At 57.8% G+C, this 56,452-nt stretch carries 57 protein-coding genes, 1 tRNA gene, 1 other RNA gene and 1 pseudogene (2 of these 60 only partly in view); 24 read left to right on the top strand and 36 right to left on the bottom strand.

Translation table 11 applies throughout. The features are described from left to right. The 4 genes from CKV99_RS03315 to CKV99_RS03300 all read right to left on the bottom strand — a co-directional run. A protein-coding gene (locus CKV99_RS03315; RefSeq protein ID WP_095114668.1) for a hypothetical protein crosses the window boundary here: on the bottom strand, positions 1-589 show its start. The gene continues 1,268 nt to the left of window position 1, outside the view; 589 of the gene's 1,857 nt are visible here — the first part of the coding sequence; it begins with the start codon at positions 587-589; its stop codon lies beyond the left edge, outside the window. Positions 590-639: 50 nt separating this feature from the next. Next, positions 640-1,599 carry a site-specific integrase gene (locus CKV99_RS03310; protein WP_157728374.1) on the bottom strand — a complete coding sequence of 320 codons (960 nt, stop codon included), beginning with the start codon at positions 1,597-1,599 and terminating at the stop codon, positions 640-642. A gap of 203 nt (positions 1,600-1,802) precedes the next feature. Continuing rightward, positions 1,803-2,495: a hypothetical protein gene (locus CKV99_RS03305; RefSeq protein ID WP_143063506.1), complete on the bottom strand. Its 693-nt coding sequence runs from the start codon at positions 2,493-2,495 to the stop codon at positions 1,803-1,805. After that, entirely contained in the window at positions 2,453-2,851 is a 399-nt protein-coding gene (locus CKV99_RS03300) for a hypothetical protein (protein ID WP_092261157.1), read from the bottom strand. The genes CKV99_RS03305 and CKV99_RS03300 overlap by 43 nt, the downstream gene beginning before the upstream one ends. Positions 2,852-2,910: 59 nt before the next feature. Here CKV99_RS03300 and CKV99_RS03295 point away from each other — a divergent pair, with 59 nt between their 5' ends. Continuing rightward, the gene (locus tag CKV99_RS03295) at positions 2,911-3,198 is read left to right on the top strand and encodes a helix-turn-helix domain-containing protein (protein ID WP_092261154.1); all 288 of its coding nucleotides are present in this window, start codon (positions 2,911-2,913) and stop codon (positions 3,196-3,198) included. A gap of 265 nt (positions 3,199-3,463) precedes the next feature. Continuing rightward, positions 3,464-3,778 (top strand): hypothetical protein, encoded by a 315-nt coding sequence (locus CKV99_RS03290; RefSeq protein WP_092261153.1) that lies wholly within the window; start codon positions 3,464-3,466, stop codon positions 3,776-3,778. Positions 3,779-3,885: 107 nt separating this feature from the next. Here CKV99_RS03290 and CKV99_RS03285 read toward each other — a convergent pair whose 3' ends face one another. After that, a complete protein-coding gene (locus CKV99_RS03285) occupies positions 3,886-5,856 on the bottom strand; it encodes a hypothetical protein (RefSeq protein WP_092261151.1) in 1,971 nt (656 codons plus the stop codon). Positions 5,857-6,228: 372 nt separating this feature from the next. Then, the gene (locus CKV99_RS15155) at positions 6,229-6,594 is read right to left on the bottom strand and encodes a hypothetical protein (protein ID WP_231910156.1); all 366 of its coding nucleotides are present in this window, start codon (positions 6,592-6,594) and stop codon (positions 6,229-6,231) included. Between the two features lie 252 nt (positions 6,595-6,846). Between CKV99_RS15155 and CKV99_RS03275 the strand changes: the two genes are divergently transcribed. Then, positions 6,847-7,515, top strand: coding sequence for a PDDEXK family nuclease (locus CKV99_RS03275; protein WP_092261147.1), 669 nt, complete (start codon positions 6,847-6,849; stop codon positions 7,513-7,515). On the opposite strand, the gene CKV99_RS03270 is transcribed toward CKV99_RS03275, so the two are convergent. Together CKV99_RS03270 and CKV99_RS03265 are read right to left on the bottom strand one after the other, a co-directional pair. Continuing rightward, positions 7,512-8,378: a DNA-methyltransferase gene (locus CKV99_RS03270; RefSeq protein WP_092261145.1), complete on the bottom strand. Its 867-nt coding sequence runs from the start codon at positions 8,376-8,378 to the stop codon at positions 7,512-7,514. The genes CKV99_RS03275 and CKV99_RS03270 overlap by 4 nt on opposite strands. Before the next feature lie 84 nt (positions 8,379-8,462). Further along, positions 8,463-8,825 (bottom strand): hypothetical protein, encoded by a 363-nt coding sequence (locus tag CKV99_RS03265; protein ID WP_143063505.1) that lies wholly within the window; start codon positions 8,823-8,825, stop codon positions 8,463-8,465. A 955-nt stretch (positions 8,826-9,780) separates the two neighbouring features. Here CKV99_RS03265 and CKV99_RS03255 point away from each other — a divergent pair. Beyond that, positions 9,781-10,005 carry a hypothetical protein gene (locus CKV99_RS03255; protein WP_092261141.1) on the top strand — a complete coding sequence of 75 codons (225 nt, stop codon included), beginning with the start codon at positions 9,781-9,783 and terminating at the stop codon, positions 10,003-10,005. A gap of 486 nt (positions 10,006-10,491) precedes the next feature. Here the strand turns inward: CKV99_RS03255 and CKV99_RS03250 are convergent, their stop codons facing one another. Together CKV99_RS03250 and CKV99_RS03245 are read right to left on the bottom strand one after the other, a co-directional pair. Continuing rightward, positions 10,492-11,850: a hypothetical protein gene (locus CKV99_RS03250; RefSeq protein ID WP_095114666.1), complete on the bottom strand. Its 1,359-nt coding sequence runs from the start codon at positions 11,848-11,850 to the stop codon at positions 10,492-10,494. Between the two features lie 78 nt (positions 11,851-11,928). Continuing rightward, positions 11,929-12,246: a hypothetical protein gene (locus CKV99_RS03245; RefSeq protein ID WP_095114665.1), complete on the bottom strand. Its 318-nt coding sequence runs from the start codon at positions 12,244-12,246 to the stop codon at positions 11,929-11,931. 155 nt (positions 12,247-12,401) lie between these two features. On the opposite strand from CKV99_RS03245, the gene CKV99_RS14220 reads away from it, so the two are divergent. Continuing rightward, complete coding sequence (locus CKV99_RS14220; protein WP_157728372.1) at positions 12,402-12,542, top strand: hypothetical protein; 141 nt, start codon at positions 12,402-12,404, stop codon at positions 12,540-12,542. A gap of 989 nt (positions 12,543-13,531) precedes the next feature. After that, positions 13,532-14,431 (top strand): Abi family protein, encoded by a 900-nt coding sequence (locus tag CKV99_RS03235; protein ID WP_143063470.1) that lies wholly within the window; start codon positions 13,532-13,534, stop codon positions 14,429-14,431. Between the two features lie 363 nt (positions 14,432-14,794). On the opposite strand, the gene CKV99_RS03230 is transcribed toward CKV99_RS03235, so the two are convergent. Then, on the bottom strand, positions 14,795-15,223 hold the full coding sequence (locus tag CKV99_RS03230; RefSeq protein WP_092260378.1) for a pyridoxamine 5'-phosphate oxidase family protein: 429 nt from the start codon (positions 15,221-15,223) through the stop codon (positions 14,795-14,797). A gap of 191 nt (positions 15,224-15,414) precedes the next feature. Between CKV99_RS03230 and CKV99_RS03225 the strand changes: the two genes are divergently transcribed. The 3 genes from CKV99_RS03225 to CKV99_RS03215 all read left to right on the top strand — a co-directional run bounded on the left by CKV99_RS03225 (position 15,415) and on the right by CKV99_RS03215 (position 17,730). Next, on the top strand, positions 15,415-15,675 hold the full coding sequence (locus CKV99_RS03225) for a helix-turn-helix transcriptional regulator (RefSeq protein WP_092260376.1): 261 nt from the start codon (positions 15,415-15,417) through the stop codon (positions 15,673-15,675). Between the two features lie 96 nt (positions 15,676-15,771). Further along, positions 15,772-16,152: a hypothetical protein gene (locus CKV99_RS03220; protein WP_092260374.1), complete on the top strand. Its 381-nt coding sequence runs from the start codon at positions 15,772-15,774 to the stop codon at positions 16,150-16,152. Between the two features lie 66 nt (positions 16,153-16,218). Continuing rightward, complete coding sequence (locus tag CKV99_RS03215) at positions 16,219-17,730, top strand: cutinase family protein (RefSeq protein WP_092260372.1); 1,512 nt, start codon at positions 16,219-16,221, stop codon at positions 17,728-17,730. Between the two features lie 11 nt (positions 17,731-17,741). Here the strand turns inward: CKV99_RS03215 and CKV99_RS03210 are convergent, their stop codons facing one another. Beyond that, positions 17,742-18,467: a PIG-L deacetylase family protein gene (locus tag CKV99_RS03210; RefSeq protein WP_092260370.1), complete on the bottom strand. Its 726-nt coding sequence runs from the start codon at positions 18,465-18,467 to the stop codon at positions 17,742-17,744. A 32-nt stretch (positions 18,468-18,499) separates the two neighbouring features. Next, positions 18,500-19,027, bottom strand: coding sequence for an NUDIX hydrolase (locus tag CKV99_RS03205; RefSeq protein ID WP_092260368.1), 528 nt, complete (start codon positions 19,025-19,027; stop codon positions 18,500-18,502). A 219-nt stretch (positions 19,028-19,246) separates the two neighbouring features. Here CKV99_RS03205 and CKV99_RS03200 point away from each other — a divergent pair, with 219 nt between their 5' ends. Next, positions 19,247-20,452, top strand: a complete 1,206-nt coding sequence (locus tag CKV99_RS03200; protein ID WP_092260367.1) for a hypothetical protein — start codon at positions 19,247-19,249, stop codon at positions 20,450-20,452. Between the two features lie 70 nt (positions 20,453-20,522). Continuing rightward, positions 20,523-21,260 carry a hypothetical protein gene (locus CKV99_RS03195; RefSeq protein WP_143063469.1) on the top strand — a complete coding sequence of 246 codons (738 nt, stop codon included), beginning with the start codon at positions 20,523-20,525 and terminating at the stop codon, positions 21,258-21,260. A gap of 41 nt (positions 21,261-21,301) precedes the next feature. Here CKV99_RS03195 and CKV99_RS03190 read toward each other — a convergent pair whose 3' ends face one another. From CKV99_RS03190 to thrC, 3 genes are all read right to left on the bottom strand, one after another. Beyond that, positions 21,302-22,273 carry a trypsin-like serine protease gene (locus CKV99_RS03190; protein WP_231910155.1) on the bottom strand — a complete coding sequence of 324 codons (972 nt, stop codon included), beginning with the start codon at positions 22,271-22,273 and terminating at the stop codon, positions 21,302-21,304. A 12-nt stretch (positions 22,274-22,285) separates the two neighbouring features. Further along, positions 22,286-22,465 carry a hypothetical protein gene (locus tag CKV99_RS03185; RefSeq protein ID WP_092260363.1) on the bottom strand — a complete coding sequence of 60 codons (180 nt, stop codon included), beginning with the start codon at positions 22,463-22,465 and terminating at the stop codon, positions 22,286-22,288. A gap of 89 nt (positions 22,466-22,554) precedes the next feature. Continuing rightward, the gene (thrC, locus tag CKV99_RS03180; RefSeq protein ID WP_092260402.1) at positions 22,555-24,000 is read right to left on the bottom strand and encodes a threonine synthase; all 1,446 of its coding nucleotides are present in this window, start codon (positions 23,998-24,000) and stop codon (positions 22,555-22,557) included. A 53-nt stretch (positions 24,001-24,053) separates the two neighbouring features. Here thrC and CKV99_RS03175 point away from each other — a divergent pair, with 53 nt between their 5' ends. Beyond that, positions 24,054-25,421, top strand: coding sequence for an MFS transporter (locus CKV99_RS03175; protein WP_092260361.1), 1,368 nt, complete (start codon positions 24,054-24,056; stop codon positions 25,419-25,421). A 6-nt stretch (positions 25,422-25,427) separates the two neighbouring features. Here the strand turns inward: CKV99_RS03175 and CKV99_RS03170 are convergent, their stop codons facing one another. The 3 genes from CKV99_RS03170 to CKV99_RS03160 are packed head-to-tail and all read right to left on the bottom strand — an operon-like array spanning position 25,428 to position 30,197. Then, positions 25,428-25,742 (bottom strand): hypothetical protein, encoded by a 315-nt coding sequence (locus CKV99_RS03170; protein WP_231910154.1) that lies wholly within the window; start codon positions 25,740-25,742, stop codon positions 25,428-25,430. Positions 25,743-25,792: 50 nt separating this feature from the next. After that, on the bottom strand, positions 25,793-28,846 hold the full coding sequence (locus CKV99_RS03165; protein ID WP_092260359.1) for a bifunctional [glutamine synthetase] adenylyltransferase/[glutamine synthetase]-adenylyl-L-tyrosine phosphorylase: 3,054 nt from the start codon (positions 28,844-28,846) through the stop codon (positions 25,793-25,795). Positions 28,847-28,868: 22 nt separating this feature from the next. After that, a complete protein-coding gene (locus CKV99_RS03160; RefSeq protein ID WP_092260357.1) occupies positions 28,869-30,197 on the bottom strand; it encodes a glutamine synthetase family protein in 1,329 nt (442 codons plus the stop codon). A gap of 41 nt (positions 30,198-30,238) precedes the next feature. Here CKV99_RS03160 and CKV99_RS03155 point away from each other — a divergent pair, with 41 nt between their 5' ends. Beyond that, entirely contained in the window at positions 30,239-31,855 is a 1,617-nt protein-coding gene (locus CKV99_RS03155; protein ID WP_092260355.1) for a CYTH and CHAD domain-containing protein, read from the top strand. Here CKV99_RS03155 and CKV99_RS03150 read toward each other — a convergent pair. Continuing rightward, entirely contained in the window at positions 31,852-32,058 is a 207-nt protein-coding gene (locus tag CKV99_RS03150; RefSeq protein WP_092260353.1) for a hypothetical protein, read from the bottom strand. The genes CKV99_RS03155 and CKV99_RS03150 overlap by 4 nt on opposite strands. Positions 32,059-32,164: 106 nt before the next feature. Between CKV99_RS03150 and CKV99_RS03145 the strand changes: the two genes are divergently transcribed. Continuing rightward, positions 32,165-33,421, top strand: a complete 1,257-nt coding sequence (locus CKV99_RS03145) for a galactokinase (protein ID WP_092260351.1) — start codon at positions 32,165-32,167, stop codon at positions 33,419-33,421. Positions 33,422-33,440: 19 nt separating this feature from the next. On the opposite strand, the gene CKV99_RS03140 is transcribed toward CKV99_RS03145, so the two are convergent. From CKV99_RS03140 to CKV99_RS03115, 6 genes are all read right to left on the bottom strand, one after another. After that, the gene (locus CKV99_RS03140; protein WP_092260349.1) at positions 33,441-34,847 is read right to left on the bottom strand and encodes an RNB domain-containing ribonuclease; all 1,407 of its coding nucleotides are present in this window, start codon (positions 34,845-34,847) and stop codon (positions 33,441-33,443) included. Between the two features lie 160 nt (positions 34,848-35,007). Further along, positions 35,008-35,343: a hypothetical protein gene (locus CKV99_RS03135; RefSeq protein ID WP_092260347.1), complete on the bottom strand. Its 336-nt coding sequence runs from the start codon at positions 35,341-35,343 to the stop codon at positions 35,008-35,010. 164 nt (positions 35,344-35,507) lie between these two features. After that, positions 35,508-35,914: RNase P RNA component class A (gene rnpB, locus CKV99_RS03130), an RNA gene on the bottom strand. Positions 35,915-35,965: 51 nt separating this feature from the next. Beyond that, complete coding sequence (locus CKV99_RS03125) at positions 35,966-37,144, bottom strand: bifunctional RNase H/acid phosphatase (RefSeq protein WP_092260346.1); 1,179 nt, start codon at positions 37,142-37,144, stop codon at positions 35,966-35,968. A 2-nt stretch (positions 37,145-37,146) separates the two neighbouring features. Beyond that, positions 37,147-37,860 (bottom strand): zinc ribbon domain-containing protein, encoded by a 714-nt coding sequence (locus tag CKV99_RS03120; RefSeq protein ID WP_092260344.1) that lies wholly within the window; start codon positions 37,858-37,860, stop codon positions 37,147-37,149. A 14-nt stretch (positions 37,861-37,874) separates the two neighbouring features. Next, positions 37,875-39,041, bottom strand: coding sequence for a Nif3-like dinuclear metal center hexameric protein (locus CKV99_RS03115; protein ID WP_092260342.1), 1,167 nt, complete (start codon positions 39,039-39,041; stop codon positions 37,875-37,877). 27 nt (positions 39,042-39,068) lie between these two features. On the opposite strand from CKV99_RS03115, the gene CKV99_RS03110 reads away from it, so the two are divergent. Genes CKV99_RS03110 through CKV99_RS03095 form a run of 4 tightly spaced genes read left to right on the top strand, consistent with a single transcriptional unit; the run spans position 39,069 to position 41,858 of the window. Continuing rightward, a complete protein-coding gene (locus tag CKV99_RS03110; RefSeq protein ID WP_092260398.1) occupies positions 39,069-39,722 on the top strand; it encodes an HAD-IA family hydrolase in 654 nt (217 codons plus the stop codon). After that, on the top strand, positions 39,709-40,179 hold the full coding sequence (locus tag CKV99_RS03105; protein WP_092260340.1) for a low molecular weight protein-tyrosine-phosphatase: 471 nt from the start codon (positions 39,709-39,711) through the stop codon (positions 40,177-40,179). Before CKV99_RS03110 ends, CKV99_RS03105 begins: the two co-directional genes overlap by 14 nt. A 10-nt stretch (positions 40,180-40,189) precedes the next feature. Then, a complete protein-coding gene (locus tag CKV99_RS03100) occupies positions 40,190-41,164 on the top strand; it encodes an SURF1 family cytochrome oxidase biogenesis protein (protein WP_197697208.1) in 975 nt (324 codons plus the stop codon). Between the two features lie 25 nt (positions 41,165-41,189). Next, complete coding sequence (locus CKV99_RS03095) at positions 41,190-41,858, top strand: hypothetical protein (protein ID WP_092260338.1); 669 nt, start codon at positions 41,190-41,192, stop codon at positions 41,856-41,858. Between the two features lie 83 nt (positions 41,859-41,941). Here the strand turns inward: CKV99_RS03095 and CKV99_RS03090 are convergent. After that, positions 41,942-42,017 (bottom strand) — tRNA-Val (locus tag CKV99_RS03090). A 64-nt stretch (positions 42,018-42,081) separates the two neighbouring features. Next, entirely contained in the window at positions 42,082-42,489 is a 408-nt protein-coding gene (locus CKV99_RS03085) for a DUF3052 domain-containing protein (protein WP_092260336.1), read from the bottom strand. Between the two features lie 230 nt (positions 42,490-42,719). Here CKV99_RS03085 and aceE point away from each other — a divergent pair, with 230 nt between their 5' ends. Beyond that, a complete protein-coding gene (gene aceE, locus CKV99_RS03080) occupies positions 42,720-45,452 on the top strand; it encodes a pyruvate dehydrogenase (acetyl-transferring), homodimeric type (protein ID WP_092260334.1) in 2,733 nt (910 codons plus the stop codon). Between the two features lie 327 nt (positions 45,453-45,779). Here the strand turns inward: aceE and CKV99_RS03075 are convergent, their stop codons facing one another. Continuing rightward, positions 45,780-45,947 carry a hypothetical protein gene (locus CKV99_RS03075; protein WP_177178136.1) on the bottom strand — a complete coding sequence of 56 codons (168 nt, stop codon included), beginning with the start codon at positions 45,945-45,947 and terminating at the stop codon, positions 45,780-45,782. Between the two features lie 47 nt (positions 45,948-45,994). Further along, the gene (locus CKV99_RS03070) at positions 45,995-46,972 is read right to left on the bottom strand and encodes an alpha/beta fold hydrolase (protein ID WP_092260330.1); all 978 of its coding nucleotides are present in this window, start codon (positions 46,970-46,972) and stop codon (positions 45,995-45,997) included. On the opposite strand from CKV99_RS03070, the gene CKV99_RS03065 reads away from it, so the two are divergent. From CKV99_RS03065 to CKV99_RS03055, 3 genes and pseudogenes are all read left to right on the top strand, one after another. After that, the gene (locus CKV99_RS03065) at positions 46,971-47,315 is read left to right on the top strand and encodes an acyl carrier protein (protein ID WP_197697207.1); all 345 of its coding nucleotides are present in this window, start codon (positions 46,971-46,973) and stop codon (positions 47,313-47,315) included. The genes CKV99_RS03070 and CKV99_RS03065 overlap by 2 nt on opposite strands. An 88-nt stretch (positions 47,316-47,403) precedes the next feature. Then, a pseudogene (locus tag CKV99_RS15065) lies at positions 47,404-47,808 on the top strand (HAD hydrolase-like protein); the annotation flags it as partial. A gap of 441 nt (positions 47,809-48,249) precedes the next feature. Then, the gene (locus tag CKV99_RS03055) at positions 48,250-49,716 is read left to right on the top strand and encodes an NAD-dependent succinate-semialdehyde dehydrogenase (protein ID WP_092260392.1); all 1,467 of its coding nucleotides are present in this window, start codon (positions 48,250-48,252) and stop codon (positions 49,714-49,716) included. Positions 49,717-49,742: 26 nt separating this feature from the next. Here CKV99_RS03055 and CKV99_RS03050 read toward each other — a convergent pair whose 3' ends face one another. The 3 genes from CKV99_RS03050 to CKV99_RS03040 form a co-directional block, all read right to left on the bottom strand. Next, positions 49,743-50,294, bottom strand: a complete 552-nt coding sequence (locus tag CKV99_RS03050) for a trimeric intracellular cation channel family protein (protein WP_231910153.1) — start codon at positions 50,292-50,294, stop codon at positions 49,743-49,745. A gap of 108 nt (positions 50,295-50,402) precedes the next feature. Next, entirely contained in the window at positions 50,403-51,266 is an 864-nt protein-coding gene (locus CKV99_RS03045; RefSeq protein WP_092260329.1) for a serine hydrolase domain-containing protein, read from the bottom strand. A gap of 30 nt (positions 51,267-51,296) precedes the next feature. Continuing rightward, positions 51,297-52,277 (bottom strand): trimeric intracellular cation channel family protein, encoded by a 981-nt coding sequence (locus CKV99_RS03040; protein ID WP_092260327.1) that lies wholly within the window; start codon positions 52,275-52,277, stop codon positions 51,297-51,299. Between the two features lie 72 nt (positions 52,278-52,349). Here CKV99_RS03040 and CKV99_RS03035 point away from each other — a divergent pair, with 72 nt between their 5' ends. Both CKV99_RS03035 and CKV99_RS03030 read left to right on the top strand, forming a co-directional pair. Next, positions 52,350-52,964 (top strand): GNAT family N-acetyltransferase, encoded by a 615-nt coding sequence (locus CKV99_RS03035; protein ID WP_092260325.1) that lies wholly within the window; start codon positions 52,350-52,352, stop codon positions 52,962-52,964. A 248-nt stretch (positions 52,965-53,212) separates the two neighbouring features. Beyond that, positions 53,213-54,136: a hypothetical protein gene (locus CKV99_RS03030; RefSeq protein ID WP_092260323.1), complete on the top strand. Its 924-nt coding sequence runs from the start codon at positions 53,213-53,215 to the stop codon at positions 54,134-54,136. 225 nt (positions 54,137-54,361) lie between these two features. On the opposite strand, the gene CKV99_RS03025 is transcribed toward CKV99_RS03030, so the two are convergent. The 3 genes in view from CKV99_RS03025 to CKV99_RS03015 are tightly spaced (at most 10 nt apart) and all read right to left on the bottom strand, a layout consistent with a single transcriptional unit that may run on beyond the window. Then, a complete protein-coding gene (locus CKV99_RS03025; protein WP_092260321.1) occupies positions 54,362-55,201 on the bottom strand; it encodes an ABC transporter ATP-binding protein in 840 nt (279 codons plus the stop codon). Further along, positions 55,198-56,214, bottom strand: a complete 1,017-nt coding sequence (locus tag CKV99_RS03020) for a FecCD family ABC transporter permease (protein WP_177178135.1) — start codon at positions 56,212-56,214, stop codon at positions 55,198-55,200. The genes CKV99_RS03025 and CKV99_RS03020 overlap by 4 nt, the downstream gene beginning before the upstream one ends. Before the next feature lie 10 nt (positions 56,215-56,224). Continuing rightward, positions 56,225-56,452: the 3' portion of an ABC transporter substrate-binding protein gene (locus tag CKV99_RS03015; protein ID WP_092260317.1), read on the bottom strand. The gene runs 831 nt beyond the window's last position; the window shows 228 of its 1,059 coding nt (coding positions 832-1,059); its start codon lies beyond the right edge, outside the window — the gene reads right to left on this strand; it ends in the stop codon at positions 56,225-56,227.

Below are 56,452 nucleotides of genomic sequence, written 5' to 3'. Positions count from 1 at the left end.
CCGAGGAGAGTAAGGCAGCGCGCTTCTTACGCTGACCAATGAAGGTAGGGTCGCGAGTGGCCCGAAGCTCCTCGTATTTCTCCGGCGTCAACCGCCCGTGATGTGGGGTCTCGGGGTAAGGGTCAATAACCCGGCGAATGGTGTGTTTGATAGTGCGCCACAGCCGGAAGTACCACTGGACATTCTGACGGTCATCGAAGTGGGAAAGGTTCAACCCGATCTCCTGCCAGGCCTTGCCTGGCAGACGAAAGCGCAAGATCTCGGCCGCTTCGCTGACATAGAGTGGCTTGCCGAGCAGGCCAACAAGAACCAAGAGGATTAAGGCGCCGCGCGGCTGAATGTATGGCTTTCGCCCTCCTCGGTAGCGAGTGGGGTTATCTACTTTGTCCCAGTCGGCAAGCATCTCCAGTGCGCCGGAGGTGTCCACGATACGCGCAGCCAGTTCAACCATTTCTAAGCTGACTGGCCCCTCTGTAGGTAAGTCCATTGCCTTCAGCTCACCGACTTTTAACTGAGCAAACTCACCATTAAGAATCGCATCGGCAATGTTCGCTGGTGCCGTGGTGCCTGCTGGTGTTTGGGTGGACATCGTGGTCACCTCCTTCCCGCTGTGTGGTTGTTGTGTTGTGGCGCTAACTTCTAGAGCACTCGCAGGCCTGTACTGCCGTGACGTGTACCGCCACGAAGCAAGGCAAAAGCCTGCTCCTGGTTGACGTTGGCCGGGGTCAGCCACTTCTTGTAATGCTGAAGACTTGCCAGGCCTGCTGCTGGCGCGATGACTGATTCAGGCACGTATTCGTGCATCAGCGTGACGACCCACGTCGTGCGCAGCCTGCGGGTATCCAGATGGACCCGGTGAGGCTTGCCAATGCGGGTGATAATCGCAGCCACCGATTCTGTGGTGGGTTGGCTGCGGTTGGGGAAAAGAGCAAGGCTGTCGGGGTCAAGGTCGGCAATAGCTTCTTTTAATTCGTCCTCCCACTCGGCCCGGACGGGCACATGACGAGGTTCTGCTCCTCGGTAGCCCGAAGCGGTGACTGTTACCCCCTGACCGTCTTGACTCACATCACACACCCGCAGGTGCGCCATCTCCCCAATACGCAGCCCAACACCAGCTCCCAGCGCTAGTAGTGTCATGGCACCGCGTCGTTGGTAGTCGGTAGAACGACCGCTAGCCCACTGGCCAAGCAGAGCTAGTTCCTGCTCTGTGTAGGGTGCATCTGGTGTTTTGTAGCCGTAGCGCGCACCGACGTATAGCGGCCACTCGGGGTTAAGCTCCTCACCAAGCGCGATCAGGATAGACCGGCGCACGCCCTTAACCCGGCTAGTGAGCTTGCTACTGGCAATGGCAAACTCGATAACCTCCGGGGCGAGCACCTCCTGGTGAGTGACTCCTCGCCCAAGACGCAACGCTGCAACGGCAGCGGTCGCAACGGCAAGCATCTGGTTGCGCAGGTCAGCGCGCGACGTTGCTTTCGGCGCAAGGTGGTCTATGGCTACGGCAGTGACATATGCGCGTACCTGCTCCCAGTCTCCTGCTGCTATCGAGCGTGGTCGGTAGCTGAAAATAAGGTCGCCAAAATCGTGCGTGTTCGACATCTCCAACGGTCTCCTAACAAGCGCACCCAACCTTTCTCGCCACACTCGCCGGGGTGGTGGGTTCCCGGCGGGGTGACAGAAAAGAGAAAGAAGGTGAGCTAACTCCTGTGGTGGTTTCTTAAAAGAAACGCTACCACAGGACACGCGATGTCGTCTAGGTCCAAGCACGCTTAGTGGCATGAGCGGCACATACACCACCAGGCTCACCCACCCTCAATAAGACGAAGTCGCGGATAGGTTTGCGAGGGCTCGCTGTTGGATTGTTTGCCCGCTTTAGCCTTGGGTTTTCTCGTCCCCTTTGTCCTCTTGTCAGCTCCGGCATAGTCACTGACCACGTTTCGCAAGATGACACCCTCAGGCCACGACCCGAAGCCCGAAACCTCCTCCATCGCACGCAACGCTGTCGCTCGGGGTATCCGACTCGTAACGGCCTGCAATGTTGTACCCTCAGCCATCTTGGCGACGGCCCACGAAAGCATCAGTCTTCGTGGTGTGACATGGATGCCCTGCGGTTGCTTCATCGTCGAGATGTAGCGAGTGTCAGGCAGCGGGAAAACGTCACGGGCGCGAAGGTCAGCGAGTGCATTGCATACCTCATCGCGAACACTCAGACGACTGTCCCCAACCACCACAGTGCTGCCGTCAAGGGCGATGTCCTCGGTCTTTACCTCCCGAATCTCGCTGGTGGACAAACCCGCACCGAAAGCCAGAGCAACCACACCAACACAAAGGTCCCGGCGAACCTGTGTCGAGTGCGTAGACGCCCAGGAGAATATCGCTGCAAGCTCGGTGAGACTATAGCCACCGGCATAACGGGGCTTCGGTCGGCTCGCTAAGGCAATACTGTGCCTATCTAGCCAGGCAATAGCAGGATCATCAGACAGCCAGATCTGCACGTCGCACAGCAGGTTCCGGTCTCGCCTGGCTGTTGCAGGATTAATCCCCTCACGAGGACTTCCCACCACGCAATCCTATCGCCATCAAAAAGGTCATCCAGGTCGGACGGTTCGGAACCGAGCACCATCATCGCGGGGATGTACCGGGCCAACATACCGCCGACAGTGGACAGCTTCTTATCATCGGCAATGCCACGGACGAGGGTATCTAGGCCGTGGACTTCCACACCGGCAATGAGGACTTGCCGCATCACCGCCAGCACCTCGTCACTTACTGGGTTATGTCGCGGTCTGTAGCTCCGCGCCTTCTCAAGGAGCATCTCGCGTTGCTGGGGGTTTAATGGCCTGTAATTCATTGCCCCACCTCCGGCGAGGCGTCTTGGGCGCAGACGCTGCTTCGCGTTAGCCTCAAACCATGCCAGAAAGTCCTAGATCGCCTCGCAACCTGTACGGCAACTCGTGGCCTTTTAACAAGAGCCTGAATGACAGCGGCGACACCACCGTCATGGCACACGCCAAGGTGCAACGAATGGCCAAAAGGCTCAAGTACGCAACCAACGACCTCTCGGCCAAAGTGGTCTCGCGGGGAACCGGCGTCCCCGAGACGACTATTTCGAGCATCGTCAAAGGAGCATTCTGGCCGACCGTGGAAACCCTGGCACGTCTGGAAACTGGCTTGGGCGAGGAGCTGTGGCCACATTAACTCGAAAATATGTTTTCGCATACGTCCACGTTTTCACGGCTGACTTGCGACCTGGTAGGAAAACCTTTCGCCCCTCCGGATCTCCGGATTAATCCGTCTTGCCGGATCGTGATTGCTAAAAGCTGCGGTTTTACTTCATAGGAGCCGGCAATTTCCCTCTAAGGGGTGGTAGCTTTAGACCACAGAAAAGTCTGCTTTCCAGCCGCATTTACTAGCGGTACGGGACAATGCCACGTATCAATTCCTGCCAGGTAGGCTAAGGTCCGTGACCACCCCACCACCCAAGCGAGGACGCACCCGCAGACAAACCCCTCGCGAGCTCTACCCCGACTGGCCTAACGACACGACAGCAGAAGGCGCGCACGGAATCGTCCAGGACTTCGTCTCCAACCTCGCCACGTTCGTCGAGTCGGCGACCGCTGCGGGGACATCCCAAGCCGAGCTATGCCGTCAGGCTGGCGTGGTGAAGTCAGTGCTGACGAAAGTCCTTCAGGGGGACGTGTGGCCCGACTCGGTGACCGTGGCGAAATTCGAGACGGTTGCGAGACGTAGATTGTGGACGGGGCCTAGGCCGGAGTAGCCGTCACCGAAGCAAGGAGCAGTGGAACCGGTCACATATCTAAGCGTTAGTTTGTCGCCAGGCTTCACTGCCTCGTACTACCCGACCCAGCTCAGGGGGCCGTGACCTTATTTGCCAAAGGCATCGTCCGCTAGCGCCTGAAACTCCTCGTCCTGGTGCTTCTTTTCCAACGCCTGCCATTCATCATCATTGTTTGGCTCGCCTACGTGATAATCGGTGCCCTTGTTCTCGTACAGGAAATAAATCGGAAAGTCCCTGAACGTTTCGCGATCCTCTTTGGGCATTTTCCTCAGGGTATAGTCAACACCATCGTGGTATCCGAGGAGGATAGATGTTGCAGCCTCTACCCCAAGGGACATCTGCCCGTACTCTCCGTTCTGCGCCCCCATCCAGATCTCTTCTAGCTCCGTGGTGTCACCCTCGCTTAAACTACCCAGGCGATACTTGATTTGAGCCCTGTTTATGACCGAGACCCCCTCAATGGGGTCATGTGCCAAGATCCAATCATTAAGCCGCTGCGCCATGTCAAGAAGCTCTTTCCTGCGTTCTACCTGCATGTCAGCAGCCTTAATCAGATTCAACACCGTCGCATTTTCATACGTCGAACGGTTTTCTTCGCCAACAGACTCATAGGCACTGGTAACGCCCTCTGGGTTAAGGTTCAGGGTCCGCGAGAGTGCTTCAGCTTCCGATACCCCCTCGACCTCCAACGAATTTCTGTCACACAGAACCTCAAAAGGGGTGACCATTTGAGGTTCCCCTATCTCACCGTTCTCGTCGACAGGGGCCATGCGATAGTCAAGTGAGTCTGAGTCAAACAGGCTCTTAACCCTCCACGTGTTCTTCTCCTCGTCCAATCGCCAGACCAACCGGATCTTGAGTCCACCAATATCAATATCCTGCCTGCGATTGTCGGTTTCATTGACCCTGACGTCCCCCTTGTAAAGAAGAAGGTGGGCCAGATTTTCCAACGCCTCCAACGCTGACTGAGACTGAGACAGACTGGTCACGTCAAAAAGTTTGGTGTCCACCCCAAACTCATAACAGATCTTTTCCATGTCCTCGAATGGACGCAGCGCTCTGAGCATCCCCAGGTCATCCGCATTGCCCCTCGGCTGGTAACGCAAAGCAGGTGAAGAGTCGAATTCAATGACGCTGCCACTGGCCATATTTTTGAGAAAACGAAGGTCCTGCAACGCGTAATACAGTCTCCTCTGGGTATGGAAGTTAACCTTTACGTCCCGATCACCGGTTTCAGGGTCTGATTCAAGGCCGAAAACAAAACTGAGACCCGGGGAGAAAAAGACCTCTACCTCTCTGTCGTTTAACTTTCTCCTGCGTATTCGATGGAAGGTAATGTCGCCGCAGGAGACCTCTAAACCCTCGATGTCATGCAATAAGTAATCCTCGGGAACGAAGTAAAGCACCGTATCAATCGCCTGGTCATGACCGCTAGGTGTCCGCACTGTGACAATGTCACTGCTTCCAGGGGCCCCAAACACCTGTCGCTTGGACATATCCACCTCGCGCAGGACGGTAAGAGACATCCCTGTCAACTCTTTCAGCGACGATACCTCAAGGGGGATCGGCTGATTTTTCTGACTTTCACGGAGATGGCAAACCAGACCGTAGACCGCATCTGGTTTTCTGGGAAATATCCTGAGCGGGACCGCCTTGGTTTTTTGGCCGTCGCGCATCTGCTCCAACAACGCCTTAGTGTTTCTAACGTTAAGGTCGGCGTAATAAAGCTTCTTAGGCCTAAGGTCACTCTTTCTCAGAGCGGCAACTAAGAGCACGACTCCACCAATAGCTTCAATCCCCTCCAGGTGTTCCCGCTTCATAGAGAACGAAGAAAGAGAGTTTGCAATTTTACCCTTCACCTGAACGGTAAGACGGCCGATACAATTCCTGTCTCCTAATTTGTAGCTGCCGCCCTGATTGTGTTCGTCTCGGTAGATCTCGATATGCCCATCAGTGAGCGGGGTTCTATCCCCGGTGTCGATCATCGGATCAAGCCGTTTCGTCCGACCAATAATGTGACTAAACACCCTGACAGCATTGTCTTCAATAGCAGACATACACTCAGGCTACTCTCCGCCCGCAGTACAATACACGCGCCTTGTTGCAAATACCAGGAGGGTCGAACCGAGCAAACCTCACATTGACGGCCCAGGCGATGCTTTGGGCGAACGATCGTAAGGTGGAACCAGCTCGCCCCTCATGCTTACATATGGGTCGAGAGATCAGACAACCCTTGCGAGGTTTAAGATGGCGGCGAAGCGGAAACGGTAGATAGGGACGAAGCCAGAAATTTCCTGGCGATGGTAGTGCCGCTGCCCCCGGAAAGAAAGTGGGCGCTAAGAGCATCGGAGAGCTGCCCTTTCTGGATGGGTCTAAAGTGATGCCTCCGCAAACTCTTACCGGAGTGAGCACCGACATCACCCAAGACCCTAAATATCTTCTTTCTTCTTCCGCCTTCGTGGCCCCTCACTCAAAAGCCCCTTTTCATATTCGGCCAGGTCTCGCTTTGAGCGCACAACGCTGGCCTTTCCTTCCACCGCCATTTCCTCAGCTGTGTTCCAGTCGATCCCCCAGTATTTAACCAGTAGACCGGGGACCATTTTCTGAGATACCCCACCCTCATACAGCGCGCATGCAGCGTTTTCGACCCCCGCCCAAAAAACTTCATCCGCTGATTCTCCGAGGAAGCTATTAAGGAATCTGGTTCCGTAGTCGTGCGCAGCCCGGATCATCTGCTCCTTACCTCCCGGTCCCTGTTCCGCGCTTCCGCCTTGTTGACCAACTGACTTAGACACAGTCCTGCACCCCTTCATCGTGAAACTTCGGCAAACCCACTCGCTTGCTCGAACCCGACTCTACTGCGCAGCCTTAACCTGTGGTATCCCTGTCCTCTCTCAGGACTACTCGTGTCTCGAATACTGGGTGAAACAGTGGCCCCGCTTCGGTTAGTTAGAAATGACCAATACCTTAAAAGGGACGCGCTGCACACTTTTCGCAAGAACAATCCTCTCTGGAACGTTGCAGGAGAACCAGAAGGAGTCACTTGGATGAAGATCGTTGATTGGAAGATTTTGCAAGACCAAGGTGGATACTCTCAATCTACCGAGTTCTTGCAGGTCAGGGAGATGATCGAGAGAGCTATCCAAGCCAATGATAACCCGCCAGGAACAGGCAGATTTCTGCTTCGCCCCCGTGCTGTGGATCAGGCGACGGGGAGGGACCTCAAGAAGCAGGCCGGAGTGACGGTTAATGGTGTCGTCCCCATTAAGAAGGGGTTCATCGACAATCTTCGTGACCAGGGGTGGCAATTTGAGAAAAGCGTTCACCCTGGCTTGGGAAAGTGTGATGCAGTATTCGACTTTAGGGGAGAAGTCCGACCTTTTATCGTGGAGTGGGAGACGGGGAATATTTCATCGTCGCACCGTGCCGCCAATCGCATATTGATGGCCATTCTCGACGGTCACGCCAGTGGCGGAGTAGTAGTTCTCCCAAGTAAAGACATGTACCTTCACCTAACCGACCGGATCGGAAACTTAAACGAGATGGAACCCTACTTTGACCTTTACAGGAAGGTAGAGAATCTCTCGTCTGACCCCTTCCTGTTCGGGTTCGTCGTTGTAGAACAAGACGGCCTCAGTTCAGAAGTCCCCTACTTCAAGGGAGGAAGGGACGGACTCGCCCAGAAGCGGGCCAGAGAAGCGCAGGAAGGGAACTAGAAAAGGCGTCCGGTGTCTTCCTGCCCCTCGGGGAGCAAGCCGCGCTGTCCCCTCACTGGTGAAGCACTACCCAGGTTGGGCATAACATTGTCAACCTTGCCCCCCTGGAGCCTGGCGATAATCGGCTCAACGTCACCAAGTTCGATCCCCACCCAGTTAAGGTGCTTTTGCTCGGCCACCGCGTACGTTGTGCCAGAACCCCCAAATGGGTCGAAGACGGTAGCCCCCTCGAACCCAGATACCGTCAAGACTCGGTCTAACATCTTTTCAGGCAACGCGTTTGCTTTCCGGAACTTAGTCTTCTTGTGGCGCACCGGTGAAAGGTCAGTCCAGACATCTGTCAGGTTCACACCCTCTGGGTTCATCTTTTTGATATGCCCACCGTAGTCTTTGATAAAACCTCCGCAGTGACGACAGCGCTCATAGGGGGTCCGCACCTTCGTAAACGACTTTGGACGCTTACCTTTGATGAAATAAAGCAGGGAGTAGTGAGCAGGATACAACTTATTCTTTATTGGCAGGGATGACTTCATCGAGACAGCTACCTGGTGACGGAAGGTCAGCTCTTCATTGCCCATAAGGTGAGCGCCCGACATGATGTTCCACTTTGGCAGGTTGTAGACCCAGAGAGCTCCCCCTTCCCTAAGAAGAGGAACGCACAGGTCAAGCCACCGATAAGTCCATTCCAAGTACTCCTCGTCCGACAACTTGTCGTTGACCTTCCTACCGTATTCCTTATTAAGGTTGAACGGTGGGTCTGCGAAAATAACGTCAAACTGCTCAGGTGACTGGCCTTCCATAAATTCGATGCAGTCACCCTGGTACAGCTTTCCGTGTTCAGTGGTGTAGACAGGTTCGATCATCTTTGTTCGCCTCTACGATAAGTTCATGTCCGACACGTATGGAGCCGAATCCGGGAGTCACTTTATCACATGTGGTAGTTAAAATTAACCATCGGGCTCATTCTGGGGAGGCAACTTTCGGCGCACTGTCCGTGGGTCCCAGAGCGGACGCCCGGTCATCGTCTCCAGCTTGGCGAGGGTATGCCCGTCTATCCACACTGACCCGTCCATGTAGCTGATGAGCATATTGTGGGCAATTCCCACCTTCCTAGAGAAGTCACGAAGGCTGGAGCACTCTCCCCGCTCAATAAATTCTTTAATCGTCTCACCGAGGTTAATCGCAAAGCGTTGTGCTTTTATAGCTTCAGGGTCCATCACGGACTCATTGACGTACGGAAAACCGGGGTAGAGTTCCTTGAGAGGGGTCCTTCGGCGGCGACCTCTCTTGCTGGACTGCATCTCCGACATTCTTACATAGTATCGGTACTTCGGCAGTTAAAGGGAAGACGGATGCCTACGGCGACAAAGCAGAAGCTCTCCGTCCAGAGATTTGCCTCCTCGCCACCTTTGAATGTTCTATCGCAGTGCCATCAATGTTGAGCTGCCAGCAGGAAGCGTTCAAACAGGAATTGAAGTAGGGACGTCGCGGGAGCTCAAGCAGGATCGGGGGCGTCCCGCCGTCTCAACGGCGACGTCGAGGTCGATTGTTGCACACAAATTAATTCCATGCAGGCTAACGTTGCACACCCTTGTGGACACAGGCTTCCTGCCCCTTGCTTTGCCGCGAATTCTTCGTGGGGAAGCTGCTGATCTTATCCTTGATAATTTAGATCACGGCACATCGCTGTTGGCATTCCACACAACGATTAGCGCCCAACAGGAATTGGACACCCCCACGAAAATTGCAAGCTGTTCGCTCAAGGCACACTCTTTTCGTCAGCTAACTGGGGAATCCTTTACGGGTAGCGCTGACGCCCCTTGTTATGGTTGGTAGTCCTATCCCCCACTGTGTACCCAGCAACTAAGCGTCAGACCCACCAGAGGCAACAACGGGGCCTATGACAACCCACCACAGCCACGGGGACGATAAAACCCCTGAACAACACCTGGAAAGACCCAACCCTACGACCGTTCCGGTTCGCATTGACATCGACATAGACAGCTCTCAGGCTAGGGCACTCGCCCACATCATCGCCCACAACACCGGATACCTTTGGGCCATTGACCCGGACGGTTGCAGGCGGAAAATCAACACATCTTCGGTGCCACTCTTTCTGCAGTCCATCGGCCGTATCAGCATCAGTAATGGCGGCACGGTCTCGTTCGTGGCTCGCGTCGACCCCTACGACCTCTCGCCTGACGCGCACCGCTACAGTGAGCGGGCGACCCTGACGCCCCTAGCGAAGAGGAAGCCAGGGGCGGGGTGAGTGCCCACTACCCTGGCGAGGACGCCGTCATCGACGACGCTAGCGGTCGCAACGGAACTATGCCCCGGTTTGCCTACCGCTATGAGGTCCGCGACTCGTCAGGCGAGATGCTCTCCTCTTTTGGGTATCAGGCAACAGCACTTGAAGTTACCCGTAAACTGAATGCGATTGGCGAGGGCTGCACTTGCTATAGCGTCATGTGGCAAAAGCTTGAGCACTAGGCACAAATCTCCTCCGGTGCCACCCGGGACACAATAAAACCCGGCCCAGTTACCTCACTGGGCCGGGTTTCTTCTTGTATGCCACCACGGGGCGAGCTGTCCTGTCACGCCGAACCCCTACGCTACTGCTCTGTCTTCCTGGGCCCTGGTCGTCGCTCCTGGATTCATATGACCTGACCTGCTGGTTCGGAATCCGGCGGGAAAAACAGGGGAGGTTTTGCGGGAACGGGCTACCCTAGGGGTGTGCTTCATGCTGGTCAATGAGATTCGTGAATGTCCCGGGCTGGGACTTTTATGCTTCTGACCTGGGGAGATTTACGAAACTAGATTAGAGGGCCGGTCTGCTAAATTCTTCCAGCGCGGAGGTTCTGCCAGGCCGGTTTTCGGTCTTTTAGGGTGAATTTTTGTGGTTCTTTGGTGTTGAAAAACAGCCGTTTTAGCTCATACCCACGAGGTGCAGACCACGGACCTGTATGGTCTCGTGGCCTAGGCGGCTTGTTGATCTTCTTCGGGTGGTGCGTTACTCCATGCAGCGCCAATCACATTGTCCTTCGCCCGCTTCTTGCGTGGCCTACCACCGCCCGGTGAGGTGGGTGCAAGGTCGCCGTCACGTCCACGCTTCAGGTACCCAATAACACGCAACGCATTCGACGCCGCGACAAGGACGGTGAGCAACACTGCGAAACCGTCAAAACCACGCATACCCCGCTTGGCACGGTCGCCCATACCTAAGGCAACGTCATGCTTGGCACTGGCATTACGGGCTTCCACAGCAGCACGACCTCGCTTGTAAACGTCGTGCCACTGGTCGGTGTAAACCGGCGGGCCTTGGTGGAGATGTTTGTTCAGGTTGTCTTTTCCGCCTTTGTCTATGTAGAGCGGGACGGTCACCGACTTCTTGGTACAGATTCCGCCCTGCTGGGCCTTCGCTGGCGTCTGCTTTACAGTCAGCGGCAGCGGAACACGGCCAGACCGTGCCTTCTTAACAGCAGAAAGACGCGCCTGTTTGTCGGCCTTGCGTACCGGACAGCTCACCTTTCCTTCAAGCGCCGGGCACGAAAAGCGTACCGAACCGTCTTTGTTGATCTGCTTGGTGCGCAGGCGTAAGGCCTCACGCTGGGCAATAAACGTCTCGAATTGCTCCTGGGTGATCTCGCCTGCTTCTAGCACGCTGCGCGGGTCAAGAAGCTGGGGCATAGTCTTAATTGACGGGCAGTAGGCCTGACCATCAACGACGACCACACCCTCGTACTCGCCTTGAATACCCCGTGACTCTTCTCGGTTGGGAATATCACCAGTCAGCTTCCACCCGGCAGCACGCATAGGCCTTTGGTAGTTGTCTACTGCTGCACCGGGCGAGTAGGCCATGTCCCCTGACATGTAGCGGCGCGGCAGGCCGGTAGCTTCATAGATAGCGAGTGCCTGCCGGGCGTTAAGCCCTATGCGGTGGCCTGGCTTGTCGATAGAACAGCCAGTAATCAAATGAGGGACGGAGACACCGAACTCACCGCCGCTAGTGACCGTGAAAGTCGCCTCAAAGCCCCAAGCGTACTTCTTGGCCCGGGGATTGTCTTTAGGGTTGTGGTTGCCCTCACGCACATAGTGGCCAGCGTCAGGCGTCGAAGGCACTCGCTTCTGACCCTCGAAAGAGCCGTAGCCGGTGACCGGGAACATGGTGCCGTCAATAGCCATATCTCCCTTGGAGTTGGTGAGAGTGTCGTCGCCAATCAGTCGCGCAGATGCGAGCGCGAACGCCGAGGAGAGTAAGGCAGCGCGCTTCTTACGCTGACCAATGAAGGTAGGGTCGCGAGTGGCCCGAAGCTCCTCGTATTTCTCCGGCGTCAACCGCCCGTGATGTGGGGTCTCGGGGTAAGGGTCAATAACCCGGCGAATGGTGTGTTTGATAGTGCGCCACAGCCGGAACTAACACTGGACATTCTGACGGTCATCGAAGTGGGAAAGGTTCAACCCGATCTCCTGCCAGGCCTTGCCTGGCAGACGAAAGCGCAAGATCTCGGCCGCTTCACTGACATAGAGTGGCTTGCCGAGCAGGCCAACAAGAACCAAGAGGATTAAGGCGCCGCGCGGCTGAATGTATGGCTTTCGCCCTCCTCGGTAGCGAGTGGGGTTATCTACTTTGTCCCAGTCGGCAAGCATCTCCAGTGCGCCGGAGGTGTCCACGATACGCGCAGCCAGTTCAACCATTTCTAAGCTGACTGGGCCTTCGGTGGGCAGGTCCATTTAACCGTATCCCGATAGCCAGTATGTTTTCCCACCACTGTGGAAACACCAACGCCAGTACACTGACTCACCAGCAGCGCCAACACATAGATCAGGGCCTGCCTTCCCCACCAAGTCAGCAGGGATTACCTCATGCGTTGTGGACAGTACCAGCAGTGCGTAAATGGATATCATCAACCTTCGGGGTGATCTACGAATCAGACTCAACATTTCACCTGCTGCTCAAACATACTGGGCTGCGGTTTATCTACCCGTCATCCGTCAAGGCTGGATCCGTCCCGGGGCTGCTGCTGTGATCAGGGTGGATCGCACCCGTCGGGCACAATCGTGTTGTGGGTTTTTAAACACCAAAACTGGTGATGTTGATGTAGTCGCCATGGCCTGGCAGGACACGGACAATATTATTCCAGTGCTAAGGGAGATAACCCGCTGATACGCAGGCAAAAAGATCACGATTGTGTGGGATAACGCCAGGGGTGTCAGCGACGGTCTGCAAATAGCCCATTTTCAGCGGTTGAAAATTAGCCCATTCTTGTGTTGTTAGTTTACGTACTCGCTTCGTTAGGTGGCTACTGATGGAAGTATGTCTTCCTTGCCCGCGATTCGGTAGCTGGTTCACTTGTGTGTGAATATTTCTGCGTGGTGGACGAGTCTCTCTATCATTGCTGCGGCGGCGGTGGGGCCCGGCCGTGGGGGGTGTCGTCCGGGTACGCCGTGTGTTGTGGAATGTGGTGGTGGGGTGAAGATCCGGAGGCGTTGCAGGCGGGTGATAATCAATGACAGCAGACCAGCAATGATTTCAATGGCCAAGGCTTCGCCCCCCTTACCCACGTCTGGACGGGCACATTCGTAAGCGATGGTGGCAAAGCCCCGTTTCAACCTCGACGACTGGGAAGCTGAAGCTGGGATGGCGCAACATGCAAACGATTTTTATTTTCGTCCGTATCGAGCCAGCCTCGGGTGCCAGACTGGGAATGTTAAAGGTAGTGGACTTAAAGGACCCGGCAACTAACACGGCCATTGGCACCGCCGCTAACACCAGTGAGGTCTTCGAAAAGGTTGTCAGTACAGACAAGGATCACAACCATACCCGTCTCAGCGCTCAACGCCACAGGCACGAGTGCCTGATAGCTGGTGTTTCATATCCACAATTTACGACAACCCCAATTACCCCTTTTAGCTCAAGCCGTGTACACTCAGTATCAAGAGATACCCCCTCCAAGCCTATGCTTTGCAGCTCAAATGCGAGGGGGGCTTTTTCGTGTGGCGAGTGGAGGATTCGGCATTGACCCGCAAAGAGTTTGCATCGTTTGAGCGCCAAATCGGGATTGTCGATGAACGTGGCCTCAGCATTGTCGAATCAGACGAGCCCGAAGGTTTTTTGCGTCAGAACAGCTATTATCGGTTCTCTGGCTATATGCGATACTTCCAGGTTGCTCCGTCGAAGGGTGACGAAAATTTTCGCAGTGGAACTACTTTCTCCGAAATCAGAGAGATATACGAGCTCGATGCACAACTGCGAACTTTAATCCTCGACGGCTTACAAAAAATTGAAATATCAGCGAGAACTGCGTTTGCACACAGTGAGGCCGAAATTCACACTCCGTACGCAGCCTATCTAGAAGTTGGGGCCTACTCGCAACCTCCGCGCCCAAACGAAACGCCGACGGAGGACATCATCCTATCGGAGCTGGAGCGTTCTAAGGAGCCCTTCATCCTGAGGCATCGGAGTGAGGGCGAAACCGGAGCCAGCTGGGCAAATAACGTTCCGGTATGGGCGGCCGTCGAAACGTTCTCATTTGGAACGCTATCTAAAGCGGTCACTTACCGCGACGACGACATGCGGGTTTACAAGTCTTGTTGCTCGATTCTCAACGCAAACAATCAAGATCTTTCTAAACAGCTAAGGGCTTTCGCGCACCTTAGAAATAGGTGTGCCCACTATTCGCGATTATGGAATATCTCGACGACAGATCAACCGTCAGTGCTGCCAAAGGTCAGAAAGAAGGCTAAGAGGGCCTTAGGAGGTCAGTATGAACCGAACTCAGTATTCGCAGTCATCGTTGCAATGGATAACTATTTAGCGAGGGCAAACATTCAGACGAGTTTTCTGGATGAGTTTTTCGAGGTTGCGCGGGTAAACAACTCCTACCTACGCGGGATCACCAACCCGCATAAAGCATGACTTCTGGCCTCCATACTTACCCGCTGAGTGAGAAATCCAAGACACTTACATAGCAAATTCCCAGCCCACAATGTCCCTATGAAATGCGCTACACAGTTTGGATCTAAGGCAGGTTTCAAATCTCCTGACCTGTGGTTGGGGAATCTGAAGATTGAGCGAGAAGTAGTTTCGTGGGTACGGCGACCCCAGGGATGCCCCAGCATAGAGCGGCCCTAGACTTCCTGCCCGGAGGTTATGGGCCCATTGTCGCCTGCCCTTATCGCTTATCGACGACCACTGCACCCACCGATCACACTTCTGTGGCCAAGCAGGTTTCAGTAACCGTCTGACGTTTTAAAGCGCTCGGGTAAAAGCGTTCAGGCTTTAGTAGCGCTCTGGTTCCTCACCGAGCTGGAATTCGCGGCCGGAGATTGTGCGCGGGGTGATTTCCACGAAGTTGTATTTTAGTGTTGGGATCCAAGGCTTGACGCCGTATTCTTCAGCCTCGAGGATTTCATCGGCTTTGGTCAGAATCCGCGACGGCCCCCTCACAACGACCGACCACGCCACACTGGCGTCCTGATCAACGTGGTCTGCTTCGAGGATGAGATCGTCGGCGCGAGCAGCGCCGAATAGTTTGGTTCCTTCGGCAGTGCGGAAGTAGATCTTGCCGTCATGGACCGCAAAGTTTACCGGGAAGATATCAACATCATTTTTGAGCTGAACCACTAGGCGCCCAAACGTCTGGCCAGCCATGAGTTCGAGGGACTCTTCCTCTGTCAGGTTCCGGATAATTTCTTCATTAGTAGCCATAACTCCATTGTGGCACCAAATGGCAGCCGCGGGGAAGGCTCTTTCTTTTTCTACCCCTGCTTACTTCCGGTTCGGCCGTTATCCGCCTGCTTCCTCAACGCCTATCCCGGGCCGTTCCACCGACACTTGCCCTTCAAGTTTCGTCATCGGAAACCTTGACAGATTATTGCGTTTATACAATACTTTCAAGCATGTCCCCAAAGAAGAAGCCAGTTGATCCTATTTATAACCGGATTCGTGTTTTGCGCGTGGAAAGGGACATGTCGCGCGTACAACTTGCTGAGGCGGTTGATGTCAACCCTCAAACCATTGGCGCGCTTGAGCGTGGTGATCACTACCCCAGCCTTGATCTCGCATTCCGAATCTGCGATGTTTTCCAGCTCCCCGTCGAGGCTGTGTTTTCTCGCACCGAGTTCACACCGATGTCAACCGAAATCTACCGAAAGGATTAAACGAAGACCACCGGTACCATTCCGCAGTCAGCCTTAACCCGTAAGAAGCTGATCGCTGTCAATTATATTGCTATCGCCGTTACTGTCCTGGCCGCTATGCTCCATTTTTTCCAACCCGGTATCTCCAACCTTTTATGGATACTCGGTTCTTTCCTGTTTATTTTCGGTATTGTCGCCCTGCGTCGCAGCATCAAATCTATTGATCTTCCGGCAACAGAATTAGATGAATATGAGTTCAAGCTTCACCTCGAAGCGCGCGATCACGGTTTACAGGTCTCAATTTGTTTGTCTTTAGTCTTGTTTTTGATCGGTGGGATCGTCGCGTTTGTGTCACGTTTTTGGTTCGACTTAACCGGTTTAGATACAGCTTTGTTCTTTTCAAAGCTGGTCTATATCCAACTCATCGGAGTTCCTTTCAGCGTGACACGGTACCTAGCCACCAGAATTAACCGCGACGAGATGGTGGCAGCGGAGTAAACCACCTGTGGCACAGACTCCCTATACTTCCTTTTAAGCTCTTAACCACGAAAGTAGGTTTCTGCTGTGCTGTCTGCCCGTACCGTTATTGCACTTGGTTTGTCCGCGAGCCTGGCCCAATCCCTCGCTGTCTCCCAGGCCACCACCCCAGCACAGGCTTTTGAGGTGTCCGCGAATTGCACTCCGGTGCACGTGTTGCAGGCAGGTGGCACAGGGATGTCCAATCGGTTCCACACGGCCGAGCCGCAACCCCTTTTTGACAACGGCTACAATCCTGCCGACGAGCTGCAAATCGAATTCGGGGCGCGAAACGTCAGCGGTTTCAACATCTCATACCCCAGTTCTTTGGGTGCGTTCAGTGCGCTGCACGGTGATGAGTTCGGCTATGAAATGTCCACCTTCGGCGAGTCACGCTTGGCTGGTGTCCAGACCGCGCTCGACGAAGTCCAGATGGTCGCGGCGCACTGCCCAGAAACGAAATTCATCTTCGCTGGCTATTCGCAGGGAGCAGCGGTCGTTGGCGATGTGGCTGCGTTGATCGCCAACGGCGAGGTCACCGGCATTACCGCTGATGATATCGCTGCGGTTTTACTGGTCGCCGATCCTGGGCGCGCACGTATCGACGATCACTCAAACCGGCCGCAACCAGCCAAACTTTATGGCCCTCTTCCCCCAGGCGAAATGGGTGCTAACTTCGAGATCATTAACGGCGGTGGCACCGGTGTGCATGGTGCACGCGAAGGCATGGCCGGGCCACGTCAACGCGACTTTGCCGAACTTTACGGCAAAGTACTCTCGCTGTGTAATGCCGAGGATTTATCCTGCTCTTCACCACAGGACTCATTGATCAGAGTACTGGCTGATTATGCCTCACGGGTTGACAAGGATGTGCCCGGCGATCTGGAGTCCGGGCCGATCCTGAAAGAGTTCTTGTCCCAAGTTTTCGCCGGTGTGGAGGTCGATGAAGCCGCCGAGGCTGCTGGGCTGACATTGGCGCAATTACCAGCGATTACACACATTATTATCGAGTTACACGAATACGGCGACCTTGCCTACGATCATTCCGGCAACGGACTTGACCCGGCCGAATTATTCGGGCTGATCCTCATTGCAGCGTTGCCCAATCTGATGCACGAGGCCGTTACTGCAGAGTATCTCGGTGGTATTCTCGGCGCGGTGGCAGATATTCTCGCCGCGGCCTCACCTGAGGCAGCAGTGTGGATCCGGGTGGTCGTCGATACGCTCTATGCTCTCGACGCTGCCGAAACCCTCTACAAGGATGTTTCCTATGCGGGCCATCTTCCGCGCATCACCACCGCCACCGAGATGCGGCAGGCTGCTGCACACCACGCGACAACGGTTGCGATGGCTGCGGTCGCCGAGGTCAGCGGTTTAGATGGCGCACTGGCTGACCCAACACACGCAAACACTGTGCTCACGGCGCAACTTGCAGGCGATTTTGGGCCGAAGCACATGAGCTACTACAAGGGTGGCTACTACATTGAAAGCCTGCGCGGCCAGGACTACGCCCAGCAGTGGCTTGAAGCAGTAACCCGCGGAGTACTTGCCGACGACTAGCCAGCCCCCTTTTACATATCCCACACCTTAAAGCACATCGCACACTCCGAATCGCCAGCAGGGCGCGTAGCAAACTCGAGCACTTCCTGCGGGCTCGGGTGATTTGGTAGGTCAGCCAAATATTCTTTGTGGGCGGCAAGTGAGGCCACACCCTTGTCAAAGAACTCCCCCGCCACATCCTGGTAGTGGGTAGGATCAGTCACACCGCCTACCAAGAACTTGGAGGCCGCGTGTGGGGCGCCTAGATCGTCGAAAAGCCACTTATTGCCCGCATCGCGGACCGCATCAGCTGTGGCCTTGCCGGTCACGCGGTGGTCAACATGGTTGATGCCCCAAGGCGCCTCAAGGTCAAAGTTAGAGGTAACAACCCAGTCGGGCTTGAGCTCACGGATCGCCTCCGCGATCGCCTTACGTACGGGGATGCCGTATTCCATCAGCCCATCGGGAAAGTCAAGAATCCGCAGCTCAGTAACGCCGACAATGTCGCAGGCCCGCTGCTGTTCTTTGGCACGTAGCGGGCCTACTTCGGCCGGTGGGCGCTGCATGCCGGCCTCGCCAGCAGTCAGCAGCAGGTAGTCCACCGTGATGCCTTTAGCAGTCCAGGCGGCCACGGCCGCAGAAATGCCGTATTCCAGGTCATCCGGGTGGGCGACAACGCACAAGATGCGCTCAACACCGGTGGTGTCGAGGGGCGCGAGCGTGGTGTCGGTGTTTTCAGTCTCGATCTTTGTTGCCATGACATCATTGTAGCGGGGCCGGGTGCACGTGACTAGGAGCGCTTGGTAAAGCCCATCCGCGGCCGAAACGCCTGCGGGTGCTTCCGTTGTGCAACAGCATCCGCGATGATCAGGCGGAACTTCGGGTCTTGCACCGGCATATGCGCGATGGAAAACCAACCGACATCTACGGACTCGTCGTCACCAACCAGCGGTTCCGCACCAGGGTCTTCAGGCTCCAAGCGAATGGCAACAGACTGATAACTTGCCTGGTCACCATTGTTATGAACAACGGGCCCAATCGCACCAACACCTAATAACGCCTCCGGGGTGGCCTGAATACCTGTCTCTTCCTTGGTTTCACGTACCGCGGTGACGTGGGCTTCCTCGCCTGGGTCGCAAATTCCGGTCACGGGTGTCCACGTGCCATTATCGGCGCGACGCACCAGCAATACCTCGGGCACAGCCCACGGCGAATCATCGGTAGAATCACGCAGCACAACAGCGGTAACCGCGGGTATCCACATCGGATCGTGCCCGATTTTCTTTCGCGTTTCGACGATAAACTCTGGGATCGGCATAACCTTCGCGGGAACCTTTCTGCGGCGGCGCAATGTTCACTAGTACAGACGCGCCCAGTCTAGCCCTAGCCCTAGGCGAGGCCCAGGCGAGCCGGTGGTGCTGGCTAGAATGCTATTGCGGGCAAAGCCGGCTGTGCCAGTCTCCGCTTTTCTTCTCCGCTATCCTGAACATATCTATCAGGTTTTGTACACACGATTTTCAGCTGAAAGGCAACGCCTATGTCGTCGGATAACTCTAAGAACCCCAACCCGTACGGCCCACCACCACAGGGACCATCCCAGCCTTCGGTGCCGAACCCATACGGTGAGAGCACCCAGCCGGGCCAACCGGGCCAGCCGGGCCAACCGGGCCAGCACTTTCCGCCTGGGCAATCAAACGACACTAGGCAGTTCGGTGGCCCGCAGCAACCCAACTACGGCCAGCCCTACAACCAGGATCAAGCGCCCAACCAGAACCCTTATGCCAACCAGCCCTCCTCCGGCGGGCAGCACTACCCCAGCGGGCAGCCCTCCTCCGGTGGGCAGCAGTTCAATCAGCCTAGTGCTTCCCCCCAGTACGGTTTCGCGGGAGCACCAGCGGCGTCATCGTCAAGCGCGGGTACAACCACCTCGGGCTCCAACATGACCGTGTTCATAGTCATCGGCGTCTTGGTGGTGTTAACAATCATCGCACTAATCGCATCTTTTGCGCTGTTCAGCGGTGGTAACGACGTGGATCCGGCGGCGGGCAGTACCACATCCTCTCCTGCTAGCACCAGCGCTACAGGCACCAGCGAAGCATCATCGACGCAGCCGACGGAAACTAGCTCGGCCCAAAATGGGTCTACAGCGTCGTCCAAGCCTGGCGAGATCGTAGTCGATGACACCACGGGGCAAGACTATGACTCGATGATCATGGGCATCGAACTATCCGACGAGATGAAAGAACATGTCGATGCTGATGTGTTCGCCGACGTCACCCTGGATAAGTTCAAGGAGCCAATCCGCCCAGGAATGGATTACGTCGTCTCTGCAGTGATGGTTCCCGATGCTCTGGATAACCCGGAGAAACTCGTTGAGGCAATCAACAAGCTCACCTCCCGCTATTGCTTCTTCGGCTTCGACGCCAAGGGAACCCGCCGTGCCGACACCCGTATCGGGGTCGACGCCGCCTGCCAAGAAGAAACTGACGTTGAGGAGTTCGTCTCTGTCATTAACGCAGTGCGTGACCATGATCCATTTCAGATCGAATCCTCCGCAATTGGCTCCCATGATTACCGGGTTTCCTTCAACGACGTCAATCCAGACACCATTGAGCAAGACTATGGCAACCTCCGCGCTCCCGAGGGCGTACGCATCCGAGTCACCTTCTTCCCCCGTGATACGTCCGACTTCCTGTGGTACACCCTCACCTCTGACGGTTTGGTGGAAGACGAGCGACCTTGAAAACAGGCACTGGAACCATGGCGGTTCACTTTGATCGGTTTCGACTTCCACCACTAAACTTCTATCTACTATGAGCACCTCGATAACGCCCGCGAAGCCCCGCCGCATACTGCCTGCACCAGTGTTCGTGTTGGGCTACGGGGTGCTCCTCATCTCCGCTGTGGTGTTAATCGTCCTGCTTGTCAACCACGAAGCCAGTAGCGAAGCAACGCCGCAACCCAAAGAGAAGAAGAACAGCGCTGGGCCAACATTTGAGACAGACCCACAGGCCACCCTTGGATTGGTTCAGCCATGGCTTATCGACGAAGCGAGCGCGGCTCCCGCCCAAAACGGACTCCGGCTCGAAGGGATGCTCACCGAAGCAGCCGACGCCAACCCCAGCGCTTTAGCCATCCACATCGATCAACTGCTCATGAGCACCTGCCTGACAAACCTGGCCCTCGAGACCCCGGACAACATGCAGCTAGATTTCTGGGGGTTCTGTTATAGCTCGATGCCACCAGAGCAGCTCGAAAAACTGATCACCGACGCCAGGGTAACCGGCGCCGACTCGCTAGCCATTCTCGACTTTCCTGGCAGCAACCACGACAAAGAAGTCTTCTATACGTGGTTTGCTGACACAGACCGCGAACAGGCCGAAATTGAAAAGAAGTGGACCGTGATCACCGGGGATAAGGACATCGAACTGATCTCGCTAAGCCTCTACGGCCCGGATTCCATCCAAGTTGTGGATTTTGAAGAAGGTGGCAAGCCAACGAGGAAGGAGTCGCCGGCCAACGAGGCATTCGACCAGCGCTGGGCCCGCTAAACGTCGTTCAGTGCAGTGTGGCGTCGTTACGTGCGCATGTGCTACCAGGGCTGTTCAATCAGCGCTGCGTCGGGGACCACGGTGCTGATGACATCCAAAGTGGCGTCCATATTCGTATAGGACATGAGCATGGATTGGCTTTCTTCAGTAGCACAATCTTCCACGTTGATGCCCGCCTCGGTGCCAGACACCACCCCAATAATCGCCGCCCGGCCATTTACCTCCGTGAACACCGGGCCGCCCGAATCGCCCTTCGCCGCGCACACCTGGGCAAGATCCCCCCGAGTCTCGATGGTGGTGCCGCTATCGTCCGTGACAAGCTGAATCTGGTTGGGCTGGCCGAACTGACCACAGGTATAACCGGTGGTACCACCGGTCTTGCACACGTCGATCAGCTCAGTGTGCAGATCGACAACAAGACCCGTTGGGATCGCGTCACCGACAACCTCCATCGCACGACTGGGGTCGGTGATCTCAATGATTCCGATGTCGATGTTCTGACCTGTGCCTCCAGCACCTTCTGTGCCTGGGGGCTGCATACCGGAATAAATGAAGGTACCGGCCTCCACCCTATAGTCCTCGGCGTGCGTAGCATTGGTGGGCCACACCAGATCGCCGACCTTGCCACAATGCCCGGCCGTCACCGCATACGCGCGACCATCCTCGCCGGTAAAACTGAACGCCACCGTGCACGACTGGGCGGTGAATGTTTGCCCCGGCTGCGGATAGAAATCTGTCAACTGAATTAACGTGCCCGGTGCCCACGGCGCGGAAGTCGGCGTGAGCACCGTGGATTGTGGGACCACATTCGGATCCACCGGTGGCGGTGTTTGGGCCGACTGCTTCACGGCTACCTCTTCCGCCGACGGCGTTGTTACATCGTGGGTGGTTATCCCCATCCACACCACAATCGCCACGACAAATGCGACCACCATGACAAGGGCCGACCATAAGGTCAGCCCCGCACCGGTGTGGCCTTGCGCTTGGCGGTGTCGTCCAGTGGAGTTGCTCACAGTCTTACTGCCTTACTTCTCGGGCTGCGGGCCTTCAGCATCCATTTCAGCAGCAGCGACATCCTTGTCACCGTTCTTACTCTGGTTCTGGCCCTTCTCGGCTTCCTCGGCCTGGATCTTCATGTCGCGGATGAACTTCTCCGGATCGAACTCGGTGAAGTATTCCGGGCCTGCAAATTGTTCCTGTGCCATCAGTGGCTCCTTTACTCCAGGTTGCTCCAGCTTGCTTTGGGTTGATTCAGGTTTCGGGTTGATTCAGATGAGGTTTGCCCCGACGAGGATTACTTAACGTCTGACTTGGCAATGGATTCTGCGATGAATTCCTTCACCTTTTCGGCATCATTCGGCATATCAGCCACGTGGCGATCTGCGCCCATAATATCCGCGAAGCGCTCAGGGATCTCCGGCTCCTGCCCGATTGATTCCACAATGGTCTCAGAGAACTTCACTGGCAGCGCCGTCTCCAGCACCACGATCGGGGTGTCAGTTTCGTCTTCCCACTCGCGGGCAACCTTCACTGCGTCCGCTGTGTGCGGGTCGATGATGATGTCGAACGCCTCGTGCAACGCCTTGATTGTGGCAACGCGGTCCAAGTGTGTGGACTTGCCCGAGTAAAACCCGAACTCATCGCGCACCTTCGAACGGGTGACATCATCTTCCAGGGAGAAACCGCCGGTGTTCACCGCCGTGCCGAAGAGCTCGTCGATACGCGTGGCGTCACGGTCCAACAGGTCGAAAACAAAGCGCTCAAAGTTCGACGCCTTGGAAATATCCATCGACGGCGACGAAGTCGCCAGAGTTTCAGCCGCCGAGCGCGGAATGTACTTGCCGGTGGTGAAAAAGTCATTGAGCACGTCATTTTCGTTAGTAGCCACAATCAAGCGGTCAATCGGCAGCCCCATCTGGCGCGCAATATGGCCGGCGCAAATATCACCAAAGTTACCGGTAGGAACGCTAAAGGACACTTTCTGATCATTCGACTCAGTCACGCGCAGCCACGTGGAAATATAGTACACCGTCTGCGCCAACAAGCGCGCCCAATTAATCGAGTTGACCGCGCCAATGCGGTACTTTGCCTTGAACTCAGCATCAGCATTGACGGCCTTGACTACATCCTGGCAGTCATCAAACACGCCATCCAAAGCGATGTTAAAGATATTCGGATCATCCAAACCGAACATTTGCGCCTGCTGAAACGGCGTCATCCGCCCTGCCGGAGTCAACATAAACACGCGGATCCCGGTACGCCCGCGCATCGCATACTCCGCCGATGACCCAGTATCACCCGACGTCGCACCCAAAATATTGATGGTCTCACAACGCCGGCCCAGCTCGTACTCGAACAGCTCCCCGAGCAACTGCATCGCCATATCCTTAAACGCGGCCGTCGGCCCGTCGGACAAGTGGGCAATCATGAGGTGGTTGTCGACACGCGAAACCGGCACAATCGCCTCAGTCGCAAAATTTGGGGTGCGGTAGGCACGCGCCGTAATCGCCTCGATATCTTCGTGCGGAATGTCATCGATATACAGCTTCAGCACCTCAGCAGCCAACGCCGCATAACCCTTCTCCTCTAGTAGCGTGCGCCACTGGCTCAAGGTGTCGTCGTCAAGCTCTGGATACTGAACCGGCATGTACAGCCCGCCGTCCGGGGCGAGTCCACCGAGCAAAGTATCGGTGAACTTAGATGGGGTACGGGAAGAATCGCGAGTTGAAATATAATCCACGGACACTAGCTTACGTGGAGCACCCGACACACGGGCAGAGTAGGGTGCACCATATGCCTAAATCCCAGCCTGCACCGCGACCGAACCCGCGCCCCAACCCCCGCGACGTTGTTACCACCAAAGCACTTACCGTGTGGGTGGCGGCGCTGGCTGTCTACATCGTGGCCATTTTAGGCCGGACCTCTTTCGGCGTGGCCGGCGTGGATGCCATCGAACGCTTCGAGGTGGACGCCTCCCGCATCGCGGTGTTCACCGCAGTACAGATCGGCGTATACGCGCTGGCCCAGATCCCCATGGGCCTGCTGATCGACCGCTTCGGGCCCCGTAAAATGCTGGTGATCGGCGCGCTGATCATGGCTGTAGGCCAAACGATCTTGGGCTTAACGACGAGCTACTGGGTAGCCATTGGTGCCCGCGTTCTCATCGGGCTGGGCGACGCCACCGGGTTCCTTTCCGTGATGCGCATCCTCCCGTACTGGTTCCCCATGAAGAAAACACCCCTGTTTACCCAACTCACCTCTGCCTGTGGACAAGTAGGCCAGTTCCTCTCGGCGGTACCTTTCCTCTGGCTGTTAAACACCTCCGGCTGGACCGTGGCGTTTTTAAGCCTTGGTGCTACGGGAGTGCTGGTGTGCCTGGCGGCCATCGTCGCTGTGTCTGACACACCGGAGGGCTCCCGCGGCGAAGAAATGCAGGAGCGCGCCCGCCAACGCGCCGAACGGCTTTCCTTAAGCAGCGCGCTGAAAACCGTGTTTAGGTCCGCGGTGTGCTGGCAGGCTTTCTTCCTGCACTGGGTGTCCATGGTGTACATGCTGGTGTTTTCCCTGCTGTGGGGTGTTCCACTGATGACGCTGGGCATGGGACTTTCCGAGCCACTTGCGGGCACGGTGCTCGTGATCAACACCGTAGTGACCATGCTGGCCGGGCCCTTCATGGGTGCTGTCTCCTCGCGTGCGGGTCAGCGCCGCGAGCTCGCTGGCATCCTCTTTTCCCTGGTGCACTCGGTGGGCTGGGTCGTGTTCTTGTGGTCCCCTACCCCGCGTACTGTGGCCGCGGTGATTGTGATGCAGCTGTTCATCGGAATCTTAACCCCAGCCGCCAACTACGGTTTTGACTCTGTGCGCGAAAAACTGCCGCGTTCGGTGGTTGCGACAGGTACCGGCATGGCCAATATGGGCGGATTTATCGCAGGCATGCTGGCCGCCCAGCTAATGGGAGTGATGCTGGATTACTCCTCCCACGGGTTGGAATACCAGTGGGCTGACTTCCGCTTTGCCTGGCTAGCCGTCTTCTCCGTGTGGGCGGTAGGCATGGTCGGCTTGATTATTGCCCGTGTCGTGCTGAAACGCACAGAGGCAGCCGTGACATCGTCCGGCCCCGTGGTCATCGTTGATGACCAAGAACCACGCCACGGCGACTGACCCCTGTCAGTTCTGGCGTGGTGGTTCCTGCTTGCCAGTGAGGATGTCAATCACACTGCGGATCGCCGCATCTCCAATCTGGCCCACTGTGTCCGAGGCGATCGACGCGCTGCGCGATTGCGTATGTGCGCTACCAGCATTCCCGTTGCGATCCAAGTTCAGCCTGCTCACCCCAGGCGTCGTCACCGTAAGAGAGAGCGTGCTGCCCTCCAGCTGCAGCGGTGCCAGGTGGTCCACGCCTGCCACCTCTGCCGCCTGGACTAGTGCCACGAGGTCTGAGTACGTTGCGTCTTCTAAATTAATTGTCATATTTACAGCCATGCCACCATGTTAAACGCTAAACGCAGTCAGCGTTGGCGCCCGAAACACCCCTACTGCTCAAATTCGAAGGTGGGCACCTCACCCCAGAACACTTCCTCCACCACGCGGTGGGCACGCCGGGTGGTGCGCAGGTAGTCCTCCAAGAATTCCTGGTTATTGTGGGGGGCATACCCCAACGCACCAGCAACCTGAGCCAGCTGCGGGCCGGGGCTGGGTAGCTGGTCGGCACGTTTGCCGCGCACAAGTACCAGCGCATTGCGGGCGTCAGTAGCTAGCAGCCACGCCGCCTTGAGAGATTCCACCTGTTCAGGTGCAATTATTTCGGCGGCCTCTCCAGTGGCCAAAAAATCCAACACGTCCAAGGTGGAGGTGTTGTGCAGCTGCGGGTACTCGTCGGCATGCATCATCGTGAGCAGTTGCACGGTCCACTCCACGTCGGTCAGACCCCCGCGGCCCAGTTTGGTGTGGGTGTTGCGGTCGGCGCCACGCGGCAACCGTTCATTATCTACGCGTGCTTTGATGCGGCGGATTTCGCGAATATCGGCCTGACTTGCTCCGCCAGCCGGATACCGGAAACGGTCAATGGCCTGCAGAAATTTCGTCGAAAGCTCCTTGTCACCAGCCACATGGGTGGCACGCTGCAGTGCTTGTTTTTCCCACACGCCTGCCCACTGGTCATAGTAGCGCTCGTAGGACCCTACGGTGCGGGCCACAGGGCCGGACCTGCCCTCAGGCCGCAGCCCCAAGTCCACCTCTAGTGGTGGGTCCCCCGACGGCTTGGACAGGCGCCTGCGCAATTGATCAATAATCTTCGTGGTCCAGCCCAGCGCTTCCGATTCCTCAACACCGGCGGTAGGTTCGGCCACAATCATCACATCCGCGTCAGAACCATAACCCAGCTCATTGCCACCCAACCGGCCCATACCAATCACAGAAATGCGTGCCAGTGGCTCCTCTGCTCCACGTTCAGCCAGTTCAGCGCGTACTTCCGCGAGTAGTGCGGCTTGCAGCACAGCGCGCCACACCCAGGTCAGCTCGTCGCATACCTGGCGCACATCCATCAACCCCAGCAGGTCGGCAGAGGCAATGCGCGCCAGCTCGAAGCGTCGTAAAGCACGCGCCGCGTTTACAGCTTTATCCGGGTCGTGGTGGCGTTTCGAGGCCGCGATGATCGCCTTGAACACCTGGTCCGGCGCCGCATCGAGTAGCCGGGGCTGCTTCGCACCATCGCCTAAGAGCTTAACGACGTCCGGCGCGCGGATAATCAGGTCTGATGTGAAAGGCGAGGTGCCCAGGATTGTCATCAGGCGTTTGCCCACGATGGTTTCGTCGCGAAGCATGCGCAAAAACCAGGTGCGGTCAAACGCGGCATCGGACAACTTGCGGTAATTGAGCAGACCGGCATCTGGGTCCGCGGTCTCTGACAGCCACTCCATCAGCGTGGGCAGCAGGATCGCCTGCAGTTTCGCCTTGCGGCTAGCACCCTTGGCCAGCGCGTTCAGGTGCTCCAACGCACGCTCCGGGTGCAGGTAGCCCAGCGCCGCCAACTGCAGTTTCGCTGATTGGGCGCTTAACGACGCCTCGTCCGCGCTAAGCTGCGCCACAGAGTTCAGCAGCGGGCGGTAGAACAACTTGGCGTGCAAGTTGGATACGCGCCGGCGTACGTCACGAAGGTGTTTGTCTAGCTCTTCCACCGCACTGTGCGCCACCGTGGCGGTAAACCCGGCGGTGGTGGCCAGCCATTTCCGCGCTTCCGTGTGCTCTTCAGCGGGCAGGGCATGGGTGCGGCGGAAGCGGTGCAGCTGCAGGCGGTGTTCCAGCAGGCGGAGAAACTCGTAGGCCTCGATGAGGCTGGCGGCATCGCTGCGCCCGATATAGCCACCATCGGAGAGCGCGCGGAGTGCTTCGACGGTGTTGAGCACCCTGAGGCCCTCGTCGAAACGCCCGTGGACAAGCTGGAGTAATTGCACGGCGAACTCCACGTCGCGCAAGCCGCCGTTGCCCAGCTTGAGCTCGCGGTCGCGCATGTCGGCGGGCACGGTGTCCAGCACGCGGCGGCGCATAGCTTGCACGTCATCGACAAAGCTGTCGCGGGTGGAGGCCTCCCACACCATCGGGTCGACGGCCTTTGTGTACTCGCGGGCCAGCTCCATGTCGCCCGTCATGGGGCGGGCCTTCAGCAGCGCCTGGAACTCCCACGTCTCGGCCCACCGCTTGTAGTAGGCCACGTGGGAATCGACGGTGCGCACCAACGCACCAGACTTACCCTCCGGGCGCAGGTTGGCGTCCACCTCGAAGAAACACGCAGAGCCGATGCGGTTGAACTCGCTGGCTAAGCGTGTGGCCTTGGTGGTAGCGGGTTCGGCGACAAAGATCACATCCACATCGGAGATGTAGTTCAGTTCCTGGGCGCCACACTTTCCCATGGCAATCACGCCCAGGCGGGTATCCGGCTCCTCGTCGCCGTAAACAGTGCGCACCGCCACCGCCAGCGCCGCGGTCAAGGCGGCATCGGCTGCGTCGGTGAGCAGCTGCGTCACGTCTGTAAATTCGAGGCGGGGTTCATTCGCGCCGAATCCCTTGCGCGCGGCGAACGTGCCCGCCAAGTCAGCGGCGGCGACACGCATCATAAGGGTGCGATACGCCATGCGCAGAGCGTTTTTAGCGTCTTTTCCTTCCAGTTCGGCGCGGTAGGTCCCCGGCCCAGTGCCCACAGTCGTCGCAGACGCGTCAGCGACGGCACCGACCGCGCCCAGCATGGTCTCAAACAGCTCTTCGCGTGTGGGGCTAGGCCGCTGCAACTCTTTCCACAATTCCGGGTGGGCGGCCAGGTGGTCGCCCAGCGCCGAAGAACCACCCAGCAGTGCCATGAAACGGGTGCGCAAAGTGTCATCGTCGTCAAGCGCGCGGAGCAGCCCGCCGTAACCCTCGCCGAGGTTGTCGCGCAGTCGGCGGGCAGTATTCAAAGCGAGGTCTGGGTCGCCACAACCCGCCAAAGTCCAGCGCAAGGCATCACTGTCCCAGCCTAGAGCCTCCAGGTCTGCGGCGGCGTGTTCACTGGTCAGACCCAGTACAGCCGGGGACGGTTGGTTGCTGCGTGCCACAGCGCACACTCCTTTACAGCCTTTAGATGTTGAAATTGGTGGCTAATTCCCACTCGGTGATCTGGTCTGTGTACTCGCGCCATTCACGCCATTTGGAGCGCAGGAAGTATTCAAACACCTGCTCTCCAAGCACCTCCGCCATGAACTCGGACTTCTCCAGGTGGCGCAGCGCCTCATCCAAGCTGCCAGGCAGATCACGGTAGCCCATGGCGCGGCGCTCACGGCGGGTCAACGCAAACACGTCATCTTCGGCGGGCTCGGTTAAGGTGTACTCCTCGCGGATCCCTTTCAGCCCAGCAGCCAAAATGGCTGCATACGCCAGGTAGGGGTTCGCGCCGGAATCTGGGGAACGTACCTCCACCCGCCGCGATGCAGGCTTGTTCAGGCGGTACGTCGGCACGCGCACCAGCGCCGAACGGTTGGAAATACCCCAGGTCACGGCGGTGGGTGCCTCGGCGCCGAACTCGAGGCGTTTATACGAGTTGACAAACTGGTTGGTCACCGCCGAAATCTCATGGGCATGCACCAAAATGCCTGCCACGAAGCGGCGGCCTGTCGCCGACAGGGAGATCTCATCATCCGGGTCGTGGAACGCGTTGGTATCGCCCTCGAACAAAGAAAAGTGCGAGTGCATCGCCGAACCCGCGTGCTCCTTAAACGGCTTGGGCATGAACGTGGCGCGCACCCCAGAGTTGGCGGCCACCGTTTTGATCAGGTAGCGGAAGGTCACCACGTTATCGGCCATGGTGAGCACGTCTGCATGGCGCAGGTCAATCTCCTGCTGGCCGGGCGACGTTTCATGATGGGAAAACTCGGTGGTAATGCCCATCGATTCCAGGGCATGAATCGCTTCCCGACGAAACTTCGGTGCGCGATTATACGCAGACTGGTCAAAATAGCCACCGGAATCCACAGGCACTTCCCTGTTCTCACGGTTGACCAGGTAAAACTCAATCTCGGGGCCGACGTTACAGGTAAAACCTTCGTCGGCAGCCCTGTCCACTTGGCGGCGCAGCACATGGCGCGGATCCGCAAAAGAAGGGTTACCGTCCGGCATGGAAATGTCACAAAACATGCGCGCGGAAATCAGGTCTGGTTCATCAGCATCAAACGGCAGGATTTGGAAGGTGGAGGGGTCTGGCAGCAGCAGCGTGTCAGATTCGCTAATGCGCGAAAAACCCTCAATGGAAGAGCCATCAAAGCCAACGCCTTCCTCAAACGCGCCTTCCAGCTCTAAAGGGCTCATCATGACAGATTTGAGGCTGCCGGAGATGTCGGTAAACCAAAGCCGGATGAATCGGATACCGCGTTCTTCGACCGCGCTGAGGACATATTCCTGTTGGCTATTCATACCCTCGACTGTAGCGTTTCCCGCCAGCTAACATGATGGGCATGAAACCAGGAGTTTTGGAAGTAGAAGCGAAATTCGCCGTCGACGATTCTACCCCTCCCCCGGATCTCACCGCCTTGGACGCGGTTGCTGCCGTAGGTGAGGCCCGCGACCATGCTCTGTCTGCGATTTACTACGACACTGCGGATTTACGCTTGACGCGCGCGAAGATCACTTTAAGACGACGCACTGGCGGCAAGGATGACGGCTGGCATATCAAACTGCCCGCCACCGACGGCCGCCTGGAACTGGGAGCGGAGTTGACTGATCCTGCTGTGGTGCCAGAAGAGATCTGCTCGCAGGTGCGCGTGATCGTTCGCAACCAGCCTTTAGAACCCATTGCCCAGGTGAACAACAACCGCAGGGAAACCACACTTTACGACGACACCGGCGCCCCTGTGGCCGAGTTCTGTGACGACAGGGTGACTGCTTGGTCGCTGCTGCCGGGCGGCCAGAAGCAACACTGGCGTGAATGGGAGCTGGAGCTGGCAGGTGCGCTGCCCGGTACGCAGGAGGGCACTGAACTTATCCGTGCTGCCACCACGTTGTTAATTTCGGCAGGTGCGCGTGTTTCTGCAAGCCCCTCTAAGTTGGTGGCAGCTTTAGGTGACACCGTAGAGTCTGCTCCCCTGCCGCCACATCTAGCCGGTGTACCGCTGGATGACAACGACCCAGCCTTTGCGGTGGTAGAGGCTGTGAAGGCCAACCGTAATTCTCTTGTGGAGTGGGACCCGAAGGTGCGCCGCGACGAGTGGGACTCCGTCCACCAGATGCGTGTGGCCACCCGCGAGCTGCGTAGCCAGCTGGAAACCTTCGAAGGGGTGCTGGCTAATGATCAGATGAGCTATATCGAAGACGAGCTCAAAGAATTAGCGCGGGTGCTCGGTGTTGCCCGCGACGCCGAAGTGGTGGAGGAACGCTTCCACGACCTGCTCGACTCCGACCCCACGGGGCTGATCGACGACACCGCGCGGACACACATCCACGACGACATGCGCAAAGAATATAAGGCGGCACACGCCGACATTATTCGCGTGCTTGATTCGGACCGCTACCTGTCTTTGCTTGATGCCATTGACAATTTGATTGCTACGGCGTCCTCACAGGCTGGGTCTGCGACTGTAGGTTCCGCCACTGCAGAGCCTTCTGCTGAGCCATCTGCTGAGCCATCTGCAGAACCATCTGAGGTCCTCTACGACCACCTGGCCAAAGCCTACAAGAAGTTGATGAAGCGCCACCGCCGAGTGCAGAACAACTATGACAACCCGGAGCTGAGCCTTTTCCAGCGCGAGGAGTACGTCCACGACACCCGTAAAAGCGCGAAGAAGCTACGCTACGCCGCGGAAGCTGTGTGCCAGGCATCCACGTTGAAGACGGGCAAACTAGTGAAGCACTGCAAGACGTTGCAGTCCCAGCTTGGCGATTTCCAGGATGCGGTGACAGCCCGCAACCGATTGCGCGACCTCGCCGATTCTGCCGCCAAGCGTGGTGAGAACACCTTCGCCTACGGCATGCTGTACCAGGTGGAAATGGGCAACGCCGCCACAGCCCTTGAAGGCTACGGCGACGTCGTCGCTAAGATCAGGCGGGCGTTTGACCGCCTGAAGAAGCAGCGTTAGTTCTTCTCCCAGGACGCTGGCTCGCCCCAGTTGTCGTCGGCTTCCTCGGCGCGGTCAGCGGCCTTGGTGCGCTCGTTGGCGATCTTCATCGCGTTTTCGGCTTCTTCGCGCGTGTCGTAGGGGCCCATGCGGTCATCCCAGTTGGTTTCTTTCCCCTGAGTCACCTCGCCGGTCTTCGTGTCGTAATAAAACTTGTCAGCCATAAAGTCCTCCTTAGTTTTTGTGGACCCCACTCTACCCGCGCCCCGTTGGTTCCGCGTTGGTAATGTAGGTGCCAGCTCCCACCTCGTAGAAAGGTTTTCTCCCACTATGCCTTTGTGGTCCGCTCCCGCCACCGCCCCTGCCGACCGTGTCGCCACCACCCACCAGGAGTTAACCGGTAAAACTCCGAGGCAGATCGCCGACGCACCCGCCACATGGGTTTTGATCGGTGAGAATGTCGACCACTACGGGGGCGTTACCATCGTCGGCCTTTCAGACCTGCGCGCTGCCGTCGCCTACTCTGAGCGTGACGACGACACCATCCGCGTCACGTTCCGCACCGCCAACAGCACCGAGCTTAACGACGACACCACCTTGGATGCTGTCGCCGAACTGGCAAACTCCCGCCACGCGAACCCCGACGCCGACGAAGAACCAGTTGTGGAGGAGCTGGGGATTGCTATCCGTTTCGGCGGCATTGTGCACACGTTGATGAGCCGCCAGATGCTCAGCCGCGACACCCCAGGTTTAGACATCACAGTGGAGTCCGACATTCCTCTCGGCGCAGGTCTTGGTGCCATGTATGCCGCTGATGCCGCGTTGGCCTTGGCCCTGCTCGCCGACAATGACGACATCAATGAAGCACCCCTGCGCACCCGCATCGCTGAGGTCTGTACCCAATCCGTGGACCAGTACTCCTCTATGCCGGTGCTGCGTGCCCGCCACACAGCCGCACTGCGCGGAGTGGGCGAGACTATTTCGGTCATCGACTATGCAGACGGCTCTGTCACCCAGGCCCCTCACCCACAACGCGCGGGTGTTGAAGTGTTCGCTGTGGCAAAAACGCTGGGCAAAGCCGATGATTCTCAAGCCAAGCTGATTGCAGACCGCCGCGCCTTTATCACTAAGGTCTGCCAGAACTTCGGCACCGAGTCTCTACGTTCCATCCCCGATTCCACCCCCCGCGCCGTCGCATGGCTCGAAGCGGTGCGCCAGGTCAAAGGCACAGACGGACTGCCTAGTGTTGAGGAGGCGAAAGGATGGCTCGAATTCAGCGAGAACGAGACGTTGCGCTCCATGGCCGTGGCCAAAGCACTCCGCTCCCGCAACACCAATGATCTTTTCCACCTCCTGAACACGCCAAACCACACCCACGGCTTGGACACCCCCGACGACATAGTCCAGCTAATGCCGCTGCGAGGCGCTGTTGCTGCGCGCCCCGCGGCCGCAGGAATGAGCCAGGCCGTCATCGCTTTCGTCCCTCTTCAGAAAGCCCACAACTTCGGTGCAGATCTTGCCGACGACGGTTTCCACGTCTTTTCCATCGCACGCGGAAAAGTGGCAGGCCTCGTCGATAAGCGTTAACCGGCAGCACCAAGAAGCATCAATCTGCGGGCCAGGCGAAGGCCACCTCACGGCCATCTATATCCGCCCGAATCAGAGAAAACTTCGTTTCCGTACCTTCTGCAGGATGCCCCAGCGACTCGCCGAACACCGGCGGGTCATTGACGAAGATGCGGCAGGTGGAACGGGCCGTGTCAGTCAGCAACACCACCCCATCAAAGTTGTGTCCAACCCACGGCTGCAACACCGTCGCCTCCGTAAGCTTCAGGCACGCCCGGTCCACGGTATTTGCCAACTGGGACGTGCGCCCCATCGTCTTGATCACCTGGGACGCATCCTCGATGACCCACTGCGGGATCTCATAACCACCCGAAATCGCCAGACACACCTCGGTGGCGTAACGGTCAATCAAACGCCTTAAAGGCGCAGTGACGTGGCTATAATAGCCACCGATGCCCGCGTGCACCTCCGGATCCTGACTACCCAACCACACGTAACCAGATCCGCGCAGCAACTTCTGCGCTTCGCGCATCACAGCCATCCCACGCGGGGTATCTGCATCGATGCTGCTCAAGAACTCACCGATCGGCATGTCCCCCAGCTCAAAGCCCAAGGCCTGAACCTCAGTGCTGAACGTCTGCTCCGACTCAGCATTGGCCGGAAGCAGCGTGCGGAGGAACCCCTTGTTGGCTTTCTCCATCAGCTGGCCGGCCACCATGCCCGTAAGCAGAGAAATCTCAGAATTGTAATCCATGATCGGGTGTCGCGGCTCAATGCGCAGTTCATAACGACCATCGTCGAGCTGATCCACGCGCACCGACGGCAGACGCAAATTAATCGCTTGACGACGCAGACTGCTCACCTGGCGCAGCCGCCCCACCTCCGGCAAATGCTCAATCGAGGGGTGGATACGGCCCTGACCCAAATCCTCCTGCACGCCGTCATAGTCAAAGCGCGCCACCGAGTGAATCATCGCGCGCTCCACTCGAACATCTTCAACATCACCATTACTATCCAGCTGGAATGTCCACAACACCGCCGGACGATCAACGTTAGGCAGCAAGCTGGCAGAACCTTCCGAGAGTTCCTCCGGGTGCAGGCGCGCCGGTTCATCGGGCAAGTAAATAGTCTGGCCACGCTTCAAAGATTCCTCACGCAGAGGCGAATCCGGACCAATAAAAGCGGCCACATCTGCAATGGCGTACTGCACTATGTAGCCTGCGTTGTTCTTGCTGCTGCGTTTCTCGATGAACACCGCCTGATCCAGGTCCTTCGAACCCGGCGGGTCAATAGTGACAAACGGAATATCACGGGCATCCCTGCGTTGATTAGCGAACCTGTCTCTTGCTGCCGCCGCAGATTCGTGCAGATCAGGGCTAAATTCGGTGGGGACTTCGAACTCTTCTGCGATCGACCGGAAATTCAGCGGGGCGGCGTACAGCTTCATAAAACACCAGTATGGCAGAAACTCCCCGGGCAGACTGAGCGCTATCGATTGAGGCGGTGGAGGCGGCGGTGGTGGTGGCACAGGTTCTACTACAGGTTGCCATCTTGTCTTCGCACTACTATTCTCCGCCTTCTTCCCAGATGTCGCTTCGCGGCAATGGCTACACGCGCCTCTTAGCGGCAATGGCTACACCTGTGGCGGATAGCAGAAGCACGAGAGCCACACCAAGATATCCAAATACTCCAGGTCCACCGGTATAGGGCAGGAGGACCTCCGGCAGCTTAAAGGCGTGCGCCGGATCGTCCGCTTCGACTTGGCGTCCCGTAGGGACAGAGATACCTACGGCAGAAGCTATATTGGCATGGAGAGCACCTGATTCAGGGGCATCTACCACAATGGTGACTGTGGCTTGGGCTCCTGGCAGCAGGGCAATATCACCATTTCTTTGGGCACCATCGCTATATCCCGGGATCTTCTGCTCGGCATTTCCGGTCACATCAAAGCTCGCACCAGTTTTCTCATTTGGTGTTTCCCCATGGTTTAAGCATGATGCAGTTCGGTGAAAAGCGCATCAGATATTTAAAAATCTGTGGAAAATTCGGCATAATCAGCCAGCCCAAGGCTCTCACTGCACACGGCATTTCGCCCCCGAAAAAGGGGCGAATGAGCCGACCTATAAGCCGGATTCTGTCCCCACACCCGTAAGCGCGGGCGGTAATCATCCATCTGGACCAGCCATCGCTGGTGGCCTCAAGCAGCTACCTTCGGACTCAGCGGGCAGCCTCACCATCCGAACCACCACGCCAGTGGCGCAGCGTAATGCCTTGCTCCCGGTGGGGTTTACCTGGCCACACGTGTCACCACGCATGCCGGTGCGCTCTTACCGCACCCTTTCACCCTTACCCAGTACATGCTGGGCGGTCTACTTTCTGTTGCACTTTCCCGCAGATCGCTCCGGGTTGCCGTTAGCAACCACCGTGCCCTGTGGAGTCCGGACTTTCCTCGACCCCCGCTTGTACCACATTGCTGCAGCTAGTTCGGGGTGCCGCGATTACCCGGTCGGCTCATTCGCAAGCACTTACTCTACGCGTTCGGCTCCGTATTCTGCTAATTTTGCGCTACCGCTGGATCAGGTGAGCGGTGTCGTTGACGCGGCGTACCACTGCGGTGTCGGGGTAAAACTCCACCACAGAAATAGACGCCAAATCCAGAAACATCCGCGCAAACAGGTCCCCTCTGGCATTCAGGCCTTGCCGCACCATTGATTTGATCGGGGTGACGTGGGTGACCACCAGAACCGTCTTGCCTGGATATTTGTCCTGTAGTTTCTTGCGTGCGCTGGTGATGCGTCGGTGCATTGCTGCCACGGCTTCACCGTTGGGAGGGGCCACGCTTATCGACGATTCCCACTTCTGCAATTCTTCCGGATACTGTTCAAAGGCTTGGTCGCGTGTGAGGTTTTCAAAGTCACCGAAGTCCATCTCGCGCCACTGGTTGTCGGTCTCGTATTCCAGTCCTAGCTTCTGGCCCACTATTGCTGCTGTTTCTTGTGCCCGCTGCATCGGGGAGGACACAATCACGTCGATCTTTTCGATGGCTGCGATCCACTCTGCTGCCCGGCGCGCTTGGTCGCGGCCCACGTCGGTGAGCTCCGGATCTGAGGATCCTGAGTACACCTTTGCCGCCGATTGCGCTGTTTGACCGTGACGCAACAGCACGAAGCGGGTGGGTGTGTCGTCGATTCCGTTCCAGTGCGCGTGGGTGGCTACCTCGTGATCATATTCGGTTCCGGTCTCGGTTTCGCGCTCCTGCGCCGACCAGTAAGTGCCCTGCTGCGCGGGTGGTATTTCGGCTTGCGAGGCCGGCCCGCCAAGGATTCCTGGGGATTCGCCTCGGGCGGCTGCGTCCATGGCGTCGTTGGAGAGTTTGTCGGCTACTTGATTCTTTTCACGTGGTACCCAGTTGTAGGTCACGGAGTTGAACTCGCGGGCGAGTTTTTGTCCGGCCAGGGCCAGTTTTTGCATATCGGGGTGTTTGATTTTCCAGCGCCCGCTCATTTGCTCGACCACTAGTTTAGAGTCCATAAACACCTCAACGTCGCTGGCACCTAGTTCGGCGGCTGCTTCAAGTCCGCGCAGTAGGCCGTGGTATTCGGCAACGTTATTAGACGCTTTGGGGCCCACAACGTAGACGATTTTCTGCAGGATGTCGCCGTCGGCGTCGTAAAGCACTGTGCCGGAACCGGCGACACCGGGGTTGCCGCGGGAGCCGCCGTCCGCGTAGATAGTCACCTTCATGCTTAGCTCCCGTCAGCGTCGGAACGGCCAGCGTGAGCTGTGCCACGCACCAGGAAAGTTCCACAGTTGGGGCAGTTGGGCAGTTCGTCGGCGGGCACGGCGTTGATTTCTTCGCGCTCGGCCGGTGGCATCTGGATGAAGCATCCACCGCAGGTGCGTCCGCTGACCAAGGGGGCGGCACCACAGTCGTCGTAGTCGGCCAGGACGTCGTCGGAAAGCTTTGCGCGAATGTCGGCCGGATCGGCTGCGGCGGCGGGTGTGGGGGCGGCTTCGGCAGCGCGGCGTGCCACCTCAATCTTGGCATCAAGGTCTGATAGTTTCGCGCCATGGATGTCGCGGTTGTTGCGTAGTGCGGCGATCTCATTGTGGGCTTCTTTGAGTTCGGAAAGCAGGTCCATGATGCGTGACTTTGTTGCATAGGTGTCGTGTTCAAGATCTTTTCGACGCTCCGGATCAGTCTCCGCACCCAGTTGCTTTTTGTTGTCCAGCTCGCGGCGCTTCAGCTTGCGCTCATCTTCTTGGATGCGCAGGATTTCCAGCTCCATGTCGTCCACGGCCAATTGGGCGGAGCCGGCGGCATCTGCCATGCGGGCGCGTTCCTTGGTCAGCTTGTTTAGTTCTTCTTGTTCGGCGCTGATCTTGGCGGGTTGGCCTTGGGCACGTTCGGCGTTGGCTAGTTCTAGTAAAAGGTGCTGCTGGTCGGTGGCTAGTTTCATGGCTCATCCTCTATCTAGTTCGCTGTGGTGTTCGTGGTGTTCGCGGTGTTCGCGGTGTTCGGGTGCGCGGACACAGTCCATGGGTCGGTGCGCAGGCTGATAATCTCCGTGTCTACCCCAAGGCGTGCAACAATACCCGCTGCCTGGGTGGTCCAGGGAAACTCACTTGCCCAATGGGCGGTGTCAATCACGGCGGGCCCGCCTGCGCGCAAATGCTCGTCGACGGGGTGGTGGCGTAAATCGCTGGTCACGTACACGTCCACGCCTAGCTTGGTTACATCGCCTAAGAAGCTGTCGCCGGAGCCGGAGCTGACAGCCACCTTCTGCACCAGTTTGTCCGGGTCACCAGCGGCGCGCACTCCCCACGCGGTTTCAGGCAGGGCGTTGGCCACCTGCTGGGTGAATTCGCGCAGGGTCATCGGATTTGGCAGCTCGCCCACGCGGCCTAACCCAGTGGCTTGTTCTAGGTCCACGTCTTGTTCCATCGCTGTGATATCAAACGCTGGTTCCTCGTAGGGGTGGACGCGGCGCAGCTCGTCGATAAGCGCGCGCCGGATCCGGGTATCGGCAACGAATTCGACGCGGGTTTCGTCTCCCACATAGTGCTTGCCGACGACCCCCTCTGTCGGGTCTGCACCTTCTAGCGGGGTGAAACCGCCGCGCCCGTCGATGTGGAATGCGCACTCGGAGTAATTGCCAATGCGGCCTGCACCCACCTCGAAAAGGGCAGCCATCACTTCGTCGGCATGCGTGGCGGGCACATGGACGCCCCACTTATCGCGAGCGCGCGGGTCCACCACTTTGATGGGGCGGCCAGGCTTGATTCCCACCAGTTCTGCTAGCTTGTCGTTGACTCCGGGGCGGGCAGAATCCGCGTTGGTGTGTGCGGTGAATAAGGCGCACCCGCCTTTGAGCAGGGTGTGGATCACTTTGCCCTTCGGGGTGTTGGCGGCCACGGAGGTCACTCCACGTAATAGCAGAGGGTGATGCACCACCAAAAGCTGCGCACCTAACTCCACGGCACGTTCAGCAACTTCCTGAGTGCAGTCCAGGGCGAAAGCCACACGGGTGACCTCGTCGGTGGGGTCCCCACACACCAAACCCACGGCATCCCAACTTTCGGCAAGCTGCGGTGGGTAGGCGGTCTCAAGTGTAGAAATTACGGTGCCAACTGTTGTCATGCGTCCCATTCTGCCATGCTGGAAGCCATGACCCCACCAACCATCCTGCTCGACGTTGACGGCACACTCGTTGATTCCTTCCCCGGCATCCGTGCCGGCTTCCTCCACGCCTTAGATACCGTTGGCCACCCGCACCCTAGCGAAGACTTCATTGCCCGCATTCCTGGTCCGCCCATGGAGAAAACTCTGGCCAGCTTGGGCCTGGATGAAAAGACCTGCCGGGAGGCCTTTAACGCCTATATGGACTACACCCGCGGTGGCGGCTGGCAGGAGGCACAAGCCTTCCCGGGGGTGCCCGAACTGCTAGAACGGTGGCGCAATGATGGCTTCCGTTTGATCACAGCAACGTCCAAGGGAGAAGGTTTTGCGCGTGCCATCCTGCAGCGCGAGGGTCTGCTGGAGCATTTTTCCTTTATTGGGGCTGCCGAGGAGTATGGCACGAGGCGCTCGAAAACCGATGTACTGCAATACATTTTCGATAAGGTAGATCTTGATCCTCAGCACGCCGTGATGGTGGGCGACCGCACCCACGATATTGCAGGTGCCGCCACGTTCGGTATCGACACTATCGCCGTTACCTGGGGTTATGGAGATCAGTCTGAGTGGGATACCGCCCGCTTCACGGCACACACGATAGAAGAATTGGACCAGCTAGTCAGGAGTTTTCATGCTGCACATTGATTTTGTTTGTACGGGTAATATTTGCCGCTCCCCGATGGCGGAGGTCATTGTTCGTTCTGCTTTGGACAACGAAAACCTCGCCGACAAGGTCCGCGTCACCTCGTCGGGTATTGGCGGGTGGCATGTGGGCAACCAGGCCGATTCCCGCGCCCTGCAGGAGCTCAACGACCACGGCTATGACGGCTCCGCCCACCGCGCATTCCAGTTTGGCGGAGACCGCCTGGACGCGGACTTGATTGTCGCCCTGGACAATAATCATGTTTCCGAGCTCATTGCCCAGGGCGTGCCGCAGGAGAAGGTGCGTCTGCTGCGCTCCTTCGATCCTGCCGCTGGCGAGCGGGCGGGCGTGGCTGACCCGTATTACGGCGGCCCAGAGGGCTTTACTACCACCCGTGTCCAGATTGAATCTGCCGCCCCAGGGATTGTGGAGTGGGTTCGGCAGCACCTGGACGAGTAGGGTTAGTGCTGTGACGACGGTAAAAAGCTCTACGAGAAAAGCTACGCAACAATCGTGGTGGAGGAAGTTTTTCACCCCTGGCTGGATCTTTACGGCCGTGTTGATTGTGCTGTTTTCCTACCTGGCCTTTACCTTTTTGGCGCCGTGGCAGTTGGGTAAGGATGACGCGATTGTGGAGCGCAACAACCGTATTGAGCAGGCGTTTGAGGTTGATCCGGTGCCGGTATCGGAGGTGGTTAATCCCGACGGCACGTATGATCGCGCCGATGAGTGGACACGTGTTACACTCGCGGGCCGCTACCTGCCGCAGGCTGAGGTGTTGCTGCGCCTGCGCCCGGTGGATTCCGTCCCGGCGTTCCAGTCGTTGGTGCCGTTTCTGCTGAATAGTGGCCAGGCTATTTTGGTCAATCGTGGTTGGGTCCGCGCCATTGACGGCACGAAGGTCTCCCCCATAGCCCCTCCGCCGACGGGCCAGGTCACGCTGACGGGCTTGGTGCGTGTCGACGAAGGCGTCCACCCCAAGCCGCCTCTGGAAAGCGAAGATTTCCAGCAGGTCCATTCCATAAATACGGGGCAAATCTCCGAAATTACAGGCGTCGATCTAGCCGAACCGTGGGTGATGCTTACCGACGAGCAGCCCGGCGTGCTCACCCCTCTGCCCCTTCCCATGTTGGAGCGCGGCAACCACTTGTCCTACGGTTTGCAGTGGATTGCGTTTGGCATCATGGCCCCGCTTGGGCTGCTCTATTTCATTTGGGCGGAGCTGAAGGAACGCCGTCGCGTCCGCGAGGAGGATGATGAGTTGGCGGCGGCCGAGTCCACATCGCGTATCGACGACACCGCCCAGCCAGACCCACCCCCTCCGGAGGGGGTTTCGGTGACAACCACGAGCTCAGCACAAGCGCAACGCATGCGTAACCGGTACGGTGATTCACGTAGGAACCTTTGGGCGCGAAACACCGACCGCGACGAAGAGCGCATCTGAAACTTCTGGGAAAGGATAGCCCGTTATGAGTTTCTGGAATCGTCTATTCAGCGGAGAGAAAGACTCCGAACTCGGCTCTGAGCGTGAGCCTGCCGTTGGCTCCCACCTCGCCGATGTCCTCGACGACAGTGATCGTAGCCTGCTGGAGACCTGCCTGGTCACCTTGGAATGTGTGGGCATTACGGTCAATGCTGGTGTTGAGACTGGGGACATCGAAGATGCCGTGAGTGAAGAACTAGGCATGTTCCGCCGTCGCCCGTTGACCACCCTGCTGGCTGCACGGGACCCTTATGAGGACCGCATCTTCCGCCACGTCTATATCGATGATCTGGACCACAATCGCTCCACGGTCAATGACTACCTTGATTTTCTGGACGACATTGCAACCGCCGCCGAAACCGGCCACGTTTACCACAACGTCGTGGTGATGCTAGACCCAGGATCGGAGAGCTCAGGTTCGCTTCGGTTCCGCATCGGCGAATGGGATGTCTATGATATTTCCTTTGACTTGGACGAGTGCTTCGGTGACATTGATGCCGAAACTCGCTTCCCACAGGCAGTCGCCGCCCCAGGGCTTACCGCCTACACTTTTGAGGGCATCTACCACACCAATCCCATGATCATCTGGGTCGATGCCAACAATGCACAGGCCACTGCGCTGATCTCTGCCATTGAGGCCGAGCGCGACCAGTAGCCGCCTTCAGCCCGCCTTCGCGCTGAATATAAAGAAAAAGTCCCTGCCACGAGAAGCTCGTAGCAGGGGTTTTCTTAGATATTTGGTGCGCCATGACGGGCTCGAACCGCCGACCTACTGGGTGTAAACCAGTTGCTCTTCCAGCTGAGCTAACGGCGCGCTGCTTGAATACGTTAGCACGGACCCCGCCCAGCAACAAAACCGCAGTTCAACCGCAGCCGAACTACTGGCGGCCACCGGCTTCCAAGCAGGATCCTTGCCAGTCGCCGACCTTCTCTGCGCGGGTCTGCACTAGGCCTGCAAGCTGGGCGGACTCGGAAATGTCGCCAGGGTGGACGCTATTCGGCTTGTTCGCCGCTGGGGTTAACAGCCAAATACATCCTTCATCGGCTAGGTTGCGGGCAGCATCCATGAGGGCGTCGACAAGATCCTCATCATCAGAGCGGTACCAGAGCAGGACAACGTCGCATAGCTCATCGGTTTCTTCCTCAAGGAGCGCCTCGCCGATCGCTTCCTCAATGGCCTCCGAAATTGAGGAGTCAGCGTCTTCATCCCAACCAATTTCCTGAACGATAAAATCGTTTTGGATTCCCAGCAGTTGTGCGTAATTATTGACACCGGCGGCGTCCACAGTTAGTTGTCCTCCTTGAGTGTTTTAATAGAACAGATAAAGGATAACCGTTCGCAGAGCGCTTTTCCTGCTTTGCACAGTTAAATTCTCCCCCAATTTCGTACAATTTCGGGGGCTACCACCATCGCAGGGGTAGGGGTGCCCGCTTTAACACACCAATAGGGGTACAAAACTCCTTTTTCAGTAGGCTGGAAGGACCGCACTAACTCAACTTTCTGGGAGGACTGTTCATGGCTGATCAAGAAGCACAGAACGCCGACTCTAACTTTCCGCTGATTCGCGACGGAGTCGCATCGTACCTACACGATTCGGACCCGGAGGAGACGCGCGAGTGGATGGATTCCCTCGACGGGCTTCTCGACGAATCTTCTCCGGAACGCGCCCGCTACCTCATGCTTCGTTTGCTTGAACGGGCGTCGGCAAAGCGCGTTGACTTGCCTTCTTTGACCTCCACTGACTTTGTAAACACCATCCCTACCGAGATGGAGCCAGAGTTCCCAGGGGATGAGGAAATTGAGAAGCGCTACCGCCGTTGGATGCGCTGGAACGCCGCCATCATGGTGCACCGCGCACAGCGCCCAGGCATTGAGGTTGGTGGACACATCTCCACCTACGCCGGTGCTGCGCCGTTATACGAGGTGGGCTTCAACCACTTCTTCAAGGGCAAAGACGCACCCCAGGGGGGCGATCACATCTTCTTCCAGGGTCACGCCTCCCCCGGCATGTACGCCCGCGCCTTCTTGGAGGGCCGCCTGACCGAGGATGACCTCGACGGGTTCCGCCAGCAGGTGTCCCGCCCACAGGGTGGCCTCCCGTCGTATCCGCATCCACACGACATGCCGGAGTTCTGGGAATTCCCCACCGTGTCTATGGGTATCGGCCCGATGAACGCGATCTACCAGGCACGCTTCAACAAGTACCTGCAGGACCGCGGGATCAAGGACACTGACCAGCAGCACGTCTGGGCATTCCTGGGCGACGGCGAAATGGATGAACCGGAGTCTCGTGGCCTCATCCAGATGGCTACTCTCTACGGCTTGGACAACCTCACCTTTGTGGTGAACTGTAACCTGCAGCGGTTGGATGGCCCTGTGCGCGGTAACGGCCAGATCATTCAGGAGCTGGAGTCCTTCTTCAACGGCGCCGGCTGGAACGTGATCAAGGTTGTGTGGGGCCGTGAGTGGGATGAGCTGTTGGACAAGGACACTGAGGGTGCCTTGGTCAACATCATGAACACCACTAAGGATGGTGACTACCAGACTTTCAAGGCTAATGATGGCGCCTACGTCCGCGAGCACTTCTTCGGCCGCGACGAGCGCACAGCCAAGCTGGTTGAGGACATGACCGACGACGAGATCTGGGCGCTGCGCCGCGGCGGCCACGATTACCGCAAGGTCTACGCCGCCTATGACCGCGCGCTGAAAACCAAGGGTAAGCCCACCGTCATCCTGGCGCACACCATTAAGGGCTATGGCCTGGGCCACAACTTCGAGGGCCGCAACGCAACCCACCAGATGAAGAAACTGACTCTGGATGATTTGAAGTTGTTCCGCGACAAGCAGCAAATCCCCATCTCCGATGAGGAGCTTGAGAAGGATCCGTACTTGCCGCCGTATTACCACCCTGGCGAGGACTCCGAAGAGATCAAGTACATGCTGGAGCGTCGTAAAGAGCTCGGCGGATCCCTGCCGGAACGCCGCGTGAAGTACACCCCGCTTGAGGTGCCAGAGATGAGCACATTCAAGTCTTTGCTGAAGGACTCCGGGAAGCAGGAAGTGGCTACCACCATGGCGCTGGTACGCACCTTCAAGTCACTGATGCGCGACAAGGAGATCGGCAAGCGCGTCGTACCGATCATCCCTGATGAGGCCCGTACTTTCGGCCTGGACTCGTGGTTCCCAACGCTGAAGATCTACAACCCATACGGCCAGAACTACATCCCGGTAGACCATGATCTGATGCTGTCCTACCGCGAGGCTGTCGACGGCCAGATCCTACACGAGGGCATCAACGAAGACGGTTCCACTTCTTCCTTCATCGCCGCAGGTACCTCATACGCCACCCATGGTGAGCCGATGATCCCGATGTACATCTTCTACTCGATGTTCGGTTTCCAGCGCACCGGCGACGTGTTCTGGGCGGCAGCCGACCAGCTGACCCGCGGCTTCATCGTGGGTGCAACCGCTGGACGCACCACCCTGTTCGGCGAGGGCACCCAGCATATGGACGGTCACTCCCCGATCATCGCGTCGACCAACCCGAACGTGATCCAGTACGATCCAGCTTTTGCTTATGAGTTGCCGTACTTGGTCCGCGAGGGTGTGGACCGCATGTATGGCCCGGACCGCGGCGAGGATGTCATGTACTACCTCACCGTGTATAACGAGCCCACCCACCAGCCTGCCCCGCCAGAGAACCTGGACGAGGAAGGCCTGCACAAGGGTATCTACCTCTTCGACGACAAGTCAGGCGAGGGCGAGCACCAAGTTTCCTTGTTGGCTTCCGGTATCGGTATGCAGTACGCGTTGAAGGCACAGCAGTTGCTTGCCGACGAGTTCAATGTCGGCGCCTCCATCTATTCGGTCACCTCCTGGGTGGAGTTGGCCCGCGATGGTGCGGCAAAGAACGTCGAAAAGCTGCGCAACCCTGCTGAGGATCCGGATGAGCCATTTGTAACCAAGCAGCTGAAGCAGACTGCGGGCCCCTACATTGCTACCTCGGACTTTGCGACCGACCTGCACGAGCAGATCCGCCCGTACGTCCCAGGCGAGTACTACGTGCTGGGCGCTGACGGCTTCGGTTTCTCCGATACCCGCGAGGCAGCACGCCGCTACTTCAACATCGATGCTGAGTCCATGGTTGTTGCTGCGCTGATCGGCCTGGCTGAGGCGGGCAAGATCGACATCTCCGTGGCAGATGAGGCTGCGAAGCGCTATAAGCTCGACGACCCAACCGCCGTCTAGTTAGCGTTTCTGGTGCGCGGCAGATCGCGCTTCACGACGAAGCCCCGTGTGGTTCTGCAGCTGCAGAACCACACGGGGCTTTTGACTATTAGTGGTGCGTGTGATGCTCCGGCGACTGCTTAGACCATCGGTACTTCGGCGCTCACACCGAACAGGACTCCTGGCTCCGAAAACTTTTCAGTGACGCTCTTTTCGGTCGACAAATCCTGCTTTGGCCGCGAAGAACCGCTTATTTGTCGACCAAAAAGTGCATTCGCCTGTGGCTGGCACCAGCACTACTCAACGAAGAACCTTTCGTTCTCGCCTGGCATCCAGGGTTCGGCACGGTCAGAAACTGGGAAACTTCTCGTTGGGTTCAGTGCCGCAGGTGGAGGCCCAGCCCCAGGGTGCGCGCTTTCCTTCGTCGTCAAGCCCAATAAAATCGATGGCATAGGCGGTACCTGCGATCCAGGTCCCGTGCGAGGGAACGTGGCGGGCGGGCGAATTCCTGGCCATCCACCAGCCGGTAAAGGGAAAATGCAAGGTGATAGGTGCCAACGTGGCTAGCTCACTTTCTCAATCAACCGCAGCAGTGCCACGGTCACGCTTTCGGGCGCCTCCAACGGGAGCATGTGGCCAGCATTGGGGACCACCTGCAAGTACGAATCGGGCCAAATCTCTTGAATGCGCTCGGCCTGGCTAAGCGGGGTAACATCATCCTGGGTGCCAACCAACACGTACCCTGGAACCCCAGCCAGCGCAGGACCGGCCTGGAGCTCTTCGTGGACTTGTAAATCGTCGAAGAAACCTACGTAGGTTTCCAGGGGTGTTTCGTGGATCATGGCCGCGTGGAAGTCAATCAGCTCATCATCGGTGTCACGGTGAAAGATGGTCACCGCCAACCCCGGCGCGATGATCTTGGTGACCTCGTTGCGGAACTTGTCGGCCTCTTCAGGCGAGGCCTCTACCGCGTCATAGATGGCGTCGGCAACAGGGGTAGCCAGAATCTGCGGGATACCCTGATCCGCCAGTGCCTCCACTGACGCATTAATCAACACAACACCGGCCACATCACACTGGTGCGTGTAACGCCGAATCAGGCTCAACGCCACCAACCCGCCCAGCGAGTGCCCCACTACAATCACCGGGCCACGCACTTCGCGCTCGCGCATCACCGCCCACACATCATCAGCGGCGGCATCAACGCTGCACTCTTCAGGGGGCACGGCACCGGTCTGCCCATGACCGCGAAGATCCATCAGCACCTGGCGCACCCCTGTGCCACGCAGCGCATTAACCTGTTGATAGAACGCCTCGGCCGCTAAGGTGAAGCCGTGGATATACACCACGGTTATCTCGGCGTCCGGTTGCCCTACTTCATACCAGTGGACAGGGACATCGTCGTTAAGCACGACGCCCTGTGCGCTCAGGTCAGTCAAGCCTGGCGTGCGCTGTCGAGAGTGAAGCTGGCCACGCGCAAGCGCGAGCTGGCGGCGCCCATTGGGTGTGAGGCTGCGCGCATAATCGAGGGGGTTGTGCATGCACCCAACTTTAGCCCAGCTGGGTAAACTGACCGACATGGAGCTTTCGCAACGCTTAAACCTAGACAACCTCGGGGCCCTGCAGCCGGATCATGAGCCGGAGGCGAACTCTTCTTTGTCTACCCTCGGCCAGGTCGCAGCCTTGATCGAAAGCGTGGCCGGCGTGGACCCTGATGAGGTGACGCCAGATTCGACACCGGACTCGCTAAGCCTTGACTCGCTGAGCCGAATTGAGTTGATCGTGCGCGCTGAGGGGCATTTTGGGGTGCGTATCGACGAAGAAACAGCCCTGAACTTTCACACTGTTGACGATCTGGTCACTTACCTCGCACAAAACACCTAACTGGTCCACAATAAAAGGTATGAACGCTCCGATTTCTTATCTGACCGACATGGACGGTGTCCTCATCAAAGAGGGCGAACTCATCCCCGGTGCCGTCGCCGCGATGATTACCGCAGTGACCGGCAAGGAGCCGTACTATATTGGCAAACCCAACCCGGTGATGATGCGTTCCGCCCTGAACAACATCGGGGCACACTCTGAACGCGCTGTGATGATCGGTGACCGCATGGACACCGATGTGAAAGCAGGACTTGAGGCGGGCATGCGCACCATCTTGGTCCGCTCGGGCATTTCCGACGATGCCGAAATTGAACGCTACCCCTTCCGACAAAAGCTCACTGGAAATCTACCACCGCGTGGAAACCCACGGTGCGAGCCAGCTGCTGCACTTCGCTGGCAAACTGCTCGGCGGCAGCGGCAGGTGCAGAAAGCACTTCGCGGCAGCGCAACCCTCGGGCACCGAAGGTGGTGGTGTCACGCTGCCAGCGGGTAAACCAGGTGACATCCCAGATGTCCAGGCCCGGAGTCGTCTCCACCTCGGCTGGGGGCAGGATGTCAGCCATTAACTGCTCAACGCGTCCGCGCAGATGCACTGGCATGCCAGAAATGGTGAGGACACAGGTTATGGGGGTCTCAGAAAATTCAATGTAGCCTGCTCGGGGCGCGGCCAATGTTGTGGTCATGTGGGGATCCCTTCGTAGAAAAGTAGGCACAGACACCTCCACCCCACACGTATGCGGAATGGGCGCCTGTGAGACGAGGTTCGTCTTCCCCAACGGCCTCAATAATCTCACTGTCGTGGTTTCGATTCTGGCTTCACTTGCACCACATAGGCAACCCTAAAGTCGCACTTCACCCCCCATTTACTCAACCTAAACTTGAGGTTCAGGGGATCGTCGTGAAGCGAGCACCACTCGCGCGTACGGTGGTTGCCATGACGAACCTGACTGAAACACTTAACAAAGTAGAAACCCGCCTCTCCATCGGCGGCCAATGGCGCGAAGGATCCACCGGCGAGACCTTCGACGTGATTAACCCCGCCACCGGCAAAACATTAGCCACTATGGCCTCGGCCACCTCCGACGACGCGGTCGCAGCCCTCGACGCCGCCTGCGCCGCACAGAAAAAGTGGGCGCGCACCGCCCCGCGCGAGCGCGCCGAGATCCTACGCCGCGCCTTTGAACTAGTGATCCAGCGCAGTGAGGACTTTGCCACTCTCATCACCGCCGAGATGGGCAAACCATTTGCCGAAGCCCAGGGCGAAGTCACCTACGGAGCCGAGTTTCTGCGGTGGTTCTCCGAGGAGGCCGTGCGCCTGAAAGGCGAAACATTTGCGATCCCCGAGGGCGGCAACCGCGTGATCACCCAGCGCAAACCCGTAGGTCCGTGCCTGTTGATTACCCCATGGAACTTCCCGCTGGCGATGGCCACGCGCAAAGTCGGCCCCGCGGTGGCGGCAGGCTGCACGATGGTACTCAAGCCCGCCAAACTCACCCCGCTGACCGCCCAATACTTCGCGCAAACCATGGAGGACGCTGGTTTGCCGGAAGGGGTGCTCAACGTGGTGGCCTCCAACTCCGCCTCCTCAATCTCTGAGCCGTTGCTTGCCGATCAACGCCTGCGCAAGCTCTCTTTCACCGGCTCAACAGCCGTGGGTAAACAGCTGCTCAAAGGTGCTGCCGACAATGTGCTACGCACCTCCATGGAGCTCGGTGGCAACGCCCCGCTGATCGTGTTCGAAGACGCGGACCTTGACGCCGCCGTCGACGGTGCCATGAGCGCCAAAATGCGCAACATCGGCGAGGCCTGCACCGCCGCCAACCGCTTGATCGTGCATGAGGCGGTTGCCGCTGAGTTCTCCGAGAAGCTCGCCGCCCGCTTCCGCGAGCTGACCGTGGGCAACGGGTTCGACGAGGGCGTTGATGTGGGCCCGCTAGTGGAGGCATCCGCGGTGGATAGTGTCCAAGAGCTTGTCGACGACGCCCTCTCCCACGGCGCGCAGGCCCTAGTTGGCGGATCGCGTATCCACGGCGACGGATTCTTCTTCGAACCCACCGTGCTGACCAACGTCAGCACTGAGGCTCGTGTGTTCAGCGAAGAAATCTTCGGCCCCGTCGCCCCGATCTACCGCTTTAGCAGCGAAGATGAGGCCTACGAGATGGCCAACAACACCGAGTACGGCCTGGCCTCCTACGTGTTCACCCAGGACCCTGCCCGTTTGTTCCGCGCCTCCGACGCACTCGCGTACGGCATGGTGGGATACAACCTGGGTGTCGCCTCGAATGCCGCTGCCCCCTTCGGTGGTGTGAAACAGTCCGGCCTGGGCCGTGAAGGTGGCGCCGAGGGGATCGACGAGTACACCGAGCTGCAGTACATCGGGTTCAAAGACCCGTACGCTTAATCCCGCGCGCTTAAGTATCCGCGTGCTTAACGAGGATCCTCCCGTTTGCCCTCCCACCGGCGCGAGATGCCACGCGCCTTTGGGATGCGGCGCGCCACCTTGTGGGCGGCCCTGTTGACGGGAGCGAATTCGTCCTGGGTGGGAATCACCCACCCGCGGTAGTAGCTGACCAACGCCAGCAGGTAACCCACCAGCGGCGAAATGATCATGCCCAGCACCGGCTCGCTGCCATAGTGGAACAGCGCCATGCTCAACGACGCAATCACCGACGGCACCACGTACAAAGTATTACCACCGAAAACAGACGGGATCTGCGCACACGCTATGTCGCGCAGCATCCCGCCCCCGGCAGCAGTAAGCACACCCATAAAGATCACGGACAGGATGGGCAGGTCGTAGTTCAGCGCCTTCGTAGCACCAGTGACCGCCCACACACCCAAAATAATGGCGTCGCCGTGTGCTTTCACAAACTCCCACGCCTTGTTTTCCAGGCGTGTCAGCGCGGCAATTAGCGCGCCTACAAATGCGAGGGTGAGATAGCGCCAGTCCGAAATCGCGCTGGCGTGCAATGGTGCCACCGATTATTCCGTTGAGGACCACACCTATCAGGTCGAGGACGTGATATGTCTGCAGGACAAATGGTTCGACTTCATCTATGTTCACACATTCGAAAGTACTGGGACTTTCTAGGAGCCGAGCATTTCGTCGACAAGCGCTGTGTTCGTCTCCTGCCACAAAGGCTTCGCCCAGTCGCCGAAGTCCTTGTCGGTCAGGCACACCATCGCTGTGCCTGCGAGTTCGTGCTCGCTCCAGGTGGGGATCACCCACAGATAAGTGCCGCTCATCCCGAAGTGGCCCACGGTGTCGGCAGGCATGTTGTCGCCGGTCCAGTGCGGGGCTTTGCCCCCTTTCACCTCAAAGCCAAGCCCCCACGGGTTCGGTTTCTGCATTCCGTAGCCCGGCACCACACCGATCAGCTCCGGGAACTGCACCGTGAACGCCTCGCGCACGGTTTCTTCCGCGAGCAGGGTGGGTTCCAGCAGCTCGCGCGCGAACACAGTAAGATCGCTTGCCGACGACCGTCCGTCGTGCCCCGGTGATCCCCAGATCTCCGTGTGGCCCATCCCCAACGGGGCGAATACCCCTTCCCGGGCGTAATCACCGATAGTGATCCCGGATTCTTCTTCCAACACCTGCGCCAACCAATCAAAACCAGCCGAGGAGTAAATGCGGCGCTCCTCCACACCTTTCTGGGCCTTCATCTCGCTCATCGCCACACCGGAGGCGTGCGCAAGAAGGTGTCGCACCGTGGAGCCTTCAGGGCCTGCCGGTTGGTCGAGCTCGAGCGCCCCTTCTTCCACGGCCATCAAAAAAGCATAGGTGGCGAGCAGTTTAGTAACACTCATCAGCTCGAACACACGGTCCTGGTCGCCGTAGCTAGCGATGGGGTTGTTTGTGCTGTTCCTGCTGGGCGTGCCGACGATCGCTGCCGCCACATTATTCGGTGGCCATGAGCCAAGACGCTTAGTTAACTGCGAGGTGAGATCCATGCCCCAAGCCTAGCGTGCTCCTGCTGCACATTAGATTCCTTTCTCCTCTCGACCCGAAGCATCCTCATCCACGCCGGCCTCGTCGTCACGCTCCCCCGTGCCCAACGTCCACTGCTCACCAGAATCGACCACAGCCTCGTCGTCAAGCAATACATCCAAGGCGTCCTCGAACTCCTGGCGCTGCTGTTCTGCCTTTACTTCCTGGGTGTCAGCATCCATAGGCACCTGCTCACCCTTACGCCGCGCCAGCTCCTTCTCCTTCTGCTCATGGCGCCAGCTGCGCACCCGCGGCGGCTCAAGACGACGGCCAACCCGCCGGCCACGCTCTTCCGCCAACTTCATCAGCTCGCGCACCTGCGTTGCCGTCATGTTCACCGGGGCGAAATCGGGCCGCGCCGGAATATACCAACCACGCCAATACGACAACATGGCCAACGCAATCGCGAACACCGGCGAGATGGCCATGCCCACCAAGTTCAAGCCAAACGCATCAAAAACCACCATCGACACCGCCGATAACAACGCCGGCACCGCATACAGCTGCTGGGAGGTAAAAATGCTAGGCACACTACCAATCACCACATCACGCACCATGCCACCACCGACACCCGTGATCACCCCCATAAACACACACGCCACCACAGGCAAGTCATAACTCAGCGCCTTCACACACCCAGTGACGGCCCAAAAACCCAACACCACCGCATCAGCATGGAATTGAAACAGCTCCCACCCTTTGCCTTTAAAATCGGTAACCAGCGCCACCAATGCGCCACCGAACGCGAGAATCAGGTACTCCTCATTCGCCATCGCCGCCACGGTGCCACGCCCGATCAGCATGTCACGCAACATACCTCCACCCAAGGCAGTCAGCAACGAGAGGAACAAAAACCCGATGATGTCAAAGTTCTGCTTCCTCGCGACCGTGCCACCAATAATCCCCATGAGGAACACGCCAGCAAGGTCAAGAAAACGGTACAAGGCCTGAACATTAGGTGCTAGATCTTCCACGCACCCCAGTCTAAACCGCAGCCCCGCACCTTCAACTGCCAGTCTGCACGTTCACCCAGTATTGTGGTGATCATGCAGTCCTCCGTGCGCATCCGCGACTACCACCCCACCGACAAGCCCTTCGTTTTCCACCTGATCAACGAGGGTTTTAACGTTGATTCCCGCTTTCGCTCACACCTGGACGACTTCCTGGACCTCTACCTGCACACCGCGGTGTTGCGTGCGACGCATTTTCGCATCGCGCTTATCGACGACAAGCCTGTCGGACTGCTCATCGGACGCATCCAAGGGGATCCTGTTCTACCTGGGACACGTGGCAAACTAGCCGCAATAGTTGGAAACTTTTTTCGTTTGCTTCCGGTTTTTCCACGGGAGCGGACTGGTTTGAAGGACTGGGCCTCTGAGCAGCTCGTTGCTTGGCGGCTGATGCGCAGAATCACAGCGCGAAATATTCCTGTGGGCAACGAGGTGGTGTTGTTCGTCGTTAGTTCCCAGTGCCGCGGCACCGGCGTAGGCAAAGCCCTGTTCGGTGAGTTTTCTGAGCAAGCCGAAGAATTTTTCCTCTACACTGACTCACACTGCACCTGGCAGTTTTATGAGAAACGCGGCATGCGGCGCGTAGCCGAAATCCAGCGCACCTCACCCCTTTATTCCGAGCCGGTCGACCACTACATCTACGCCTTCTAGGTGCGGTTAATTTCCTCTCCTTCCCTATCTTCTATTCCTTCCCGCAGCCTCTATCTGGATCGCGCACTATTCCGCCGACAAATCCCTTGGTTACCCCAGCGAGAACCGGATTTGTCGACCAAATAGTGCAGTCCGGCAAGCTCTGACGTGCTCACCCGGCAGGCGCTGAAACTATCAGCTACCTTAAGGGGCAGAACCAGCCATCGACTGTTGGTTATATTGGTTATATTCAACGTTTCGGGGGAAACATGATGAAGATTTATTCTCGGGAAGAACTGCGCACTCATTTAGGTATCGGGGAAAGAGCATTTCGTAGCCGTTTACAAAGCGGCGAGATCACCAAACTTGACCACGGCTTTTATGCGTTAGGCTCATTTACTGGCCAGGAATTTGCCCAGGCACTCCTCCAGATCCACCCGACCTGGGTGCTCACCGGAGTGTCGGCTTATCAATTCCACAATCGGGCCCCACTGACGTTCCCGTTGCATTTCCGTGCGCCACGTAACACGAGGAGCCGCTCTTCCGCTCACTTTCAGGTGAAAGCACACCGGTACCCGGTGTCCTCCCGGTTTGGGCAGTTCACAGTAGTGCCGCCCATCGTTGCTGCATGGGATGCCCACGATGAGATCTCTGCGCACGATTTGGTTGACTTTCTCGAGGATGCCTATGCCTTCAAGAGCGGCAAACGCAACCTGGACCTCCATTTGTCATGGATGGGGCACGTGCCCGTTGGCCTCCGCGAATATATTTCGACGCTCTCCATTGGCACTGATAGTAACCTTGAACGAAAATTCCTTCGCGCTTTGAAGCGCAGGGGCTTTGAGTTTGATCAGAATGTGGTTGTCGGGCCCTATCGGTGGGACTTCCGCAGTAAAAGGTTTTCCCGGCTCCTCATCGAAATCGGCGCTTACAAATACCACCGCGATCTTTCCACTGCCGAAGGTGAAAAGGGGCATGTACACGACTCGTGGAAGCTGAACTATGCAGCGCTCAACGGCTTTGTAGTTCTCCAGTTCACTGCACGATGCATTGATAATGAATTGGAACGCTGCCTCGACATGGTCGAAGACTCCATGAGAGTCTTGGAAGGCGGGAAACCACAAAGAAAATGGAAACCAGCATGGCGCTGGCACTCCTGGATCCAGCGTCTGAACCGGCGTCGAATAGCCTGAAAGGTTTGCCGCTTCCTCCTCACCGGTATTTGACTCTGCCGAGTGGCACACTCGGATGCTCCACCCTTATGCCAATGACATATTCAGTCGACAAATCCGCCCACCGCCACAGAAAATCAACCATCTGTCGACCAAAAAGAGCGGGCTGGTAGAAAGCGCGGGCTGCAAGACAAAGCGGGCTGTGTCTGCTCACACCACCGTTAGTGGCGCCTCAAGGGCCAGCTTTTAATCGTGGCTGCGGGGCGTGCGGTGGGCTTGAGGCTGGTCAAGGTGTGGGCCCCACGTTCGCAAGGTGGTGCCCTCGACGTCGAGCACTACCCGGCCAGAGGCGATCTCCACTAGCTTGGCGTGTACCCCAAAAACCTCCTTTAGGGCATTAGGGGTAAGGATTTCGTCGGCAGGCCCGGTTTCCAGCAGGATGCCGCCTTCACCGATGAGGGCGACGGAGTCACAGAACCTGGCGGCCATCGCTATGTCATGAATCGCGATAAGAACGATAACCCCGTGTTCGCGAGAAAAATGGCGGAGCAAGCTCATCAAGTTGTACTGGTGTTGCAGGTCAAGGTGATTATTGGGTTCGTCCAGCAGCATGTGGCTGGCTTGTTGGGCCATAGCGCGGGCCAACATCACGCGTTGCACCTGCCCACCGGACAGCTCAGCCAACGGCCGGTCAGCAAGCCCATAAACATCGGTGTGATTCATCGACTGGTTAATCACATCCTCGTCACCGGAATCCATGCCCCGCCACAACCCCTTACCTGCGGTGCGGCCCAACGTAACCACGTCGCGCACCGTCATCGAGATCGGCGGCCCGGAATACTGGGCGATATAGGACAATACTTCCACGCGCTGTGCTCGGGAATACGCCACCAATGGTTGGTCGTCGTAAAGCACCGTTCCGGAAAAATCCTGCACTCCAGCGACCGCGCGCATGAGCGTAGACTTTCCGGCGCCGTTGGGCCCCACGATGCCGTAGACCCCGGGCGAGGAGAAATCCAATGAGATATCGCTGACCACTGTTTTCCGGCCGTATTTCACGGCGAGGTCGCGCACAGTGATGCTCATCGTTGGCGCTCCTTTCGGCGCAGGACCATGAAGAACAAGGGCACACCGATCAGCGCAGTGATCACGCCGACGGGGATCTCCTGCGGGGCGAACACTACGCGGGCAAAAGCGTCAGCCGTCACCAAGAAAATCGCGCCCACCAGTGCAGACAGCGGGATCAACGACACGTGCTTCGGGCCCGCAATGATGCGCACGGCGTGCGGCACAATCAGGCCAATAAAACCAATCGCGCCCACCGCCGACACCGTCGCCGCCGTGAGCAAGCTGACCGCCACCAATACCACATAGCTGACAGTTTTCACGGGCACGCCCATGGTGTAGGCGATGTCCCCGCCCAACGCCATCGCATCCAAGTAGCGCGCCAGCGCCCACAGGACTAGCAGGCCAACGGCGCCGGCAAGCGCCACAACGATCAGGCTGTCCCAGCGAGCCGCGCCCAACACGCCGAGCAGCCAGAACAGCGCGCTGCGGGTGGCTTCTGCATCGCCAAATGCGGTAGTAATCAACTGGGTCAACGCATCAAAAAGGAAGCCCACCAGCACACCGGTGAGCACCAACCGGGTCGCGTCCTCGGCCCGGCCGCCGATCAACCCCATTAACACAGCAAAGGCTAGCAACGCCCCCACAGCGGCACCACCAGTAATGCCCCACTGCCACGAGGAAAAAATCAGTGCCACCACGGCACCGGTTGAAGCGCCCGCGGAGATTCCTAGCAGGTAAGGTTCAGCCAGGTCGTTGCGGGTGATCGCCTGCATGACCACACCACACACAGCCAGAATCGCACCAACCAGCGCGGCCATCAGCACGCGCGGCAAGCGCAGATCCACCAGGATAGATTCGCGCAGCGTGGACGGCCGTGGATAGGCCGGATCCACGAACAGTCCGGTGGAGTGGGTGGCCCAGCCGCGGATTTCGGCGAGGCTGACAGAACTGACACCCATGGTCATGGATACCACCATCACGACCAGGAGGATAAGCCCGCCGACGACGGCAGTTGTTACAGTTCTTTTCACTGTGGGCAGATTAGTCGTCGTCGAGCACGCCGTCGCGCAGCGCATCTGCGATTTCTACAACGCCTTCGTGGGTGCGTACCGACGCCGACGCGGTGATGCCATCAATTACGATGTATTTTTTGTTCTTCACCGCATCCATATTCTGCACAGCGGGGGTGGTTTCAAGGATTTCCACCTTTTCTTCCCACTTATCACCAGGTGAGCCACGCAGAGGTAGGTCGCCGAGAATAATCACGTC

The sequence above is a fragment of the Corynebacterium cystitidis genome (genome assembly GCF_900187295.1).
Taxonomy (GTDB): domain Bacteria; phylum Actinomycetota; class Actinomycetes; order Mycobacteriales; family Mycobacteriaceae; genus Corynebacterium; species Corynebacterium cystitidis.
The sequence above is the reverse complement of the archived record's forward strand: the minus strand, read 5'-3'. Positions and strand labels throughout refer to the sequence as shown.

What these genes read in the sequence shown, in the direction of transcription:
- CKV99_RS03310 (WP_157728374.1), bottom strand. Translation starts at nt 1,599, where the DNA reads ATGTCGAACACGCACGATTTTGGCGACCTTATTTTCAGCTACCGACCA.
- CKV99_RS03300 (WP_092261157.1), bottom strand. Translation starts at nt 2,851, where the DNA reads ATGAATTACAGGCCATTAAACCCCCAGCAACGCGAGATGCTCCTTGAG.
- CKV99_RS03295 (WP_092261154.1), top strand. Translation starts at nt 2,911, where the DNA reads ATGCCAGAAAGTCCTAGATCGCCTCGCAACCTGTACGGCAACTCGTGG.
- CKV99_RS03285 (WP_092261151.1), bottom strand. Translation starts at nt 5,856, where the DNA reads ATGTCTGCTATTGAAGACAATGCTGTCAGGGTGTTTAGTCACATTATT.
- CKV99_RS03275 (WP_092261147.1), top strand. Translation starts at nt 6,847, where the DNA reads ATGAAGATCGTTGATTGGAAGATTTTGCAAGACCAAGGTGGATACTCT.
- CKV99_RS03270 (WP_092261145.1), bottom strand. Translation starts at nt 8,378, where the DNA reads ATGATCGAACCTGTCTACACCACTGAACACGGAAAGCTGTACCAGGGT.
- CKV99_RS03265 (WP_143063505.1), bottom strand. Translation starts at nt 8,825, where the DNA reads ATGTCGGAGATGCAGTCCAGCAAGAGAGGTCGCCGCCGAAGGACCCCT.
- CKV99_RS03245 (WP_095114665.1), bottom strand. Translation starts at nt 12,246, where the DNA reads ATGGACCTGCCCACCGAAGGCCCAGTCAGCTTAGAAATGGTTGAACTG.
- CKV99_RS03230 (WP_092260378.1), bottom strand. Translation starts at nt 15,223, where the DNA reads ATGGCTACTAATGAAGAAATTATCCGGAACCTGACAGAGGAAGAGTCC.
- CKV99_RS03225 (WP_092260376.1), top strand. Translation starts at nt 15,415, where the DNA reads ATGTCCCCAAAGAAGAAGCCAGTTGATCCTATTTATAACCGGATTCGT.
- CKV99_RS03220 (WP_092260374.1), top strand. Translation starts at nt 15,772, where the DNA reads ATGCTCCATTTTTTCCAACCCGGTATCTCCAACCTTTTATGGATACTC.
- CKV99_RS03210 (WP_092260370.1), bottom strand. Translation starts at nt 18,467, where the DNA reads ATGGCAACAAAGATCGAGACTGAAAACACCGACACCACGCTCGCGCCC.
- CKV99_RS03205 (WP_092260368.1), bottom strand. Translation starts at nt 19,027, where the DNA reads ATGCCGATCCCAGAGTTTATCGTCGAAACGCGAAAGAAAATCGGGCAC.
- CKV99_RS03200 (WP_092260367.1), top strand. Translation starts at nt 19,247, where the DNA reads ATGTCGTCGGATAACTCTAAGAACCCCAACCCGTACGGCCCACCACCA.
- CKV99_RS03195 (WP_143063469.1), top strand. Translation starts at nt 20,523, where the DNA reads ATGAGCACCTCGATAACGCCCGCGAAGCCCCGCCGCATACTGCCTGCA.
- CKV99_RS03185 (WP_092260363.1), bottom strand. Translation starts at nt 22,465, where the DNA reads ATGGCACAGGAACAATTTGCAGGCCCGGAATACTTCACCGAGTTCGAT.
- CKV99_RS03175 (WP_092260361.1), top strand. Translation starts at nt 24,054, where the DNA reads ATGCCTAAATCCCAGCCTGCACCGCGACCGAACCCGCGCCCCAACCCC.
- CKV99_RS03170 (WP_231910154.1), bottom strand. Translation starts at nt 25,742, where the DNA reads ATGGCTGTAAATATGACAATTAATTTAGAAGACGCAACGTACTCAGAC.
- CKV99_RS03160 (WP_092260357.1), bottom strand. Translation starts at nt 30,197, where the DNA reads ATGAATAGCCAACAGGAATATGTCCTCAGCGCGGTCGAAGAACGCGGT.
- CKV99_RS03155 (WP_092260355.1), top strand. Translation starts at nt 30,239, where the DNA reads ATGAAACCAGGAGTTTTGGAAGTAGAAGCGAAATTCGCCGTCGACGAT.
- CKV99_RS03150 (WP_092260353.1), bottom strand. Translation starts at nt 32,058, where the DNA reads ATGGCTGACAAGTTTTATTACGACACGAAGACCGGCGAGGTGACTCAG.
- CKV99_RS03145 (WP_092260351.1), top strand. Translation starts at nt 32,165, where the DNA reads ATGCCTTTGTGGTCCGCTCCCGCCACCGCCCCTGCCGACCGTGTCGCC.
- CKV99_RS03140 (WP_092260349.1), bottom strand. Translation starts at nt 34,847, where the DNA reads ATGAAGCTGTACGCCGCCCCGCTGAATTTCCGGTCGATCGCAGAAGAG.
- CKV99_RS03125 (WP_092260346.1), bottom strand. Translation starts at nt 37,144, where the DNA reads ATGAAGGTGACTATCTACGCGGACGGCGGCTCCCGCGGCAACCCCGGT.
- CKV99_RS03120 (WP_092260344.1), bottom strand. Translation starts at nt 37,860, where the DNA reads ATGAAACTAGCCACCGACCAGCAGCACCTTTTACTAGAACTAGCCAAC.
- CKV99_RS03115 (WP_092260342.1), bottom strand. Translation starts at nt 39,041, where the DNA reads ATGACAACAGTTGGCACCGTAATTTCTACACTTGAGACCGCCTACCCA.
- CKV99_RS03110 (WP_092260398.1), top strand. Translation starts at nt 39,069, where the DNA reads ATGACCCCACCAACCATCCTGCTCGACGTTGACGGCACACTCGTTGAT.
- CKV99_RS03105 (WP_092260340.1), top strand. Translation starts at nt 39,709, where the DNA reads ATGCTGCACATTGATTTTGTTTGTACGGGTAATATTTGCCGCTCCCCG.
- CKV99_RS03095 (WP_092260338.1), top strand. Translation starts at nt 41,190, where the DNA reads ATGAGTTTCTGGAATCGTCTATTCAGCGGAGAGAAAGACTCCGAACTC.
- aceE (WP_092260334.1), top strand. Translation starts at nt 42,720, where the DNA reads ATGGCTGATCAAGAAGCACAGAACGCCGACTCTAACTTTCCGCTGATT.
- CKV99_RS03075 (WP_177178136.1), bottom strand. Translation starts at nt 45,947, where the DNA reads ATGGCCAGGAATTCGCCCGCCCGCCACGTTCCCTCGCACGGGACCTGG.
- CKV99_RS03065 (WP_197697207.1), top strand. Translation starts at nt 46,971, where the DNA reads ATGCACCCAACTTTAGCCCAGCTGGGTAAACTGACCGACATGGAGCTT.
- CKV99_RS03070 (WP_092260330.1), bottom strand. Translation starts at nt 46,972, where the DNA reads ATGCACAACCCCCTCGATTATGCGCGCAGCCTCACACCCAATGGGCGC.
- CKV99_RS03055 (WP_092260392.1), top strand. Translation starts at nt 48,250, where the DNA reads ATGACGAACCTGACTGAAACACTTAACAAAGTAGAAACCCGCCTCTCC.
- CKV99_RS03045 (WP_092260329.1), bottom strand. Translation starts at nt 51,266, where the DNA reads ATGGATCTCACCTCGCAGTTAACTAAGCGTCTTGGCTCATGGCCACCG.
- CKV99_RS03035 (WP_092260325.1), top strand. Translation starts at nt 52,350, where the DNA reads ATGCAGTCCTCCGTGCGCATCCGCGACTACCACCCCACCGACAAGCCC.
- CKV99_RS03030 (WP_092260323.1), top strand. Translation starts at nt 53,213, where the DNA reads ATGATGAAGATTTATTCTCGGGAAGAACTGCGCACTCATTTAGGTATC.
- CKV99_RS03025 (WP_092260321.1), bottom strand. Translation starts at nt 55,201, where the DNA reads ATGAGCATCACTGTGCGCGACCTCGCCGTGAAATACGGCCGGAAAACA.